The sequence below is a fragment of the Lewinella sp. W8 genome (assembly GCF_004375085.3).
In the GTDB taxonomy this organism is placed as follows: Bacteria; Bacteroidota; Bacteroidia; order Chitinophagales; family Saprospiraceae; genus Neolewinella.
The window spans coordinates 57,672-115,342 of the sequence record NZ_SNAQ03000017.1 but is presented as its reverse complement, the minus strand read 5'-3'; the positions used below and the strand labels follow the sequence as shown (position 1 = coordinate 115,342).

Sequence of the window (57,671 nt, the reverse complement as noted above, 5' to 3'; positions counted from 1 at the left end):
CCCAGCGCCTCAAAAACGAGGTAGCTGAGGAAGAGGGCCACCAGTCCGGCAAAAATATTGAGGGCGATGCTTCCCCGTAGGAGCCGGTACAACTGATACAGCAACACGCCCACAATCAGGATGTCGAAAAGGTCCAGGATGTTGACCTCCAGAAAGCCGATATTGAAAAGCATTGCCTGCATCGGCTCGCAAGGTACGAAGCACTATCTTTGTTCGGTGAATTGTACCACGAGGATCATCCTGCTTTTGTTTTTGGCGTTACCGCAGGTGCCGGGTTTCGCCCAGGAGCTGCGCACCAACGCTGCGGGCGAGAAAATCATCGTCTATCGCGACGGCTCGGCCCGCTACTTCAATGACCTTACCCTGATTGAGGCCCAACAGAAGGATTCCGCCGCCGCGGCCTACCCCGTAGTGGCCGTAACGATCGAGCCCCTTTCCGGCGGCGTGGACCCCACCGAGGCGGATCTGCGTCGGATTGCGGAAAGAAAGCTCCAACTGGCCCGGGAAGCCGAGGAACTGGCCCGCAGTCGCGCCGCGGCCGCCATCAACAATCGGATTGACCTGGAAGGCAAACTTCAGGCCGCCCGGGACGCCAACCGGACCGGGGAAAGTGCCACCCTCCAGCGCCGCCTGGCGCTGGCGCGCCAGGTAGAACAGCGGGCGCTGGCCGACCGCACCGAAGCCGAACAGCGCGCCGCGGCCGCCAACAACGTGGTGGCCCAGGGCCGCTACGTGGCCGCCTACAACGAAGCCCGACTGCGCGAACGCACCGGACCCGTGATCGCCAATCCGGCGAGCAACCAGCGGGAACGACAGCTAGGGTTGTTACTGCCCGCCCCGCCTTCCTTCTCCGGCTACGGCGCGGCCACCGGCCGGCCCTCGAGCCCGGAGCCGCCTCCCTGTAACCGCGCCCAGGGAGTCGCCAATCGCGAAGGGGCCTTCCCGGTTTCTTATCCCAGTCTGCTTTTTACCCACACCGACGAAAACCTGCGTCCCTTCCTGGACGGCAAGGAATACCTCCGCTGCCTGACCTGGACCAGCCGTGACCCCAGTGGCCGCCGCTTCCTGCACCTCAAGCTGACCTTCGCTAATCCCAACGCCATCACTACCTACGGCTTCTTGCCGGAAAACTCCAGTCTGAGCCTCCACCTGCTTAACGGCCGGCACATTTCCCTGCAGGCCATCCGCGAGGCCGTCGGCATCATCGACCACGGCCGGAGAGAGCTCAACTACGAGGTCACCTACCTGCTGCCGCGCGGAGCCGCGGCCGACCTGCGTAACCACGCCCTCGACTTCGTTCGCATCTTCTGGTCCAGCGGCTTCGAACAGTACGAAATACTCCAGGTAGATGCCCTGCGCCGGGCAGTAGAGTGTCTTTAGGGGGCCTAGTTACCGGTGGCTGGGGAGTCAAAAAAAGAGCGCAAATTGCATCGCAATTTGCGCTCTTTTTTTGGGCCGGATAAATGGTTGACTAGAACAACACAACCAGCAAACCAGCAACTAGCAACTAGTAAACTAGTAAACTAGTAAACCAGCAACTCCGTCTACTGCACCGAATCTTTCGGCATGACCGGGCTGTCTTCGGCGTTGAGGCGCTCCAGGACGAGGTTGGTGATGTCGTAAGCTTCGTTGCTCATCAGCAGGCCGGAACCTCCGCCCTGGTTAAAGATGAAATCGTAGTTGTTTTCGGCTTTGAGGTCCTTCAGGATGGCCTCCACGCGCTCCGCAAAGGCGGCCTGTAGTTTGAGCTGATCTTCCTGGATGCTGTTCAGGGCAATCTGCTGCTGTTGGGCGATTTCCTGTTCGCGGCGGGCCAGACGCTGCTGCTCGGCCTGAATCTTATTGGGAGCCAGGAGACCCTGCTGGACCTGATTCTGGACCCGCTGCACTTCGCGGGCAAAGGCTGCCTGACGGCTGTTGTGGTTCTCCTGTGCCTTCAGGAAGTTTTCTTCCAGGCGCTTGAGCTCGTCGGCAACGGCCGTGTAGCCGGATTGCAGACTGTCTACCTGAACGTAAACAATGTTCAACCCGGAATTGGCCGGCTCGGCAGCGGCAGCGGTAGTAGTTCCGGAATTATTTTCCTGAGCCTGGCATCCGAAAAAGAGCAGGGCGATGGCAACAAAAGTTGCGTTGGGGAGTATTCTTGCAATGCTGATCATTGAGCATATTTTCCGCAAAAGTACACTTTCTCCATGGGACGTGACCAATGGTTGATCGTCGGCGCCTTCGCAACGACCTATTTTGTGTGGGGTGCCACCTACCTGGCCAATTACTGGGCCATCGACTCGCTACCCCCCTTTGGCATGGGCGGCACCCGCTTTCTGTCGGCCGGTCTGTTGATGTACGCCTATTCCCTGATCCGTGGTGACCGGCGTCGACCCAGCTTAAAACAGTGGGGCAATTCCGGCTTGATCGGCGTCCTTTTTCTTTCCGTCGGTACCGGTGCCGTGGTGTGGGCCCAGCAATTTATTCCCACCAGCATGGCCGCCCTGATCATTTCCTTCGAGCCCCTCGTGGTCATGCTCATGATGTGGGGCTTCCTGTCCAGCCGTCCTCCCGGACGGGCGTTCCTGGGCGCTGCGGTCAGCATTCTGGGGATGAGCCTCCTGATCGGCCAGCCGGATAACCTCACCAGCGAAGACGCCCCCATCGGCCTACTGGCCATTGCCACCGGCATGCTCTGCTGGGGTGCCGGCATGCTGCTCCGCCCGAAACTGGACCTGGGCAATAACCCCGTCCGGGCCACGGCCATGCAGATGATCGTCGGCGGCATCCTGATGCTCATTTTCAGTATTAGCATTGACGAATGGTCGGGCTGGTCCTTCGCGCAGCTGACTACCAAAACCATCGGCTCCTGGCTCTTTCTGGTTTTCTTTGGCTCCATCCTGGCCTTCTCCGCCTTCAACTTCCTCCTCAGCAAGGTGAGCGCCGACAAGGTAGCGACGAACACCTACGTCAACCCCGTAGTGGCGGTTTTGCTCGGCGCACTCTTCAACAACGAAGTTGTCACGGGCCAATCCATGCTCGCCGGAGCCATCCTGCTCACCGGCGTTTGGTTCATCAATACGGCGAAGAAAACGGCGGTTTAATATTTGATAGTTGACGTTTGAAATTTGATGTAGTGGAAAGGGCACTGGCACTAGGTGGGTTTTTGCTTGGTGCGAATTGTGGTACAGACGTATCTATACGTCAAGTCTCCGCCACCTCTTCTCATGGATCTACATCAACGACCTCCCACTCTGGATCAAACGGCAAACATCCTTCTCTTCCTCAGGCGTTCCATCCTAAATGCCGCTTGCCCAAAATCCCCCCCTCTACATCAAAGATCAAACGTCAAGTTTCAAACCTCTCTCCCCGCTAAGCTCTCCACGCTATCCAGCCGTTTCACCCAAAGTCTCTCCTCTACATCAAAGATCAAACGTCAAGTTTCAAACCTCTCTCCCCGCTAAGCTCTCCACGCTATCCAGCCGTTTCACCCAAAGTCTCTCCTCTACATCAAAGATCAAACTTCAAGTTTCAAACATCCCTCACCTCTAAGCTCTCCACGCCATCCAGCCGTTTCACCAAAAGTCTCTCCCCTTCATCAAAGATCAAACGTCAAGTTTCAAACATCTCTCACCCCATTCTTCCTTCATAGTCCTCGTAGGTAAACGTCCGCCGGGCAATGATCTCGTCGTTGGCGTCAATGAGGCAGATATCGGGGTGGGGGACGCCGTTGAACATGGTGGTCTTTACCGTGGTGTAGTGGGCCATGTCTTCGAAGATGATGCGATCTCCGGGGCGGACGGGCTGGGGGAAATAGTACTCGTCCAGCGCGTCTCCGGCCAGGCAGCTCATGCCGCCGAGGCGGTAGGCGAAGTCGAAGCCCTCGGTTGCTTCGGTTTTCGCGCCACGCACCGTGGGGCGGTATGGCATCTCCAGGGTGTCGGGCATGTGGCAGGTGAAGCTTACGTCGAGCATTAGCGTGCGGGTACCGTAATTCTCGACGACGTCGAGGACGCTGGCCGACAGGATGCCCGTTTGCCAGGCGATGGCGCTCCCCGGTTCCAGGATTACTTCCAGGTGGGGGTAGCGGGCGCGCAGCGCCCGGAGGGTGGCGATGAGCCCGTCCATGTCGTAGCCCTCCCGCGTCATCAGGTGCCCTCCGCCCAGGTTGAGCCATTCTACTTTTTCCAGGTAGTGCCCAAACTGGGCTTTGGTCCGTTCGATCAGCGTCGCCGTGGCCCCGGCGCTGCTTTCGCAGAGGGTGTGGACGTGCAGTCCCCGCAGTCCGGCGGGGGGCTTGGTGGGCAGGTTGGGGAGGGTCTCCCCGAGGCGGCCGTGCGGATTGGCGGGGTTGTAGAGCGCCGTTTCTACCGGACTGTACTCCGGGTTGACGCGTAGCCCGACGTTCACGCCGGCGGGCTCCCAGACGGAGCGGTAACGTTCCAGTTCGGTCAGGGAGTTGAAGGTCAGGTGGCCGGCCAGTTGCGCTACCTGGGGAAAAGTGTGGGGCTGGTAAACGGGAGCGTAGACATGGGGCGGTTTGCCGAAGTGCCGCTTGATCAGCTGGGCTTCGTTGAGGCTGCTGGCCGTAGCCCCGCGCAGGTATTCGGCCACGATCGGAAAGGCGGGCCAGTAGGCGAAGGCCTTCAGGGCCAGGATGATGGTCACGTCGGCGGCGGCCGCCACGTCGGCGATGAGCTCGAGGTTTTTCCGAAGCTTGTCTTCCTCGATCAGGAATGCAGGGGAGGGGAAGTGGTCAAAGGACTGAATGACGGAAGGATTGATGGATGGACTGAATGACGGAACGCCCCAAGGGGTGCATCCGCGGGCGCAAATTTACGGTCATTACCGATCATGAAATATAAAAAGGGCGACGGAGCGCAGGTGCAGTGAAACGGAACCCTCGTGCTCAGCCGGGGTGCCCAGCATTTCCCGAAATGCCGGCACCTGCACCGGCTGAGCCGAGTATTCCGCTTTGCTTCACGCTCCGTCGCCCAGATCAACTTCTTCCGCTCCGGCGAAGTCGTTTAGAGGAACATGCCTCCACTGGCTTCGATCCGTTGAGGGCCTCCTCCGTACGGTGGATGGTAAAGTCAAAGTCCTGATCGAAAGTACGCCCGATGGACGCGGCAAAGCTGGCGATGGTGGGGTAGACTTTGATCATGGGGAGGTGTGATGGGGTGAAACAGGCTGATAAAATAGGTAGTTTTTCCTCAGCCACATTTTTAGACTTTTAAGGATATGAGATCACCTACCCCCAACTTCTTCCGCCTCAACTACGGCCACGGTCGTTCCCACTCCGCCATGATTGTTTACCTGGTGGAGCGGTGGAATTACGGTGATCCGACACCCCTGACCGACTTCCTGGTAGGCCTCAATGTCCATCCCCCTACAGCTCAGCAGTTAACCGCGAAGCTAGAGTACAACAACATCGACCTGGCCATCTTCGAGGGGGCCCCAGAAAAAAAGAATCTCTATCTCCTTTTGGAAATGAAGGTGGATGACTGGCAGGGTTGGAAACCCTTGTCAAAGAAGCAGAAGAATGACTTTGAAAAGGTCAGCAAGTCTCCCCGGAAAGACCTTTTTGGCCCCCAAATAATTGAGGGTAAGAAAAGACTCATCCAAACTGAATATTACACCTTAAAGGAGGAACTCTATGAAATGGAGCAGGCAACGCGCCCGACTTGCCTACTGATTACGCTTGGCACCGGTGAGTTTTACGAGGATTTCACGTCCAGGGGGAATATCTGGCAGCAGGTTGGCCTGGAGAAAGTGGTGGAGGCCGTTAAAAAGATTGAGCAAACGGACGAACTTTTGCGTCAGTGGCAAGATGCCCTAGTAGCCGAGTTGGAGCTCCGCCAGTCCTGCTGGACGGCCAACGAGGAGAAGGCGGTAGCTAGCCAGGGGAACCGCGCCCGCCTCTTGCCCCTGATGCGACTCGGGCAGTTACGCAGTACCCTGATAGATAATTATCCGGAAGAGATCGCCGGCTACCAGCCCTCGGTATATCCGCACGGAAGTAACGACGCCATTTTGAACTTCTTCCTACCCCCTGATTGGCGAAGCGGCGGTTTCCGCTACGTTGAGATCAACCGTAACGGACTGCTGAATTTTAAGATATATTTTAAGAAAGGCAATTCTACGGAGGACAAGCAAAAGTTGACGGAGGCTTTTCGGGAAGACTTAGAACGGGTCTTCGATAAGCTTATTCTTCCCCGTAAAAACGGCTACAAAAAATCCAAGACCGTTGCCAGCCTGGAGATCGGCCTAGTGAAGGACACCATGTCGCCGGTCGCTGGACAAACACCCGAATCGGTGGCGGCAACCGTGGCGAAATTTCTGCACAACGCAAAAAGTATTGTCTTAGTTAACACTTCCCACGTTGAATAAAAGTGCCTTAATCATTAACCACATCCGCCAATCAAGGAAAACGGAGCGGCCCTTCACGGAGATGGTGCAACAATTTCCCGACATCCTCCACGAGCTACGGCAACAGCAACCCATGGCCTGGCGGGATTATTTCGGCCCGGGAAAGGGTAGGGCCAGCACGAAGAAGATGCTGCTGGCCGAGGGTAAAGCCCACTGGTTTAAGGACGATGCCGCGGATTTCAGGGGGCTGTACGTGTGGTACCACGAAGAGCATCCGTTTTACGTTGGGATTTCCAATAATGTCTTGCAACGGGTCGGGCAGCACGCCAAGGCCAAAGACCATTATTCGGCCTCCATGGCCTATAAAATTGCGCGTGACCTCTGGCCAACGGAGACAAAGACGCGCCGGGCGGACTACGACCAGGAAAACATTGCCGTGGTGCGGGAATGGCTAAAGGATCAGCACCTGCGCATGATGCCCATCAATGACGCTGACCAGCTAGCCTTGTTCGAAATCTACTGCGCACTGGAGTTGGGGTGTGCCCTCAACGTATTTGAACCTCATTGATCTGCCATTGGCTAGGTGAAAAGCAAAGGCAAAGTTCCCCACTGGCCCAAATCCCCAAAACCCTGACCCTTTACCACAAGCCTCTCCTGGCACATTCCGTCACTTTTGTGGGGAACCAAAAAAACAACGCCATGAAAAAGTTAGTGCAAACCAGTAATCCCATCCAGGCTCCCGCCAGCGAAGTGTGGGAACACCTACGGACCGGCGAGGGCGTCAATCTGTGGTTGCCCATGATCACCTCCTGTCGGGTAGAAGGGGACCGGCGGTACTGCGAAGCGGGGGACCAACCCCTCACGGAGACCATCCTCTCTTCGGACGATGGGGACATGACCTTCCGCTACTCGATTGAGGAGCAATCCTTGCTGCCGATTGAAGACATCATCGGCACCATGCGCGTAGAGTCAGTACCCCCGCAAACCAGCATCCTCCACTGGGATTTGAGTTTTGAGGTGGCCGACGAAGCCACCTACGCCCAGGTGAAAGCTGGGCTGGAACAGATCTACGCCCAGGGGGCGGAAGGGCTGGAACGGCTGGCCGTCGCGGCCTAATGCTGCTCGGGTTGTCTGGGCGTTGAAAGGTGCCCGGGCAACCCCCTTGAGCATAACGACTTTGCTCAATCAATCACAATTACAAATTGATCAACCAAGCAACATGAAGAATCTTACCCTCTTTACCCAGGCCCGCTTCTACAGCCTGCTAATATTACTGCTGGTCGTATGCCTGGCGCTGGGGAGTAGTCTGGTACTGGCCCAGGTGATGTAGCGTTCCTCGGAGGTCTCCGGAGCGGATTTACGCGACTAGCAATGAGCGACGGCGTGGCGACGGGCCCTCCGATAGCGATCGAATGACTGAAGGATTGAAGGATTGAATGTGAAGTGATAAAAACCCACGGCTCTAACCAGGGTTAACCCGTGGTCGGCGCTGTTTTGCGAAGGCGTCGCCGAGTGAAATGGTGTCCGAACACTAATCGGTCCAACATTCCAAGTTGGATATTCTCATCTTAGATGGAATGGCTGAGGTGTCAAATGATTGAAGGACTGAATGATCGAAGGACTGAATGTAAAAGTGATAAAAACCCACGGTTCTAAGCAGGGTCAACCCGGGGTCGGAAGCCTATTTTGCGAAGGCGTAGCCGAGTGAAATGGCGTCCGAACACCATTCGGTCCAGCATTTCCAGGCGCGATACTTTCATGCTAGATGGAATAGCTGAGGTGTCGAATGATTGAAGGATTGGAGGATCGAAGGACTGATTGACAGAAGGATCAGATTTTCAAAATTTCATCTACCAAAAGCATAGCGGCCATTTGAGACCATAGTCCTCGCTGGCCGCCAATATTTCGTTGGGATTCTTCGGGTAAATACTACCCCGACAACTCAGCCGCCAATAACGACGCTTCAGCCAAAACTCATTGCACCTGCGCGCCGTCGCCCGGTTTTTTGTGACGTCACAATACCCAAGTCATGAAAAACTTTACGCTCTTGAACCAGGCTCGTTACTACAGCCTGCTGATTTTACTCACGATCATCCTGCTGGCCCTGAGCAGCACCCTGGCGCTTGCGCAGTCCGTGAAGGGGTATCTGCTGGACGCCCAGTCCGAAATGCCACTCATCGGTGCTACGGTAGAACTGATTACCGTGGACCCGCTCCGCGGAGCGACCACCGACGTGGACGGATATTTCACCCTGCCCAACGTCCCGCCCGGAAGGCATACGCTGCGGATCAGCTACCTCGGATACGAAGGGCAATCGCTCCCCAACGTGCTCGTTACGCGGGGCAAGGATGTGATCCTGAACCTTTCCCTTCGCGAAAGCGTGGCGGAGCTGGCGGCGGTCACCGTTACGGCCAAGACCGATCCGGCCCGGTCGATCAACGAAATGTCCACGATCAGTTCCCGGACCTTCACGGCCGAACAGGTCAACCGATTCGCCGGCGGTCGGGCCGACGTCAGCCGTCTGGCCGGCAACCTGGCGGGCGTGGCCACCTCCGACGATAGCCGCAATGACATCGTGATCCGCGGCAACAGTCCCGCCGGATTGCTGTGGCAACTTGAAGGAATCCCGATTCCCAACCCCAACCACTTCTCTACGCTGGGTACCACTGGCGGCCCGGTCAGCGCCCTGAACCCTAATATGCTGGCAAACTCAGACTTTGCCACCTCCGCCTTCGCCGCCGAATACGGTAACGCCCTGTCCGGCGTTTTCGACCTCAGCCTGCGGCGCGGCAACCGCGACCGCTACGAGTTCATGGCCCAACTGGGCACCTTCTCGGGCCTGGAGGCCATGGCCGAAGGCCCGCTGAACAACAAGGGGGGCTCCTTTGTCGTAGCCTTCCGGAACAGCTTCGTCGGTTTTGCGGAATCTATCGGTATCCCCATCGGGACCAACGCCACCCCCGACTACCGCGATCTGACCTTCAACGTCGATTTTGGCAATTCCAAAGCGGGGCGGTTTTCCCTGTTCGGCATCGGCGGCACGAGTAACATCGATTTTTTGGGGACGGAAACGGACTCCACCGATCTTTTCGCCAATCCGGGCCGGAATTCCTACGCCGACAGCCGGTTTGGGGTGCTGGGGCTGCGGCATAACCTCATCACCGGAGAAAATACCTATCTGCGCACCGTCATCAGCGGTTCCGTGCAGGGCAACGAATTTGCGGAGTTTGACCTCAACGCCGAAGGGGGCGATGGTCTCCTCTTCACCGACGTCGATGACGAAACGGTCCGCCTGAGCATCAAGTCCTACCTGAACAGCAAAATCAGCAAACGTCTCACCGTCCGGGCGGGCGTCCAGGCCGAACAATTTGGTCTGACCACCGTGGTGGACGATCGCGACGGGCAACCCGACCGCGACGAGGACGGCCTGCAGGATCTGGACCGACTGCGGGACTTCGACGGCACTTTCAGCCTGCTTCAGGCCTACGGGCAGGCCCAGGTTCGGGTGGGCGAGCGCACGACGCTGAACGCGGGGATACACACCCAATACTTTACCCTCAGCGAGGCCTTCGCACTGGAACCCCGCCTGGGATTGTCTTATCGGGCAACCGACAAACTTACCCTCTCGGCGGGCTATGGCCGGCACAGCCAGACGCCGGCTTTCCCCGTCTTCTTCTTCCGGGACCCCGCGACGGGGAATGCGGACGCCAACCAGAACCTCGGCTTTCAGCGGGCCGACCACTTCGTCGTGGGCGGAGACCTGGCCTTTGCGCCAAACTGGCGCCTAAAGACGGAGGTTTATTATCAATTCCTCTTTGACATTCCGGTCGACAATTTCCCTTCCTCTTTTTCCATTCTGAACGCGGGGGCGGACTTCGTTTTCCCCGAACGGGGCTCCCTGGTTAATGAAGGAAGCGGAGAAAACTATGGGGTGGAAGTTACCCTGGAGCGGTTCTTCAGCGATAACTTTTACCTCCTCTTCACGGGCTCCTTCTTCGAGAGTCGCTATACGCCCAGTGACGGAATTGAGCGCAACACCACCTTTAATAACCGGGTGGTGATGAACCTCCTGGCGGGCCGCGAATGGGCTTTCGGTAAGGACAAACGCCACCGGTTCACCATCAATTCTCGACTGACGGGTTCGGGGGGGCAGTTTTACACTCCCGTGGATTTGGCGGCGAGCCAGGCGCTGGAAACCGACATTCGGGACGAGAGCCAAGCCTTCACACTGCGGTACCCCAACTACTTCCGCTGGGACCTGAAGTTTGGGGTCCAGTTCAACAGTCCAAACAAGAAATTCAGCCAGAGCTTCTTCGTGGACCTACAGAATCTGACGAACCGCGAAAACGTTTTCCAGGAGCGCTATAACCCCGTTACCGGGGAGGTCAACACCGTTTTTCAGGCCGGATTCTTCCCGGATATCCAGTACCGTATCCAGTTCTAAAATTACCCGGCATCCGGAAGGCGTTAAAGCGATGCACTTCCGGATGCCTTATCTTTGAGTTTATGCACTTTACCTGTACCAGGGAACAGCGAATCAAATATCTCGGCTTTGACGATCACTGGATGATCGCCGTTGGGATTTTTCCCCTGGCCTTCCTGGCGGATATTCTTTTTGTCGGGGGGCAGCCGGGCATGAACATGGGTTGGCAACTTGGTCTGACCTGCTACGCACTTTCCCTGTTTTTTTGCGGAGTTTACTGGTTCGCCAGCCGGACGATCACCATTCTTTTCCGGCAGTATTTTCCGAAGCGGATTCAAAGCAGAAAACGCATCATCATCACCGTTTCCACGATTGGTTTGGTGGTGGTTGCCGTCACGCTGCTTACGCATTCCCTGGTAATTGCTTTTCACCTGGAAGCGGGTAATACCGTCACTCCGAGTATATATTTCAAAATGGCCATGGCCTTCGTTTTGAACCTGATGGTATATTCGGGTTACGAAGGGGCCTACTACTTCACCAAGTACAAAGAGAGTCTGCTGGAGCAAGAGCGACTGGCCAAAGAAAACATGCAGGCCCAGCTTTCGGTGCTCAAGCAGCAGGTAAACCCGCATTTTCTGTTTAACAGCCTCAATACGCTGGTCAACGTCATTCCCGAGGATACCGAGCGGGCGACGCTGTTTACCCAGCGCCTGGCGGCCGTTTACCGCCGGATTCTGGAGTATCGGCACCGGGAACTGATTACCCTGCACGAGGAATTGCGGGCGCTGGGAGATTACATTTTTTTGATGCAAACCCGGTTCGAGGACAAGCTCATCATCGAGTGGGAGCACGATAATGTGGCCCGGAGGCTGGTGCAGGGCGAATCCCTGTCGGCCGTGGACCTACCCCCTTACCTCCGTGATTACCAGGTTGTCCCGCTGGCCGCCCAGCTGCTGGTGGAAAATGCCATCAAGCATAACGTGATCAGCCAGGACCACCCCCTGACGGTGAGCATCATCTTAAACGATTCCAGCTTAACGATTCAGAACAATCTTCACCTACGTGAGCGGCAGCTGAACTCCACCGGTTGGGGCCACCATAACATTCGTCGACGCTACCAGCTGGTAACCGACCAGCAGGTCAACATCTTCAGCGACGACACCGTCTACCGCGTGAGTATCCCGCTGCTTCGCCCCGAAACCGAGACCCGCTATGCCACCGCATGATTGTTGGATCATCGAAGACGAACCGCCAGCACTACGTCGGCTACAGCAACTCATCGCCCAGGTACGCCCGGAGTTCAACGTAAGCTTTACCACCGATACGGTCAATGGCGCCAGAAAAGCGCTGACCGAGCGGCCACATCCGCGGGTCATTTTCAGCGATATTCACCTGGCCGACGGCTTATCCTTCCAGATCTGGGAGAACATCCGGTGCAACTGCCCGGTCATCTTCACCACCGCCTACGATCAGTACGGCATCCGGGCCTTTCGGGTCAACAGTATCGATTACCTGCTGAAGCCCATCGAAACGGATGCCCTGGACCGGGCGCTGGCGAAACTGGATACCCTGCAGGCCCCTTCCATATCACCGGATTACGGAGAAATTGCCCGCCTCATTCAGCGTAAGGAGCCAGCCTACCGCCAGCGTTTTCTGGCGCAACACCGGCAGGAGTGGTTGCCCGTTAAGGTGGAAGAACTCCGCCAAATTTACAGTGAAGACAGCCTCACCTTTGCCCTGACCACCACCGGCCAGCGCTACCTCCTCGACGAAACACTGGATCGTATCGAAGAGGAACTGGACCCCCGTAACTGGTTCCGCATCAACCGGGGACAGATCGTGCACGTGGAAGCCGTCCGTAAAGTCCAGCCCTACTTCAACCATCGATTAGTGCTGGATCTCTCTCCGGAAAGCGATCGGGAGAACATCGTCAGCCGTCAGCGCGTGAAGGCTTGTCGGGCGTGGCTGGGGGCGTAGGCCTAGGTTTTAGGATTGAGGCTTCAGGATCTAGGATTTAGGATTTGAGAATTATCTGGAGGTGTTGTGGGTGAACTTCTTGGCGTTGAATTCCATATAATGGAGCAGTTTGGCAACCTCCTCGGCTAGTAAGATCAGTTCCTCGTATCGATCACCTGGCAGGTGGCCCTGAGATTGGGCGAAATCCAGCCATGCCTGGGTCTCCGCATTTTCACTGTAGGCATCGGTTATTTTGGCGATGAAGTGCTTCTCATAGCGCCGTTTTCCAAAGGCTTCGGCCAGATTGCTACAAACGGACCTGGAGGAGCGCCTAACCTGATTGGTAAGTCCAAATTGCTCCTCCGCGGGAAAAGATTTCGTTATCTGGTATATTGCATTGGCAAGGGAGAATGCTTTTTGGTAGGCAATCCATCGCCTAAAGTATTTGGCTTCCACTTTTGAAGCAATGCTAGTGCTACCCCCGGAAATGAGAAGTCAATTAAACGTTTACTTGCGTTTTTATACGTTTAAATACGCTTCTGATGCTCCTAAATCCTTAAGCCTAAAACCTAAAACCTAAATCCTCAAGCCTAAGACCTCAAGCCTAACCCTCAGAACGCCCAGTCCCGCCGACCAATATTCCACCGCACACCGAGGTTGATCACGGTAGTTTCCAGGTCACGGATATCGAGTTCTGCATCTTTATTCCGGTTGATGATTTCCCCTTCCAGCCACAGATTGGGGTAGAGTTCGTAGCCCGCGCGGAGCATCAGTAGGCGGGTCGAGTAATTGATGCCCTGACCAATTTCGTTGCCGAAGTCCATGGCGCGATCTACGTTGGGGGCGTTGAGGTTTTCGCCAATGATGTTGTCTTCGGTGCCTTCTCCCTGCTCGATGAAGTAGAGCCTCCCCCGGAGGTGCAGCCGGGGTAAGGGACGGTAGTCAACGCCCAGGAGATTCTCCGAAAAATTAGCGCCGAGGGGGTGGGCGAGGGGCATGGCAAAGTGCGTGTAGCTGCTCGTGGCCCGGTGGGTATAGATGAAGGGGCGGGCGGTATTTCTTTCGGCCACGAGGTCGAGTTGGTCAATTCCCAGCGCATCGACGTGTCGGAAACCAATCTGGTAGGCCCACTTATTGGCCCACCAACCCCGCCGCTGCACGAATAATTCGTCAAACTTGAATTCGTCCAGCATGAATTGGCCGTAAAACTCGGTGCGGAGTGTGGGCAGGTGATACCGGGCGGTGGCACCGATGAGGGCGTTGTCGGGGCTGCCCACGCTCTGTTCAATGGTGCGGTAAAAAATGATGGGGTTGAGGTAGGCCAGGTCAAAACCGTTCTGCCGACTGAGGACTACCGCCTCAAAGAGGCCCAGGGTCAAACGCTCCCCGAGGTGAATGGAAAGGTAGTGGGCGGCGAGGTATTTCTTGGGCAGCGGTACGCCCGTGGGGGTGAGCATGGCGGGGCCGGCGGTCAGCTCGGCGAACAGGTTCCGATAGTGAAATTTCCAGATGCGCCAGTTGAGTTCGAGAAAGGGATAGTTGTTGCTGAAATCGCTCAGAAGGAGGGAGCGCTCCCCGTCTCCGATGAAGTGACTGCCGTACCCGATGCGCGCCCCGACGTGTTTGGTCAGGTCGGCCGAGAGGTAGCCCTGGCCGTTGAGGAAGTCGGTGCCGTCGGCAACGTTGGCCAGATCAAGCGAGTATCGCTTGATGAATCCGGCACCCGGAAGTGCCTCGAACCGGTTGCGGAATTGCCGGACGTAGTTCGGCAGGCCAGTCTGGGTCTCCAGTAATTCGAAGTGCAGGAACAGTCGGTCATCGATGCCGGCCCGCAGGCGGATTCCGCGGCGGTTGAAGAAATAGTCTTCCCGGTCGTTCTGTTGCTTCCCGTAGCGGAGGTCCAGGACCGGATTGACCCGCAAGTAAAAGTCGGGTTCGTTGACCTCAATCAGGTGAGCCGGAGTAGGGTAGAGGAAGCCCAGTAGGGGCGTCTGGGTTTCGTAGCTACTGTCCCGGGAACTCGCTACGGCAAAATCATCGCCTAACCAGAAGGCGGCCCGGTCGGCGTCGCCACTCGGGGGGAGGATGGGCAGAGAGAGCCATTCATTGTTGGTCCGGTAAAAAGCCCGGAGGCGGTAGCGATCAACGGCGCTCATCTCAGCCCCGTAGTGCTCGTCGTACGTTTTGGCGAGTTGTAGCAAACTCGCCCGGTTGACCGGGCGTAGGCCGGGGTCCGTGGCCGGACGGGATATATCCGAAAAGCCGTAGCGAATCCTCAGCCGGCGGATGAATTCGTACCCGTCGCTGTCCACGGGCAGCGGGCTTCCCTGTCCGGATAAACCGGCCCAAAAGAAAAAAATGCAGCAGGCCAGGAAAATTCTCGGGATCATGGACGCTAAGGTACAGCCGACCTCGCGCAACGGGTAATAAATGAGCCCGGACAACAGTTAGAATAACCGCACTATCGGACCCTTTTTCTTCCCCAAACGGACCGTGCTAAATGAAACATATTCTTTCCCTCCTCTTCGTTTTTCTGCCCATTTTGCTGCTGGGACAAACCATCGAAAAGAGTTTCGGCATCGAGCTTTCTCCCCACTGGGGCGGTCGACGGATTTCCGGAGGGGGAGGAGTTACCTTCACGGAACTGGAGCGGCAGGACAGCCTCGAAATGGGTCGCTGGGGCTACGGGTTTGGCCTGGTGTTTGAAAGCCGGGTCGACCGCATAGGTTTTACGACCGGACTGCGGTACCTCGAAACCGGCTACGAAACGCTACCCGACAACATCGGTGGCATCAATTCCGGACGCACCTTTACCGACGTGACCCAGGCCCGTTACGTTTCCCTTCCCTTCGAACTTAACTTTTACCACGACATCAAGGAAAAAGATCGGGTAAATTTCCTCTTGGGGGCCGCCAGTCACGTTCACATGAAGACCAAGACGGAACGAACGACCTTTTTTGACGGAGAGGTGGAAAGCATGGAATTACTGCCGGACGACCCGAGCCGGGAATATCGCCCGGTTACCTTTTCGATCAATACGGGAGTGGGATTCGACCGGAAACTATCCGAAACCTGGGCCCTGAAGATGCAGGCGGCCTTTCAGTTTTTCCTGCAGGGAAACCTGAATGCCTCCTTCGACCAGACGAACCGAAACTATTACCAGGCCGGCCTCCGGATAACGGTTCGACGGCTCTTCCTGTAGATGTTCGGCACCTGCGCTTTGCGCCAAAAAAATATTATCTCCCCCAGGATGATGCCTTGGGAGAACAGTTCACGTAACCCAGCTAAGCTTTGATTATTGTCGCGTCAGGCACGTGCCTTAGGCGTGCAGTGTCGCCTGGCGGGCGGCTAACGTCTCCTCACTTTCTTCGCGTTCGGGGTCGGGAACGCAACAATCCACGGGGCATACTGCCGCACACTGCGGCTCTTCGTGAAAGCCAACGCATTCGGTGCATTTATCGGGGACGATGTAGTAGAACTCATCGCTTACCGGTTCCTGGTCCGCATCCGCTGCGATGGTTTCACCGGTTTCGATGGTGTACGGGGCACTAATGGTCGTCCCGTCTTCCATTTTCCACTCTACACCGCCTTCGTAGATTGCCGTGTTGGGGCATTCCGGCTCGCAGGCTCCGCAGTTAATGCAATCGTCGGTGATCATAATCGCCATGGGGAGGATTTTTTGGTCTTTAGCGCTACTTCTGGAAAAAACTAGCGTGTAAATAATACACTAAGGAGTAGTCGAGGTTTCATTCAGGGGGGCAAAATTACGCCGTGGAGGCGTGATCCTCCCCGTCCACCCTTAATTTATGATGACTCCAAATAACTTTTTGCACGAAAAACGGTTATTTCCCGGCGGCGCCAATCGTCACTCCATTCGGGTTAACTGCCGATTTCATGATCTTTTACGACTTTTGCGCGCCCAAAGCCACCCGGTGGCGAAAGGAAAAAGCATTTTATTTGGTCAGTGAAGTTCCTCCAACCGATACCGCTGGCGTGGATTCATACCACTCTATTGGGGTAGATAATTTGCGTAGACCAAAAAAAAACCTAACATTAGGGGTATACCCAGTGATTAAAGATTAACCAAGGCCCTTCGCCGAGAACGGCTGTACAGGATACTTATTGATTATTTCCCATGGAAAGATATAGTGATGAAGAGCTGCAAGAATTTGCGGAATTAATTAAGCAGCAGTATGCGCTGGCGAAAGAAGAGTTGCAATCTCTTCGGAGCCGGGTGAGTGAATTGAGCGAAACCATGTCCGAGGGTTTCGGGGCCGACATGGGCGAAGACAGTAGTTCCGTCAGCCAAATGGAACTCCTTAACGAACAGGTTTTGCGAAAACGGGATGCGGTCCAGGCCCTGCAAAACGCCATGCTCCGCATCAAGAATAAGGTCTACGGTGTCTGTACCGTGACGGGTGAGTTGATCGATAAACAACGCTTGCTGGCGGTGCCCACCACCACCAAAAGCGTGGAAGGTATGCGTCTGCAGGCCAGCGGACAACTGGACCTTACCGCCCAGGATATTGCTCGGCGCGCGCTCGAACGTCGGGAAGGACCAAACAAAATCATTTCCAAGATCAAGAAGCCGCCACCACCACCCCGAAAAGTGGAGAAGAAGCGGAAAAAGCCCGGCAGAAAGCCCCGCAAAATCGAAGAAGACGAAGACGATCTGATCTAAGCAGCAACTAGCAAGCAGCAACTAGCAACCAGTTACTAAGCTGTTTTCAGCGTCAATACCGTTATCTCCGGGAGAATACCTACCCGGCCGGGATAGCCCAGGAAACCAAGCCCACGATTAACGTAGAGGTGTTGGCGCCCCTGCTTGTACAGGCCGGCCCATTGTTTGTAAATGTACTGGGCCGGACTCCAGCGGAAACCGGGGATTTCCACCCCAAACTGAAACCCGTGGGTATGCCCGCTGAGGGTCAGGTCAATATCCGGATAGTTCGGACGTACCTGGGCGTCCCAGTGCGTGGGGTCGTGGCTCAGTAATATCTTGCAGTCGCAATCTTCCGATCCACGGTAGGCCTTGTCCAGATCGCCCTTCTTCGGGAAGCGCATGGCTGCACTCCAGTTTTCCACGCCGATCACCCCGACGCGGTGCCCGTTGACCTCCAGGGTGCGGTTCTCGTCGCGCAGTAAGTCCCAGCCCAACTGTCGGTGGACGTCGTAGAGCAATTCCATGTTTTCCTGTTTGGCCGCTTCACTCGGCCACTGCACGTAATCCGCATAGTCGTGATTACCCAGGATGCTGTACACCCCGTATTTACCCTTTACCGCTTTGAAAATGTCGATGTAGGGCAGCATTTCCGTGGCCTCATTATTCACGATGTCGCCGGTAAAGCAGACGATGTCGGGCTGCTCCGCATTGATCATCTTTACGGCTTCCTTGAGGGGCTCTTTTTGGGTCCAGGAGCCGGAGTGCATGTCGCTGATTTGTACCACCTTCAGTCCGTCCAGCGCCGCTGGCAGACCCTCCACGGGGACGTCCATGGCGAAGCGGCGGTAGCGGTAGGCGTTGCGTACGATGCCGTAGGTCAGGGTCGTCAGCGGCACGCCGCCGGCGATCAGGGCCAGGGTAGACATGAAGCGGGAGCGGCTAAGGTCCCGCTCTGTGACCGGGCTGACCCAGTTCATGATGGCCGTCACCAGACGCCGTAAATCATCGATGCCCAGAATAAGTACGATCGGCAGCTTGCTGAGCCAGTTCAGGAAGAGGAAGACCCGCAGGAAAGTCTGCGCCCCTTTGGACCAACCCTCCGTGACGTCGAGAATACTCAGGGCCAGGAGAGCGTAAGCCACTACACTCACCCCCCAGTATACGCCATTGATGATGCGGCGCGTGCCGGGGGAATACGGGGAGCCCCAGCTCCGTACCGCCTGAAAGGCGTAGAGGTCAATACACAGGAGAATTCCCAGGAAAATGAACAGACGTACCATAAAGCTTCAAGCGATTGAACACCCCAGTAACGCACCAACGAGCGAATGGATGTCTGCCTGACCCGGATATCGACCAATCGTCGTTAATCGTACCTGAACGGCAGGCTGTCGATCGCCAGATACCGACGGGGAAAATCCGGACTGACCAGGATGAAGGGCTTATCCCACAAAGTATCCCGATAAATGGAGAGTCGTTTCTGCTGCCCGTTAGGAAGGGTAAGGTCCAGCACGGCAAATTGCTTGCTCCGCTGGGTGACCTCGTCAAAATTGTCCGCAAAGACGGAGCCCCGGGGCTCCAGGAGGCTGTCCAGAAAAGAACGTTCATCTTCCGGTCCGAGCTGAAGACCGAACTGAACTTGCCGGAGCGAATCAGTAAATCGGAGGTAAACGCTATCGGCCAGGGTCGTTCGCTCGTTCAGCAGCCGGCGATCGCGGTAATGGTTGAAATGGAGGGCCCGGCGAATGGGGGCGACGGCGCGCGGGTGCAGGGCAAATACGTCACGGGCAATGCCCACCGAAGCCCAGGCATCTCCCTCCGGAGAAAAGTACAGCCGGAGATCCTCTTCCTCCGTCCCGTTGCTCAGGGTCAGACGATGGATGTTCTCCTCGGGAAAATCTGCTCTTACGACCGAGTCCGTCCTCATCGAAGTCAGTTGCTCAATCAGCTGGTTCACCTTACGTGGCGGGGCGGGAAACTGAAGTGCCTCCCGCGTAATCACCCATACGCCGGCTTCGGTTAAATCAAGGGTGAAGGATTGCTGCCGCCAGGGAGCCACGGTCAGCGAACGAACTTCCTGATCGGTAAATCGCAGTAAGCGTTCCTGAAGCGGTACGTCAGTATACCGTTGCCAATAAATCCACCCGGCATACAGCGCACATACCAGCAGGACAAAGGGAATCACGCTGCGCATCAGCTGGCTGCTTTCTCGGTAAGGAAGTCGGTGAGCTTATTCAGCGCGCGCCCCCGGTGGCTGATGGCGTGCTTTTCGGCACCGGACATTTCGGCAAAGACCCGACCGTCACCCTCTTCGGGCAGGAAAATGGGGTCATAACCAAAGCCCCCTTCTCCGCGGGGAGCATCGGTAATCCGGCCTTCGCACCTGCCCTCAAAGAGGTGTTCCTCCCCCTCCAGGATCAGGCAGATGAAGGTCCGGAAGCGGGCGGAACGATCCCGCCGGTCTCCGAGTTCCTTGAGTACTTTCTCGTTGTTGGCCGCAGCACTGCGGGTCGGACCAGCGTAACGGGCCGTGATGACGCCGGGAGCCCCGTCCAGAGCGTCTACCTCCAGTCCCGTATCCTCGCTGAAGCAATCGTAGCCGTACTTCTCCCGCACGTACCGGGCCTTCTGCTGGGCGTTGCCCGCCAGCGTAGGAGAAGTTTCGGGGATGTCTTCCTCGCATCCAATGTCGGCCAGACTGAGAAAGTCGTAGTGCTCTCCCAGCATTTCTTTGACCTCGGCGATTTTGTGGGGGTTATTGGTGGCGAAAACTAGCGCGGACATGATTCCTGGATTATGGTCTTATGGCTCACGAAGGAAACCATTTTGAATGGCTTTCCAAAGCGATCCGGCGGGGACGTTATTTCCCGCTTCTTTGGCCGACTTTATTTCGGTTAGGGCGGGAGCCTTCAGGAACCTTTTTCCGGCAATCTCGGCGGGGAAGTAGTCGGTCAATTGAAAGTGAAGGCCAAGTGCGGGGAGGTTTTGGCCAAACAAAATAACTTTACTCACCAAAAGGTGGCGGGTCAGGTCCGCCAGGTCGAGGGATTGCTCGGGGTCGGGCCAGGACAGCAGATGTAGTTGTTCGGCGGGATTATCGTAACCCGCCGCGGCCAGGATACGCTGCAGGAAGGGAAGCTCGCCCCGGTAAACAATCAGCGTATCTTTAGCGGGGTCTGGTATTAGCGTTGCCGTATGCGGGTCCCGGTCAGGCTGCCCAATGAGTTGAAAGTTGAGGAAGCTATTCACGGAAGCAAGGTACAGATTTTTGCCAGCAGGGAGAAGCCCGCTAACCGCCCGCTGCCCCATTTCCTGAACCTTTCTCTTCCTGAAGGTTTAAGAGCTTGTTTGAACGTGCGAGCTTGTTTGGGTTTCGGCGAATTGGCGGTCGATCATTAAATTCCAACCTGGCTCTTAAAATGCCCACCATGAGAATCAACGCACTCCTGCTTTTTTGCTGCCTGTCCGTAACGCTTTTCGCGCAGGACCGGATCACCGGCGAAACTTTTGCCACCCGCTCCGAAGTCCTTGCGACCAACGGAATGGTGGCTACGAGTCACCCACTGGCCACCCAGATTGGTCTTGATGTACTGAAGAACGGCGGTAATGCCATCGATGCGGCCATCGCGGCCAACGCCGCCCTCGGGTTGATGGAACCCACCGGATGCGGTATCGGTGGTGATCTGTTTGCCATCGTCTGGGACGCAAAGACCCAGCAGGTCTATGGCCTCAACGCCAGCGGCCGGTCTCCCCGTGCCCTGACCCTGGAGTATTTCCAGGAGCAGGGAATGGAGAAAATACCGGCCCTGGGACCGCTGCCGGTTAGTGTACCTGGAGCGGTGGACGGTTGGTTTAGCCTCCACGAACGATTCGGCTCCCGGCCGATGCCCGAGCTGCTGGCCCCGGCCATCGAGTACGCAGAACGGGGTTTTCCCCTTACCGAACTGATTGCCTGGTACATGCAGCGTTCGGTACCCAGTTTCATGCAACGGGGGTTCCCGAACGTGGAAGCAACCTACCTGGGACAGAACGGCGGCGTCTTGCCCAAGGAAGGAGAAATTTACCGGAACCCTTTCCTGGCCAACACTTACCGTAAGATTGCGGCCGGTGGCCGCGATGCCTACTACCGCGGAGATATTGCCAGGACCATTGCCGATTTCATTCAGTCTCAGGGCGGCTTCCTCGCCGTAGAAGACCTGGCGGCACATAAATCCGAATGGGTGGAGCCCGTATCGGTCAATTACCGTGGCTACGACGTGTGGGAGCTTCCTCCGAACGGACAGGGAATCGCAGCCCTACAGATGCTCACCATCCTGGAGGGCTACGATTTTAGCGATATTCCGTTTGGCAGCGCCGAGCATCTGCACCTGTTTACCGAAGCCAAAAAGCTGGCCTTTGAAGACCGGGCGAAGTACTACGCCGACATGGATTTTGCCAACGTGCCCGTGGATCAGTTGATCTCCGAGGCCTACGCCGATGAGCGTCGGGACCTGATCGGGGAGCGGGCTTCCGTATACACCGCCGGAGAAATCAGCGCCGGGGAAACGATTTACCTCACCACGGCCGATAAGGAAGGTAATATGGTGTCCTTCATTCAGAGTAACTACCGGGGAATGGGGTCCGGAATGGTCCCCCCCGGCCTGGGCTTTATGTTGCAGGATCGGGGCGAACTCTTCAGCCTGACCCCCGGGCAGGCCAATACCTACGAGCCGGGTAAGCGACCCTTCCACACCATCATCCCCGCCTTCATCAGTAAGGACGGCAAACCCTGGGTGAGCTTTGGCGTTATGGGCGGCGATTTCCAACCGCAGGGACATACCCAGATCGTGATGAACCTGATTGATTTTGGCATGAACCTTCAGGAGGCCGGTGACGCCCCACGCTGGGATCATCGTGGCGGTTCTTCCCCCATGGGCGCGGGCCCGGCCCGCGGTCAGGTTCGCGTAGAATCCGGAATCCCCTACGAGACCGTCAGGGGACTCATGGACCGTGGACACTCGGTGGGGTTCACCCGCGGAAGTTATGGAGGCTACCAGGCCATTATGTGGGACGCAACGAACGGAGTATTCCACGGTGCTTCGGAGAGCAGGAAGGACGGACAGGCTGCCGGGTACTGACGAAAGCCCGTGTGGATTCCAGCAATCTGACGCTTTGGTTGATCCAGACGGTAAAAGTGTGGTGAGGTTAGTGCCTGGTCCGTTGATGGGTAGTTCCCTAATTGTTTTACCTTCCGGGGATGAAAATCCTCCTTCTTTCCATCGGTACCCGCGGGGACATGGAACCTTTCCTGGCCGTCGGCGATCTTTTGCTCGGCGAAGGTCATGAGGTGGGGATCGTGATGCCGGAGCAATTCCGGGGGCTTGCCGAAGAAGTAGGCCTCCAGTTTTTTTCGCTGAGCGAAAAATTTCTCGAACTCCTGGAAACTTCCGCGGGCCGGGGGATCATGGGGCAGCGGGGAGGAAAGCTTCGCCGCATCGGGCAGCTGTTTTCCCTGGCGCGGCATTCCATGCAACTACAAAAGACGCTGCTGATACAGCAGGAGGAAGCCATCAATGCCTTTCAGCCGGATCACATATTTTATCACCCGAAGTGCCTTTTTGGCCGGCTTTGGGGGATGTTGCATCCCGGACGGGCCGCAGTGTTGAGTCCGATTCCCAACTGGCTGCATCCGGTCCGGCAGTACCCTCACATCGCGTTTCCCCAAAGCTGGGGACAGCGATTTAATCGCTGGACCTACGGGTTTTCCAACGGCATGACGGCACTGATGGGCGCCCGGATGCTCAAACCGTTCCGGGCTAATTATCCTGCGCTGACCTTATCCCGCTCAGCAATTCTTCAACACATGAAACAGGAGGAACGGGTGCTCTACCTGGTTTCGGAGGTTTTGTTTTCCCAGCCAGATTACTGGCCACCGCAGGCAAAAGTCGTGGGCTACCTGGAACGTCCCAAGACGGGCCAATGGACGCCTTCAGACGCACTGCTGGAATTCCTGGAAAACCACCGGGAGGAGCCGATTTTGTTCGTTACTTTTGGTAGCATGGTCAACGCGGACCCCGTCAGGACCACCGAGGTAATCATTGCGGCACTTCAGAAATTGGGCGTCCCCGCCATCCTGAACGTCGCTGCCGGAGGGTTGGTCCGGCCGGATGATCCACCACCGAACACACTGTGGGTAGACGACATTCCCTATGACTGGATCTTCCCCCGGGTATTTGGAGTGGTGCACCACGGAGGGAGCGGGACGACCCACACCACCATCAAGCACGGTTGCGCTTCCCTGGTAGTGCCGCACATCATCGATCAGTTTTTCTGGAACCAGCGGTGCGCTGATCTGGGGGTGGGGCCATTAGGGCCACCCATCAAGCGGCTGACGGAGGAAAACCTGACCGCTCTGCTAGGACTATTGTTGGGGGATTCCACCTTCAGAGCAAACGCCCAACTGCTCGGGCGGCAAATGAAGGAGGAGGGCTTTCAGCGGGAAGCTCTGTTATAATGGAGGGAAGTGGTGAACGGCTCATTAGGAGTGTTTTGGGTGACTAAGGGCCGAATAATCGGGGTGATTGCCCTTATTGGTAGGGGTAAATACCTGATTTTCTGGAGGTTTTGTGGTGGATGGCCAGCGTTGCCGTAAATTTCTATAAACCAAATCCACCCTCAGAAGATGCAAAACCTTAAGCTTACCCTACTATTTCTTTTTTTCTCAGCTCCTTTTTTCCTCACCGCCCAGGACTACCTCGGCTCCTGGAATATGGCGGGAGTAGCCCCGGACGGGACCAAAGTCACCAATACGGTGACCATGAACGCCGATGGGACCATGACCGTAGATTTTGGCAGTGATGGGACCATTGAAGTAAGATCAACTTATTCCGTTTCCGACGGAGTGGTCAGCATGACCGATTCGAGTAAGGAGAGTCCCTGCCACGGAATGACCGGTAAGTACCGGCTGGCCGTATCCGGAAACACCATGACGGCAAAGTTGATTGAAGACCCCTGCGACGCTCGTCGGAGTGATCAGATTGTCATGCAAAGAAAACAGTAGTCAGAAGAGCGATTATTTTAGATGCTAAGGCAGTTTTGGGCGGTGTCAGGTGGCTATCCTGGCATCGCTTTTTGTCTGCGAAAAGTATTATTCCTTAAGGCGACAAAATAAAATTTGGAACAAGAGATAAGAATAATGACCTTTGTAATTAAGTAGAAGTTTAAAAGTTAATACTCTTAATTTTATCAGTTCGCTTGAGGCAGGCTAGGCCGAGACCTATGAGCAGCACACCAGGCCTGCGGCCATGTGAAGACAGTTCGGAGGACCGGCTACATTACCTGCCACTAGAGCGCTCCTCGGAGCCGTCGAGTGCAACGAGCTGCTCCGAGGTGTCGCGGAAAAGAGTATACTTTTACCTCTCTACTTATAATACGTAAACTAACGGGGAAGCATGGTTACTATCGGTCTCCATCACCATAATAACCCCCGCAGAAAATAGCATAGATCATGGTTTCTACTCAAATCCGTACCACCAAAGTCCAGCAAAGCAAACTGGATACCGTTGACTTCTCAAATCTTCCCTTCGGCAAGATTTTTAGTGACCACATGTTTGTCAGCGATTACAAGGACGGACAGTGGACCGATGATCGAATCGTACCCTTTGGCCACTTTACTATGCACCCCGCCAGTATGGTGCTCCATTATGGACAGGCCGTCTTTGAGGGAATGAAGGCCAGTAAGCACGAAGACGGTACGCCGATGCTGCTGAGCCCGCTGGAGCACGCTAAACGCATTAACGCCAGTGCGCGCCGTATGATGATGGCGGAGTTTCCTGAAGAGCGTTTCGTCGAGGCACTCAGCCAGTTGGTGAATCTGGACCAGGCCTGGATCCCTCCCCAGGAAGGAAGCGCCCTGTACATTCGCCCCTTCATGTTCGCGACCGATGAATTCATCGGTGTGCGGCCGAGCGAAACCTACCGTTTCTGCATCGTAACCGCACCGGTGGGCCCCTACTACGCCAAGCCCGTTCGGCTGGTGGTGGAGCAAAAGTATGTCCGGGCCGTACCCGGTGGAACCGGAGAAGCCAAAGCGGCCGGCAACTACGCCGGAAGCCTGCTGCCCGCCCACCTTGCTCAGCAAAAAGGCTTCGATCAGGTGGTCTGGATGGGTGGCCCCAACATGACCCAGGTACAGGAAGTAGGCACGATGAACATCTTCTTCGTCATTGACGGGGAGGTGGTCACTCCCGCCACGGACGGTGCCATCCTGAAGGGCATCACCCGCAAGAACTTTATCACCATCCTCAAGGATCAGGGCTACAAGGTCAGCGAACGGGTCGTGGAAATCGACGAAATCGTTGAGGCTTACGACGCCGGAAAACTGGAAGAAATGTTCGGTGCCGGAACGGCCGCGGTGGTGAGCCACGTTTCCGAATTGCAGTATAAGGATAAGCTCATGACCCTGCCTCCGGTAGCGGACCGCAAGGTGGGGCCCTTCCTCAAGCAATACATCGACGGCTTACGCAGCGGAAAGGTGGAAGACAAGTTCAACTGGCTGGTTAAGGTCTAAAGTCCCAACAGGTTCAAATAACTCCTCGGCTTGGAATAAACGCCCGGCCCGGTGCCTGGGGGCGGTAAGGAAGCCTTACCGCTGATTTGATCGACTTATTCTCCCGGGTACTTTACCCCGATCTGTTTCCGTACTTCGGTGAGGGTACGGTGAAGGTTCAGGCTGTCCTCCAGCGACCAGTCGGCGTTTTCCGTTCGTCCTGCTCTTACGTCGGCCATTACCGCTTCAGCTTCGTACCGGTAGCCGTTGGCTTCACCGAAATCAAAGTAGTGATTCTCGGGCGGAGAGTCCCAGCTCCGCAGGATGGAAAAGGCACCCGACTCGTGCCACCTCGGATGCCAGTGAATCCGGGCCTCGGAGCCCATGATCAGGGCTTCCGTCTTGGTGCCGCCGAGTAGGGTAGAGTAGCTGTGGGAAAGTTTGCCCCCGGCGTGTAGTCCCGTTACCGTGGTGTCAATGTCCACCCCACGTTCCGTGAGCCGGCCCCGGGCGTGTACTTCCCGTGGCGCGCCCAGGAGAAACTGGGCGAGAAATTGCGGATAAATGCCAATGTCCAGTAGCGCCCCTCCCCCAAGCTCGGGGTTGAGGATGCGGTTGCGGCTGAAATCACCAGACGTGGCCGCAGGTGCCAGGAACCCAAAATCGGAGCGCACACCCTCAAGCTGACCAATGGCCCCCGAATCAATGAGTTCCTTAATTTTCAGGGTGGAAGGAAGGAAACGGGTCCAGAGCGCCTCCATGAGGTAAACACCCCGTTCCCTGGCCACGCTTACCATCCGTTCTACTTCACGGAGGTTGAGTCCCAGTGGTTTTTCACAAAGTACCGGAACGCCTTTTTCCAGACACATCACCGTCAACTCCTGATGACTGATGTGGGGAGTGGCAATGTAGACCGCATCTACCCGCGGGCCATCAAAGGTGGTTTCGTAGCTCCCCGCAGCATATTCCGCGCCGAAATCTTCGGCAAAGGCCCGGGCCCTTTCCTGGGAGCGCGAGCCCACGGCCACCAGCTTTGCCCCTTCGATCAGGGAGAGGTCATGAGCAAATTTGCGGGCAATTTTTCCAAGACCCAGGATGGCAAAGTGGAAGCTGGACATAAAAGAGTTTTGCCCAAAATAACGCGGTTCGTGCGAAATCAGCCACCTCCGGCAAAAAGCCGGACGTACAGAAAATGAGAAGGCCTGGAGGATCGTCCGTCCCCCAGGCCTTACCCGAATCAGTTTATGCTTTGTGGACTACCCCAATCAACTGCGTTTGCTGAAGGTGCGGACGCCCAGGCCAAGGCAGACCAGGGCAACGATCCCGTAGAGTCCGGCGGTTAATTGCCCGCTTTCGTCGCTGGCGGACAAATCGATGCCGAGGAAACTTACGTTAGCGGTGGAATCCTGGAAGGTAGTGATGGCGAGATAGGCGAAAACCAGTCCGGCGAGTACCAGAACGATGGGAAGTATTGATTTCATGTTGGTGAGTTATTTTCCTTAGCAACTCGCTTTTTCCCGCCGATGTTCGGTCCTCTTCAGTAGGGGTGAGTAAGCTTTTTTACCGTCACCACCTACAATGTTTCCCCCGATTGTTTTACCGCTCCTGTACCCACGTCACGGCACCGTAGGTATGAGCCTTGCACCTGCACTCCGTTGCCCCCGTTGGCCAAAAATTCACTCGATAGTGGCCCTGGGAATGCTGTTCCTGATGGGGTGTCATGACGGGGAGCAGGGACAAAAACTGCGGTTAGCGCACGGACTGGACGTGACGCACCCCGTACACGCCGGCATGGTTCGTATGGGCGAGGTGGTGGACTCGATCAGTGGCGGACAACTTCAACTGGAGATATATCCTTCCGGACAACTGGGCACGGAATCTCAGTGCCTGGAGCTGCTGCAGCTGGGCTCCCTGGCGATGACTAAAGTCTCCGCGGCGGTTATGGAGCGGTTTGCGCCCTCCTACAGTGTTTTGAGCCTGCCTTACCTTTTCCCCGATCGCGAAACCGGATTTGCCATTCTCGACGGACCTGTTGGCCGTGACCTTCTGGCGCAGGGTTCCCGGGCACGCTTGCGGGGCCTCACCTTTTTTGACGCCGGAAACCGTAGTTTTTACACCAAGGACGGGCCGGTCCGTAGTCCGGACGATATTTCCGGGAAGAAAGTCCGGGTGCAGAACAGTGCGATGGCGGTGAACCTGATTCGCCACCTGGGGGGATCGCCAACGCCCATCAGCTACGGGGAGTTGTACACGGCCCTTCAGCAGGGCGTGGTGGACGCCGCCGAGAATAATCTGCCGAGCTACTACACCAGCAGGCATTACGAGGTGACGCCCTATTACAGTTACGATAAACATACGTCGGTGCCCGACGTATTGGTGATCGGTACGGCCACCTGGGATGGCCTGTCCGCCACCGAAAAAGCCTGGCTGGAAACGGCCGCCACCATGGCTACGAAATATCAGCGGGACCGGTGGCAAGCGGCGGAGCGGGAAGCCGTCACGGAACTGCTCAAGGCGGGCGTAACCTTTACGGAGGTGGCCCCGACGGCCTTCCGGGAAGCCGTGCAGCCGATGTATGAGGCCGCCCGACAAGATCCCGCACTGTCCGAGATCCTGAATAAAATTTTAGCTGCGCAATGAAAATGGAAAAGTGGTTAGGGCACGTTTGTGCCGGCCTGCTGGCCCTGCAAGTGGCGGTGGTGCTCTGGGGAGTGCTTACCCGCTACTTGCTGGGCAACCAGGCGGGCTGGACGGAGGAACTGGCCCGGTTTCTGCTCATCTGGATCAGTCTGCTGGGGGCAGCCTACGCCGTGTCGCGGCGCAGTCACATCGCCATCCAGTTGTTCCCGGATCGGCTGCAGACTGGCCGTCGGAAAAAGCTCTACCGCCTGATCGATGGTCTGATCCTGCTGTTTGCCTTATTCGTACTGGTGATTGGTGGGGGGTATTACGTATGGCTCACCTTCTATCTGGGGCAGCGTTCTCCTTCCCTGAAGGTTCCGGTGGGGATTTTCTACCTGGCCGTACCGCTGGCCGGTTTGCTGATTTCTTTTTTCAAAGCCAAAGACCTGATCCATGGACGGACTTGAGGTAGCCATACTGATCATCAGCTTCCTGACCTTCCTGGCCATCGGCGTTCCCGTAGCCTGGACGCTGGGCCTGACGGCCCTGCTTACCCTCCTGACGACGATGGATGGTCTGGTGGCGGCTGGCACGGTAGCCCAGCGTATGACCACGGGACTGGACAGCTTCAGCCTCCTGGCGATTCCGTTCTTTATTCTGGCCGGTCAGCTGATGAACCGGGGGGGACTTGCCGGCCGACTGATTGATTTCGCCAAAGCCATGGTGGGACCCCTCCCGGGAGGGCTGGCGGCGGTCAACGTGGTGGCCGCCATGCTCTTCGGGGCCATTGCCGGCTCCGCTGCCGCTGCGGCGAGTGCCATTGGCGGAATCATGACCAAACGTATGGAGGATGAGGGGTATCCCCGGTCTTTTTCGGCCGCGGTGAACATCACCTCCGCCACTACCGGCCTGGTAATCCCGCCCAGCAACATCCTGATTGTTTACAGCCTGGCTTCGGGGGGCGTCAGTATTGCGGCGCTTTTCCTCGGGGGGTACCTGCCGGGCATGCTTACCGGGGGATTGTTGATTGTGGCCGCGGCGGTGTACGCCCGCAGGAAGGGGTACCCCAGCGGAGATCCCTGGGAAGGGAAAACCATCATGCGCACCTTCTGGCGTGCGCTACCGAGTATGCTGCTGCTGGTCGTCGTCATCGGCGGCATCGTGGCGGGAATATTTACGGCCACCGAGGCCTCGGCCGTGGCCGTGGCGTACTGCCTCCTGCTGGCCTTCGCCTACGGAGAAATCGGCATGAAAGATTTACCGGCGGTGTTTGCGGAGAGCGTCAATACCACCGCCATCGTACTGCTGCTCGTCTCTACCTCACTGGCCATGAGCTGGGTAATGAGTTACGAAAACCTGCCGCAGGCCATTACGGCCGGCTTGCTGGGCCTCAGCGATAACTTTTTCGTGATCCTTTTGCTGATCAACGTGATTTTACTGGTGGTGGGCATCTTCATGGACATGACGCCGGCGGTACTCATCTTCACGCCGATATTTCTTCCCGTCGTTACCGCACTGGGTATGGACCCGGTACACTTCGGGATCATGATGGTACTCAATCTCTGCATCGGCCTCTGTACGCCACCGGTGGGGTCGGTCCTGTTCATTGGCATCGGCGTGGCGAACATCCGACTGACCCAGGTGCTGCGGCCCCTGCTCCCACTTTTCCTGGTCATGTTGCTGGCCTTGCTCCTGGTCACCTACGTGCCGGGGTTGAGCCTGTGGCTGCCCGACCTGTTGCTGGACTAATGGGTCACGCACGTTCCGCGGAGGCAGTGGCGACAACGCTGGTTGTTTGGGGGGCGGAGTCTTTACGCGGCTGACCAGTGAATTAGGGCAACGGCGTGCAGGTGCCGGGAACTCTCCCGAGGAGCCCTGACTTTTGGATTTATTCCCAACGCCCCGGGAAAAGATTTTTTTTGGCGAAAAATGTAGTGGGGATTAAGTTAAAATTTGGTGGGATTAAACCCACTTATTCCGGTGTAGTGGGGAAAACATCCCCACAATTTTGAGAATGAAAGATTAAAGCTATATGTTTGTATGACGTAGCATACCACCCAACGTGGGTAGACGTTGGCGAAGGTTCCCTCCCTTCGGTGCTGTGTACGCCTGAGTAAAACGGATTCACAAACGGTAAAAACTAATGGTTTGCCCCAGCTGGGAGCTAGCCCTTTTTGTGTTTATCCCACACGTGAAAAATGCCTATTACATACCAGCAGAATATGCCTTTAGAGGCTTCAGCAATAAAACCGATCCGATCACCCAAAAACTCGTCTAGAAGGCGTTCATCCCATTCAACAATCGTTTTCCCTATGAAGTATTTTACCCCTTTGGTTCGTTCGCTGGTGTTAGCGTTCGGGCTTCTAGCCTTGTCTGGTTCGGCCAAGGCACAGCTCAGTTGCGGGCTTGATCCGAATAATATTGAAATTACGGTTCAGTCAACCTGTGACGCAACGAATCCCTCCATCCTGTTCAACTTTGGTTCGTTCTTCATCAATGGTCCGGTGACCGTTGAATTCAAGACGTTTTACTTTAATGGCTTTTTCTCCTTCCCGCAGAATAGCGTCATTGAGGTAAATGCCGTGAATGGGTTTGCCATTGGGGAGTTCCCCCCCAATGCACCACCGGTTGTGGCCACCAATAACTTCGTCCGACTCATCAGTGTCTCCATTGAAAACGTGTGTTTTCAGGACTTTACGGCGGATGAGGTAGACAGTAACCTCTTTGATATCGGAACGGTGCCCAGCATCGACGCCGATGAAACGACGGTGGTCGTTGAGGATGCACCCTGTGACAATGTTCCTACCGGGCAGATCGACATTTTCTTCGTTCCCTTCGACGGTAACACCAGCAACCCCAACCGCTTCAGCGCTACGCGCACGGACTTTGGGCTGGTGAACGTATTTGCTCCCGGCGAGTTCCCCAACCCCAGCAGCACGGAATATCTGGCACGCGCCACCAATCTGCTACCGGGTGATTACACCATCCTGATCTTTGACGTGGCCACGGGCTGTGAAACGGCCTTCACGGAAACCGTAGAGGGCGAATTCAGCCTGACGGTAACGGCTTCCCCCGCGAGCTGTTTTGGGGAAGCGGACGGCAGTCTGACCCTCATCCCCGACGGAGCGGACCCCAACGTCAACGGAAACCTGTTCTTCGTCATTGAAGGACCGATTTCTGCCGCGATTTCGGGCTCCATTGCCGCTTCCGTAAACGGTTACCCCAACCGGACGATCAACAACCTGCCCGCCGGTACCTACCAAATCAGCATCTCCGACAGCAACGGAAACTGTACCCTGACCGAAACGGCCGTTATCGGACAACCCGCCGAGATCACCGTCGGCTTCCTGTTTGCTCCGCCCATCTGTGCCGACGCAAACTCCTACACTGTAGAGGTTGCCGCAGTTGCGGGCCTGAACTTCAACGTACAGAACGCTTCCTACGACATTATTGACCCCTCACCCAATAGCGGTTGCTGGGGCCCCTACCAGTCCAGCATGCGGCCCTTCCCCGCCGAAATGAACGGCGGCTACTCCCTGACTGGATTTACGCCCGGCACCGGCTTCTGCCGTCCCCTGAATCAGGATACGACGGTGAACCTCGAGCTGGTGCTCTTCAACAACTTTACGGGTTGTACGGATACCTTCCCCTTCGTTCTTCAGGTAAACGCCCAGCCAGTGGATCCCATGGTGGAGGTCTTCTCCATTCTGGGCACCGGCGACAGCGTGGTGGGCGGATTCTTCTGCTCTAACCAGGACGTCGAAGTAAACATCCCCAACTACGATCCGCTCAATACTTACGAGATCACCTACACCGGTACTGCGCCGGGTACGATCGATACCATGGGCGATTTTAACGCCATGAGCATCCCCTACACCGGCGATGGTTCCGTAATCGGTTCTTTCCAGAACAACGCCAATTTTGCGCAGACCATTGAGCTGCAGGTGGTGTCCACCAACATTCTGACGGGATGCTCAAGTGAGCCTACGGCTTTTTCCATTCCGGTGCGGCCCAACCCCGAGATCGACCCCATTTTCGACCTCAACCCCATCGTATGTAGCGCCCAGGACTACGACCTTTCGGTCTTCCTGAACGACAATGGTGGCAACCAGAACGTTCGCTACGACTTCCAGTGGTCTTTCTCTTCTCCCCTGGTGGCTAACTTCAGCACCATTAGCGATACGGACCAGACGAACGGTAGCAGCATCTACGCCAACTTCACCAACCAATCCGGGGAAGACCAGACGGCAACGCTGACGATTACGCCGACCTTCCCCCAGAACAGTCAGACGATCGGTGGACCCTTCGTGGACAACTCCTGTTCCGGAGAACCCGTAGTGGTTACTCTGACGGTACAGCCGCAGCCCAGCCTGACGGCCGACCTGGAAATCGGTGACGACGTAATGACCACCCTCATGAGTGGTGACGCCGTCGCCTACGAAATCTGCAGCGGAGACAACTTCCTGCTGGATAACCTGAATATCCCCGAGCCTTCGGGCGCCAAGCTCAAGTACGTGATCTTTGACGTACAGGGCGATGCCGGCTTCCTGAACATTCCTACGCCGACCACCCAGTTCCTGCCCATCGACAATTTCCTGATCGGGGTGCAGAACGTGATGAACAACAGCCCGGACAACAGTGCTCAGGTGGCGACCATCACCCTGACGCCGTACTTCGAGATGTTCAGCAACATGTCCGCCAGCCAGAGTGGAGTAGATTGCGAAGGGGAATCCATTACGCTCGTACTTACGGTAAACCCACTTCCTCCCGCCCTCAACTCGCCCCAGATGGCTACCTTCTGCAGTGAAGAGCGCGTTGATTACGTGATTGGCGGAGCTTCTGGTATGGGAGACCTGGAGACCCGCATCTCCGAGTTCAACACCTTTGAGAACGAAACGGACTTTGTGGTTCCCGCGGGAGCCGCCAGAATTGAAGACTTCTCCTTTACCCTTTCCGGTGGTAATGGTGGCGGTACCGCAGGTGCCGGGCCGAACCGCTCAGGGGGCCGTGGTGGAGTGATCACCGGCAGCCTCTCAGAACTTCAGCTGCTGCCCGGTGATACGGTACGCGTGCGCCGCGGAACCGCGGGCAGCGCCAACGTTTCCAACGGTAACGGCGGTAATGCCACCACCATGGTCGTCATCCGCCCAGGTAGTGGTATCGTGCACACCTTCGTAGCCGCCGGTGGCGGTGGTGCTGGTGTTGCGTTTAACGGACAAAATGCTTCAATCGCTTCCACGAACTCTTCGCCTGCAGACGGTACTGACGGCCAGGGCCCCGGCGGCTTTGGCGGGACGGGCTTCCCCGACGCCATGGGCGGCGCCGGTCAGGGTAACGGTGGCGGCGGCGGCGGCGGCTGGATCGGCGGCGACGGCGGTAACAGCCAGTCGGGTGCCGGCGGCCAGGGAGGTGATTCCTATTCCTCTACCGGTAGCGTTGGTTTTAGTACCAAGCCCTTCACCCAGGATGCCGACGGTGAGGCGCAAGTCTTCTACACCGTGGTCTACGACGACATCCGCTTTGACCTGGTTAGCAAGACCGTTGATCCCGGCCTGACCGACCAGAGCGAGCCCATCGTAGACGGCGAAGTAGACACCATCCTCTTCGGCCAGCAATTCCTCAACCCCACCAACGGACCGCTGGACGTAACCTACGTCTTCAGCACCCGCACCGAAGCGGACTGTACGGACGGCAGCACCGTGGAAGTGGTACTGACCATCGAACCCGAGGCTACCGCCGAGCTGGCCAGCAACGGCACCACGGTAATGGGCAGCCCCGAAAACGGATACACGGCTACGATCTGTAGCGGTGACTCACTGAGTGCCTACCTCTTCTCCATGGCTACGCCCACGGGAGGAGATAACCAATTGCGCTACACCACCAGCTTCACGACGAGCAGTGGTGACGTAACCATCGTCGGCTCGGATCCCGCGCGCGCCAGCAGTGGCATCCCCGGAGCCTCCGGTGGCAACCGTGCTAGCCAGGATTCCGTCCTCTTCTTCGAGGAGGCCATCCTGAATTCTTCCGCCGTGGCCCAGACGGTAACCTACACGATTACCCCCTTCATCAACCGCCCCGGTCAGCCCAACTGCCCCGGAACGCCCTTCACCTTCACGGTAACGGTCAACCCAGGATTCTTTGGCGTGGCTACGCCCGGCCAGGTGGAGGTTTGTTCCCGCGACGTCTTCAGTGATGAAGGCTTCGACCTGCAGGCTACGCAGCCCAACCTTAACATTGACTTCAGCACGGTCCGCCTGGTGGATTACCGCGTAAGCACCACGGACCCCAACTTCACGGCGATCTCCGCCGTGGATACCTCCGGCCTGGCGGCCGGTGGCGTCCTGCTAACCGAAACCAACGGTTTCTTCAATAACGACAGCTACCGCAACCGGACGGGATCCGGGGTAACCGTAGAATACGATATTCGTTTGGTATCCGACGACGGATGTCAGAGTGAGGTGATCACCTACTCTTTCCTGGTCCGCGCCGAGCCCATCATCGACGAGACGATGGCCGACTTCCGGATCTGTACCGGTGATGAAGTGGGTATGCCCCTGGCACCCACCGCCAACTCTGCCTTCGCCTCCAGCTTCACCAATACCGCTAACGTTACCTTCGACTACGAGCTGAGCCTCGAAACCGGACTGGTGTTCGTCGGTGGCAGCCCCTACCCGGTGCTGGGTGCCGGAAGTATGGAGATGGTGGACGATATTATCGAAAACCCAACCAACTCTCCGCTGGTCGCTACCTACACCGTAACGGCCACCACCCGCTTCGGCTGTACCAGCGAAGTGGCTACCTTCAACGTAACCGTTGATCCCGATCCGGAAATCCAGGTGATCGCCACCCACGCCGGAACTTCCATCAATGCCGAGATGCTGCTCGCAGACGTCGATACGCTCACGATTTGCAGCGGCGGACAGATTACCTTCTCTCCCTCACAAAACGTGGTGGGAACGGACGTTCTCTACCGCGTGAACCGCAACGTAGACAATGCACCTGACGTAGTCGACGGGAACAGTATGCCCATTGACCTGTTTGAGGGTGGTCTTGAATTTGTGGACGTAACTGAGGTACTGATCAATAATGGTAATACGGCACAGTACGTACTCTACTCCTTTGCCGCCTACACCTTCGGTCCTGACGGCATCGACGGTAACGGCCTCAACGCAAGCGATGATTGTCGCGGTGTCTTCAAGCGCCTACGCGTAGAAGTTCTGCCTAACCCCGTGGAAGAAGATGACCTGCAGGTAAATCAGGTTGTTGACGGGACTACTTTTGTTCCTAGCGGAACGCAGATATGTGACGGTACGGACGTCAGTGTACGTCCCTTCACGTTAATCGATCCTAACAGTACGGGTATTGGTTTCACCTGGACCCGCGAAAACGACGGTACGCTACTTGACGGAGCCACCTCTGGTCAGGGCACCTTTAATCCTAACGGAAGTGCTGACATGCCACCACGGTATTTTACTGCACTGGGAGACCGCATTAATCAGCAACTGGTTGCGCAGGATGACGTAAGTCGCGAAGTCCGTTACATCATTTCGCTATACACCTTCGGATCGAATGGAATCGACGAAGGTGGCCAAGGAGATGACTGTATCGGTGATGTAGATACTGCCTCCTTCCTCCTTGATCCGACGCCCGTTCTATCCTACGACATCCAGATTGGTACCGAAATGGATAACCTGACGGCCGACGGCAGCCCCTACACTTACGAAATCTGTAGTGGTGAGGACTTCCTGATCAACAATCTGATGATTCCGCAATTGGCCGACGGTAAAGCCAATTACGTCGAAATGGACGTGGACTTCGACGCGACATTTATTGGTATCCCCAGTGGATTTGACGTTGGGGTTTTCCCCGCTGCTAGCTTCTCGGTAGGTGCGCAGAACGTTCAGACCACCCTGATGAACAATAGCGCTCAAACAGCTAGAATCACGCTCACTCCTTATTTCGAGGATGGAGTAGATGACCAAACTCTTGGCCCGGATGAATGTAGCGGTGAGCCCATCGTAGTCATCGTTACGCTTAACCCCACGCCTCCGGACCTCGGACCCTTCGAAACGACGGTGTGCAGCGAAGACCGGATTGAATACCAGATTCCGGGTGCATCCGACGTGGGCGGAACCTTCCGCAGCCGCGTTGCGAGTTCTTTCGACTTCTCTGAAGGTAATGAGTACGTAGTTCCTCCGGGTGTATGGGCTATCCGTGGCATTAACCTTAGCCTCAGTGGTGCAAATGGTGGTGATCGTACCGCCCAAAACCGCGGTGGTTTAGGCTACGAAATTGAAGCTACCATTAATCCATTTAACACTCCCCGGAATAACCTGCCCGTCCAACCTGGTGACACTATCCGGGTACGTAAAGGAGAAGCAGGTGCTGCCAACTTCGGTAATGGTGACGGTGGTGACGCAACGTTGGTTTGTGTGATTGCTGGCCCGAACAACGGCAACTTTGCTGAAGGCGACATGGTAGCTGTATTTGTAGCTGCTGGTGGTGGTGGTGCAGGTTTCGCCGAAATTGGAGATGACGCTACTGAATTCACCATCAACCCGAACGATCCCACCACGGATGGTCTCGAAGGCGCTGGCCTTGGTGGCTTTGGCGGAACGGGCTGGAACGCTATGAATCCTGCTTCCGGTAGCCTCGGTGGCGCCGGCCGTGGAAACGGCGGCGGCGGCGGCGGCGGCTGGTCTGGCGGTGACGGTGGCTCCAACCTGGACGGTGCTGCCGGTGAAGCTGGCGAGTCTTACGCAGGAACTGCTGGCCCCACCCCCATCGTGATTAACAGCAACGGAACCAAAAACTTCAATGATGCACCTGCTGGTGATGCGTTCATGACCTTCACCCTGGTCTTCAATGACGTACGCTTCTCCTTGTTAGAGCGTAGCGTGGCCGAAGGACTGATTGACATCAGCGACAACCCCATCGTGGACGGTGAAACGGATACGATCCTCTTCGGAGAGCGTTTCGATAACCCCACGGATGGTCCTCTCGACGTGAACTACGTCTTTACGACCAGCTCTGAGGCGGAATGCCCCGGTGGAACGGTTGAGGTAACCATTACCGTGGAGCCCACCCCAACCCTGCAACTGGCCAGTGGCCGGACGACCATCACCCAGGATGGCATGAACGAGTACTCCGCTACCATCTGTAGCCGGGATTCACTGGACGCCGTTCTGAGTTCTTCCACCATGCCAAGCGAAGGCGTAAACTTCCTCCGGGCACGGGTGATTGACGTGGATGTTCCCGCTGGTGTAGTGATTGGCGGAAACAATCCCGCACGGGCGAGTGAGCCCAACGGACAATTCGGTGGACCACCGAATGACCGTGCCGCTGCGGCCCCGATTCCGTTCTTCGAGACCCGGATCATCAACAACAATGACGTGCCCGCAGACGTGGTCTACACCGTAGTGCCCCGCATCGTCGGTGGTGATGAGGTTTGCTTCGGCGATACGCTTACCCTGACGGTTACCGTTCAGCCCGGCTTCCCCGGAATCGACCTGGCACCTGCGCAAGTCAACGTATGCTCCAACGTGAGCTTCGAAGACTCCGGATTTGATATTGCCGCCACGCAGAGCTTCAACAATGGTTTCATGATCGAGCAAATCCGCATCCTGTCCGTAACGGACGATGCCGGTGGCGATCCTAACTTCGAGACCATCAGCTCCGTATACAGTGGAATGCCCGTGAGCGTTGATGCTTCTGTAGGCGGATTTGGTGGCGACACCTACCGCAACCGTACGGGTGGCCCCGTAGTGGTGACCTACGTGGTTGAATTCATCAACGGTGATGATTGTGCCAGCCGCCCGGTAACCTACACCTTCCGGATGACGGCCGAGCCGATCATTGACGCCACGGAATCCGTGAGCAACATCATTGATACCATCATCTGTAGTACGGCGACTACCGGACTGCAGGTTGATCCCGCGCCCAACAGTGCCTTTGCTGGTTCCTTCGGTTCCAACATTGATCTGATGTACGAAATTGATCTGCCCGATGGTGTGTTACTTTCTAAAGCCAACGGCTCTTACCCGGCGACGCCGGCATCCGGCCGTCGGACGTACTTCGAAAACGATGAGCTGGTCAACACCACCAACGCACCGCTTGACGTAGTGTACACCGTAACGCCTTCCAACGGAGGCTGCCTTGGTGACCCCGTCGAGTACACCGTTACGGTGAACCCCGAGCCCTTCGCTGACGTCATGCTGACCTCCATGGATTCTACGGCCACCTTCGGCCTGGATAACGCAGAGGACAGTGTTTCGCCCACGCCAGAATTTGGCGTGTGCTCCGGTCAGGCGCTACACGTAAACCTGCCCGGTGACAGTCTGTCTACCCCCGCAGGAGGAGGAATGACGATGGTGAACGTTCGCGTAATTGACCCCGACGGGTTGACGGACTTTACCAATAACGTGCCCTTCACGATTCCGCTGAGCGAACTGGGAGACACCCTGAGCTTTGAAGCTACGGAACTGACCAATACGACGGCAGCCCCCATGTCCTTCACCGTCCGCTACAACGTATTCTTTGAGTACGATGGCGTTGCTGGACGTGATGAATCCATGGGTGATTGCGACATTATCGGTACGGTAGAATTTGTGGTGGTGGTCAACCCCGTAAACGCCGCGACCATTGTGACCCGCAATCCTAACGTAAGTGGAGACATTCTCTGTAGCGGAGAAACCTTCAACCTGCGCGTTCAGGCCGTGAATACCACGCCTACCGTCGATAGCTTCCTGATCCGCGTACACGCAGATGAGGGGCTCGAGGCCGTTGCCGGAACGGAAGGAGAGGACTTCTGGATTTTTGCTCCCTTCACCGGAACAAATTTCCGCCGCGACCTCAATAACCGTGCCTTCACCAACAGTACGTTTGGTAATAAGTCGGTAACCTACACGGCCATCCCCTACACGGCGGGTTGCCCCGGTGACTCCAGCATGACGACCGTGACCTACCGTCCGGAAGTCGACCTCGAACTGGCGCTTGACGGAGGTTTCCTCTGCGCTCCCACCGGTGTGGCTACGGCCGTACAGCTGACGGACGCCAACGGCAATATGCTGAGCACGGACCGCAACGAATACCGCTGGGAATACCTCGGCGGTACGGCGGCGAACTTCACGATTGCCGCTACCTCCACGGCGAACCCCACCTTCATCTTTGATCCCATGGGTCAGGCTGGCCTGGTGGTCAATAACCGTCTGGAAATCTTCCTGGCTCCTCAGGCCGGATTGACCGGAGAAACGGCGATCTTTGAAGTGATCTACGACGACGTGGCCGGTTGTGGTGTCGTTACCGATACGGTGACGGTGAGCTTCTCCACCGACGTCAGCGCCGGTATCCCCGATCCTACGCTGGGAGTACAGTGTGACGGTGTGAACTTCATCCTCTTTGACGCCCTGTTGGCCGAGGACGAAGGCGGTGAATTCTTCTTCGCCAACGGTGATCCGATCCCCGGATCTCCCAACTTCACGCCCATGATCGGAGGATCCAGCCTGGATCCGGTATCCGTTGACTTCATCTACGTAGTGGGTGGTGGTAACTCCGGCTGTACGCTGGACACCACCGAATTCTCCATCGAGGTAGAACCCGCACCGAACGCCGGTGCTTACGTGGGAACGCCCGGTGAGGCCTGTCAGGACGCACCCTTCTTCAACCTCTTTGACCTGATCCCCGGAGCGATGGCGGGAGGAACCTTCACGCAGACGGGAGGAGTAGACTTCGTTACCGTTAATGGTGACGGCACCTTCGATCAAAGCACCGTTTCCCCCGGTATCTACACCTTCAGCTACGAGGTCATGAGTAACTTCGGCTGTGGCTCCGATATCGAAACCGGTATCGCGGTGGAAGTTGTTGCCCGCGAAGAATGTAGTGTGGTCGTTCCTTGTGACGTTATTACCCTCCGCGCCGGAGCGAACGTGATCAGCTTTGACGTTATCCCCAGTGATAACTCCGTACAGAGCATTTTCGCTGACCTGATTGCGACGCAGAACCTGCTGCAAGTCGTTAGCGTCCAGCCGGACGTAAACAACGGAGATCCTGAACTCTTCGTCTTCCTGAGCGGTCTTGGTTTCTACGCTGGTAACATCACCGGTGGCCTTCAGGGTGGATACGGTTACGTGGTAACCGTCGCTCAGGACGCTACGGTAGAAGTATGTGGTACTCCGGTCGACGAGGACCTGCGGGTGGCCCTGCAGGAAGACCTGAACATTGTCGCTTACGTGCCGCAGATGGCTCAATCTGCTGACACTTACTTCAATACGCTGAACCAAACCGGTCAGCTGGACTTCGTGAGAACGGCAGTCGGTGACGTAGTAACGCAACGCTTCTACAACACCTCGCCCTTCCCCTTCCCCTTCGGTAACCTGACGCAAGTACAAAACGGATTGGGCTACGTAGTGAACGTAGGCGCGGCCATCGGTGCCGATACGTGGAAGCGTAACGGCTTCCGGACCACGGCCAACTTCGATCACTTCTACGGAGTCGTGGAGAATGGTAAGCAATACGTCGGTCAGACCATCCAGTTCGTTGACGCCGATGGTAACCTCTTTGGAACGACTACGGTACGTGACGAAGGAATCTACTACGGTGAACTGGCTTACGGTGATATTGCGAACACGGACGCCAAGGAAGGTTTCGCCGTAGGCGAAGAGGTCTTCATGGTGCTCGACGGACAAACCTACGCCACCGGCCTGACGTTCAGTGGAAACTGGGGCGCGCGTCGCTTTGACCTGAACCCGGGCACCGTTGACGTGGAAGAAGTACTTCCCACCACCGATCTGGAGACGACGCTGACGGTATTCCCGAACCCGACTTTCGGACCCGTATCGGTCGAATTCACCACGCCGATGAATCACCGGGAGGCCATCCTGTCGGTATTCAATGCCATGGGACAGATCGTGTTTGAGCAAAAAGTTAATGAAGTGGCTGCCGGCCAGCACTTGATTACCTTTGACGTCAACGAACTTCCGGCGGGTACTTACCAGTTAATTCTCTCCTCTGAGGCAGGATTAATTGGTAGGAAGCAATTTATCCGGAAGTAAATACTTTGATAATTGAGCGGGAGTGGATGCAGCCGCTGCATCCACTCCCTATTTTCTAGATCAACTAATCCTAATCCTAATGATTAAAAATCTACTACTAACCGGTTTGCTGGCGGTTGCCTGCTGGTCGACCGTCTCGGCCCAGGTGTTCAATTTTCCCGGGGCATGTGCACCACCGGATGTCATAAATTTTGATAACCCTCAGTTTGTGGCCGAGGCTACTATTGACGGGGTCGAGGCACCAATTGGTTTGGAAGTCGGTGTTTTTAACAGCAGTGATCAATTAATTGGCAAGGGATTCGTCGAGGAACTTGATTTTGGAGGGTCTACCTTCAATGGATTCATCATTACCCTGCAGACCGACGCGCAGGGCGCCCTTAATTGCCCCACATTCACCGCGGGAGAGATGATCTCCGTACGCGCGGCCGTTCCTGCGGGAATTGCGGATGACGCAAGTTCTCCCTTCGCGGGGACCGTCACCTTCAATGATCCACTATTCTTTGTGGATGGACCTGACGGAGATGCATCCACCAATGACGTCATTGACTTCCAGGAACTCGCCCTTCCGGTAACGCTACTGCAGTTCAATGCTCGCCTGGTCGACCGGAAGGTAGAACTTACCTGGGCCACTAGCGAAGAAGTCAACAACAGCCACTTTGAAGTGGAGCGGAGTACCAACCCCAACGACGGTTTTGTCAACATCGGAAAAGTACTCGGCAACGCCACCACGGAGGAACTGAATACCTACCGATTCCTGGACGGTGCTCCCGAAGAGGGACCGAACTACTACCGCCTCAAGCAGATTGATTTCGACGGTAATTTTGAATACACGCCCATCGTCATCGCGGAGCTTGAGGAGGCCAGCGAGAAAATGCTGTCCGTATTCCCCAACCCCGTGGAGTTGAATGATCGGGTAACCATCCGCCTGAACGGAGGCTGGGCCAATGAGGGCACTACCCTGCAACTTTTTGAGGCCGGTGGCCGCATGGTGGCTGAATGGACCAACCTAAGCAACGGTTCCCTGAACATGAAGCTTCCCGCCCTCCCCGCAGGACTCTACCAACTGGTGGCTACGGACGGGAACGACCGTAAGACCACCCGACTGGTCGTACGCTAATAACCACCCGGGTTGAACGCTGTCATTTAGTGAAAGCCTGACCCGAGTATTGAAATTGGTCGGAATTTTGAAATAGTGCCAATTGCAACGGAGTGCGGGTGCCTCCCCGTACAAAAAAGAGCAGGCTGTCACGGGATGATTCCAGTGGCAGCCTTTTATTTTTGCAACCCATTTCAGGTGTTCAACACTAACCCATACCCCTTGACCTAAGGCAGATTTGATGAAAAAGCTTGAATTATTCCTGTTCCTAGCCCTGATTCTATTTTGTGGTGATGCCGTACAGGCACAGACTTTTGAATACCCCCGTGGATGTTCTGGGCCAAACATTTTTAGCAACCCCCCCGTATTTTTTGCGGAAATCAACGTAGATGGTGCGGTGGCCCCCGATGGCCTGGAAGTAGGACTGTTTGACGATACTGATGGCCTCGTTGGGCGGGGAACCGTAAACAGTGGGGAAGTATTGTTCTTCGTGCAGGGTGAGCAAACCGGAAACGGCTGTCCGGTATTCGCTCCCGGAGAAACCGTTACGTTGAAGGCGGTGCTGCCCGTTGGCATTAGACTGGCCGCAAATTCAACCTTTACGGGAACCCTTACGAATGGAGTTTTTGATGGACCGGACGGGACTACCTCTCAGACGGATCTTTTTGATTTCCGTACCGTTACTCTTCCCGTTACGCTATTGGACTTTAGGGCGGTAACGATCGACCGTAAGGTCGAACTAAATTGGGCGACCAGCGAGGAAATCAACAACAGCCACTTTGAGATTGAGCGGAGTGCCAACCCCACCGAGAGCTTCGTGAACGTCGGCAAGGTGCTGGGCAACGGTACCTCCGAAGCGTTGAATACCTACCGCTTCGTTGACCCTACCGCCGAGGAGGGGATCAACTACTATCGCCTTAAGCAAATTGACTTTGACGGAACCTTCGAGTACAGTCCCATCGTGGTGGTGGAGTTGGAAGAAGCACCCCAGCGTCTGCTGTCCGTCTTTCCCAACCCCGTGGAGGTGAACGGGCGCCTTACGGTGCGCCTACAGGGGGGCTGGGCCAAAGGTGCCACTACCCTCACGCTTTTTGATGCCGGTGGCCGGAGGGTCGGTAAGTGGACGGAGCTGAGCAACGGTAGTTTCAATACGGAGCTGCCCGCCCTTCCGGCGGGCCTCTACCAGCTGGTGGCAACCGACGGAACGGAACGTCTGACCACCGGCGTGGTCGTTAGATAGGAAAGCTTACGGAAGATTTTGCCGTTGCGTAAAATCGCATAAAAACACTAAGCCGCCCCGAGAGGAATACTCGGGGCGGCTTTTGTGTTGGGAAATTCTGTCCTCCATGCCGTGCACCCTGTTTTGGGGTGGGCCGGTGGTAGAATCGGGTTTGAGGTGTTTTGGGTATTTCTCGTTGGCCTTCTTTGTTGTTCACAAATCTCGGGGGTAGGCAGAGGGGTAATCCCACCCGATGAGTATTCGTGAGCGGGTAATGAGTATTCGTAGGATACTTTCCCTTACGGTGGGAAGACGAGGACTGAAAACAAAGAAGCTGGGCTCCTTTGGGGAGTTCCCGGCACCTGCTTCGCCATAAAAAAATGTGCTGGCCGGTATGCCCCACCCGGCAGAAATTATACTGATCGTGATGGTGGGCATTATGGATTGTCCGGTCCGGCGCGTCCCTACGGAGAAGCTGAACAAAAAGGGCTACATTTAACGAAGGATTGTGCTTCGCTCTGCGGAGCCAGCCTCCACCAATCTAACCATACCAAATCATGAGAAACACTTTCTTTGCTTTCGTCGCCCTGTTTTGTCTGGCGACCTTCCCGCTCTTCGGGCAACCGGTGGAGTTTATCGTGCTCCAGATGAATGACGTATACGAAATCGCGCCGCTGGAGGGCGGTAAGGCCGGAGGACTGGCCAGGGTGGCTACGGTGCGGCAGGAGTTGCTGAAGGAAAATCCCAACGTGATTACGGTGCTGGCCGGTGATTTCCTCAGTCCGTCTTTTTTGGGGACGATGCGCTTCGAGAACGAGGCTGGTGAACAGGAAAAGATTGCGGGCCTCCAGATGATCGAAACCCTCAATGCGATGGGGCTCGATTACGTGACCTTCGGCAACCACGAATTTGACATCAAGGACCCGGATGTGCTGGCGAAACGCATCGCCCAAAGCGATTTTCAATGGACGGTCTGTAACGCCCAGCGGGTGATGGCCGACGGCCAAAAACGGCCATTCCGACAGGGGGGCGCCTCCATCCCACCCTACATCCTTCATCCGATAAAGGGCGAAAATGGTCAGGAGATTACGGTAGGGATCCTTGGCGTAGTGCTCCCCTTTAACCAGATTGAATACGTGGATTACGCGCCCGTCAATGAGGCCTTCGCCGCTACGTTGAAGGAATTGTCACCCCAGGCGGATTTCGTCATGGGGATCACCCACCTGAACGTCGACGAGGATGAAGCCCTGGCGGCTGCCGTTCCCGGGGTACCGCTGTTCACGGGAGGACACGAGCACGCCAACCTGAGCCGCTACGTGGGAACTACGAGAATCACCAAGGCGGACGCCAACGCGAAGACGGTTTACGTTCACCGGGTCAAGGTGGACCCCGACTGTGGAATGGTTTCGGTCAATTCCACCCTGCGGACCATCGATGACAGTATTGCCGATGAGCCCAAGACTCTGGCGGTAGTCAACAAGTGGCTGGATCGGGCCTTCGAGGTCATGGAAGGAATGGGGTACGAACCCGAAAAAGAAGTTCTGCGCCTGAACGAAACCCTGGTCTGCAAGGAGTCGGCCGTACGCACAAGTCAGACCAATTTCGGCCAGCTGACGCTGGCGGCCCTGGAGGACGCGATGCCCGGCGCGGACGTGTACTTCATCAATAGCGGTACGATGCGGTTGGATGACAATCTGGACGGACTGGTAACCGAGTACGATGTATTGCGGACCTATCCGTTCGGTGGAAAGGTGGTTCGGGTATCCCTGACGGGGAAAGTGCTGCAACGTGCCCTGGAAACCGGCCTGATGACCAACTATGGTGAAGGAGGATACTTTCAGGTGCGGCAGGTAGACCCCACTACGCTCACGGTAAAGGGCGAGGTGATCGACCCGGGCAAATCCTACAGCGTAGTGCTGCCCGAATTCGTGGCCCGCGGACTGGAAGCGAACCTGGACTTCCTGGGGCAGTACTACGACGGCAGTGGCCCCGATGACCTGAAAGTTGGGGAGGATACGGTCCGGAACGACATTCGCGACCTGGTCATTCACTATATGCTGAAGATCGGGGAGTACTAGTCGGGCAACAATCGGAGGATTAGGGGTTTGTACGCTAAATTCTCACGATAAACCTGGATTTGGGCCCGAAGTTTTGGAAAACCGGCCACCATCACCCCATATTATGCCTATCGTTGGTGCAGTCAACATCAGCGCCGAATTTCCTCGAAAGACCAAGATGATTATATACACTCACCCACCGGCCCAAAGGGTCGGTGAAACACCATCGTCATGGCCAAATCACATGAATTCTGCATGATTCACCAGACCTGCACCATTGGTGCGGGCATCCTGATCATGCTGGGACTGTATTACGCACTCTTCGGTAACGAGTTGATCGTGAAGTGGCTGAGCGCCGCGGCGCAAAGTATGGGGTAGGGCCGTTCGATTAGGCTTTGAAGTTTGGAGGAAAGAATCGTACCCGCCATCCGTAAAGGAAAGGGTATCTTAAGGGGGACAACCACCTGACTATGACATTCTCTACTCCGCTACGATTCTGTTTACTACTGGTATTAAGCCTGCTGTTTTCTATTGTCGCCGCCGGACAGCCAGGAGGAGAACCCATCAGCATCGGAAAACAGTATACGTTTGCTTCGGACGTACTGGAACAAGACCGTCCGGTGATGGTCTATCTCCCCGAAGATTATTGGCAGCGGACCCAAGATGTTTATCCCGTGCTTTATTTACTGGATGGCAAGGGTAACTTTCATCATACTACGGCGGCCGTTAAGTTTTTGGCCAAGAATCGCCGAATTCCCCGGATGATCGTTGTTGGGATTCCCAACACGGATGACCGCACCCGTGATTTGACGCCGGTGACCGAAACGGGCAAGGACAACTTCCCCACGGCCGGAGGGGCGGACCGGATGCACCGTTTTCTCACCACGGAACTCCGGAGCTGGGTGAACGAAACCTTTCGCACGGCGGACTTCAACGTATTGGTGGGGCACTCCTTCGGTGGGCTCTTTGCCACCCATGCGCTGATAAACCATCCCGGCGGCTTTGAAGCCTATCTGGCCATCAGCCCGAGTCTTTGGTGGGATGAGCAGCGGTTGGTACTGGAGCAAGCGGAGGCATTTTTCCGGGAGCATCAGGATTTACGGGCACATTTTTTCATGACGATGGGCAATGAAGGCCGTGATATGGTCGGTGGCATGTGGAAACTGGCGGCCCTGCTGGAAGAGCAGGCACCGGAGAACCTACGGTGGGATTTTGTACGGCTGCCGGAAGAAAGCCACGGGTCAATTCCGATGCGGAGTACCTACCGGGGGCTTGAGTTCATCTTCGCCAACTGGCGCATGGACGAGAACCTGCGGGAAGCCGTCCGGTTGAGCGGATCGGCCGCGTTGATGAACCGGGAGCAGACCGTGGAAAAACAATACGGATTGCCGGTGGCCTGGGGGCAGGAGGAATTGCTGCGAATGGGGCGGCAATTTTACGAGGAAGGTAATTACTCAGGAGCCAAGGATCTCCTTATGGTGACTACGAAGCGCTATCCGAAAATGGAGCAGGCCTGGACGGCCCTGGGCGAAACCCAGCTCAGGCTGGGGGAGGAAGCCGGAGCTCGCGAAAGCTTTTTGCGGGCTTACGGGATAAACCCGGAGCGGCAGTCGACGAAGCTGGCGCTGGCGAAACTGGGGGAGACCATTGACGGAATGGAAGCCTACGTGGCGGACGTTAAGCAGTTTCCCCATTACGTTGGGAAATACGAAACTACCGTGGGGATGATGGTGGAAATAGGGGCGGAAGGTGACGAACTATAGGTGATTGCCCCGCAGACGCCCCGGGAGGTGTTGGTACCCTTGTCAGCGCATACCTTTTTCCTCACGAGTCGGGAGGCTACGCTGGTGTTTAAAGTGCCGAGCGAGGAGGGCGTCGATCTGGTGGTGAAAACCGGGCAGATGGATTTTACGGGTAAGAAAGTGGAGTGATTGTAGGGAACTGCTGAATTGCTCTCCAGGAAGGAGGAAATTAGACTTTTGCGACGGGGCGCGGGTGCAAAGTATTGAAAATCAATTTTTTGTCTACTGAGTCTACATGTAGACTCAGTAGACAAAATTTTTGCTATTTTCCCATTCCACGGCACCTGCGCGATGCGCCCAGTACCACGAATTTCAGCCCCGACATAACCTCACTAGCGGGATCGACTCCATAGGAACCCACGGAGAAGTAGGTTCAATACAAAACCCCACCGTCCGGAAGCTGCACTGCAGCGAAAATCCGGACGGCAGGGTTCGTATAAGAGCAGCAAGCTGAGCGTTGCTGCACCAGGATAGTATGCCTATTTCTTACGCCAGGCCCCCACGATTGCCCCGATGGCCGCGAAGATGGCAATGTGGTAGGTGCCATCGATGACGCTGAGGAATTCGGGTTCCATGGCGAAACGGTTCGTGACGTAGTGGGAGAAGGTCACCACGACCCCCAGAACGGCCCCGAGGGTAGCTCCTCCGGACAAACTCGCCATGTCGGCTTTTGCGGTGAGCCAGCTAAAGAAGATGGCGTAAAGTACCATGGTGATGGCGTTGATGACCATCGGTAGGGTGGGCTCCAGCGTTACGGGTTCACCGTGCTTGAACACCTCGGCCCCCGCTTCGGTGAGGCCCGGGCCACTGAAGCCGACGGCTTCGGCCCACTGGAGTTGGAAGAAGAGACCGTACCACAGGAAGCCAATGAACATGGCCGCTGCGGCGGCCACAATAATGGCCAGCCAGTTGAATTTCACTTGCATGATAGGTAGTTTTTTTTAATCAATATAGGTGTTTAGACAAACAGGTGCCGGAAATTTTTATTCCTCAATCCTTTGGGCTAAGTCTTGTCGTCCCATCTGCCAGAAGAATCAGGAAAGTAGGTAGAGCAATAGCTTCACAAAGCTGAATTCCGGAAGGAGATTAAAGGGGGACAGGATCAGCTCCCCGGCTTCTGAAACCCAGCTGGGTATTTTTCTTGCCGGTAGGTTGGCGGAGCATCCTACGGCCTTTCCCAGTAGTGGTCTTGAGCGGGGAGGAACCTTTTTTGTCCTGAGCAAGGGCAACAGGGATAGGATAGGTCCCAAAACCACCCTGGGCGACGGAACGGAAGGTATTCCCGTTAATAAGTGGTTCCGGACAAACCGTAAGGGGCTAAGAATTGTCAGGGCCACCCGAAGCCCCAGGGGAATAAGTAGAAAGCAAAAACTCAGTGGGAGGTTAAGGGAAGGAGCCGTGGCGTACCATTGAAGGAAGTCCCGCAGCAAGATGATCAGGCTGGCGGTAAGGGGAACGGCAAGCATGGGGCCCATCAGGAACAGTGCCAATCCAGCGGCGGACAACAATAGGGGCGTACAGCACAAGAAAAGGGCCCGGGGTAACAGTAAGTTGATGCCCAGTAAAAAATGAGCGCCGAAGTACAGTACGCAAAGGGGGGCAATGTGCCACAGGAGCAGTGGGCGATAATTTCGGAAGAGGATCATCAGGGGTAGCGGGGCGGCCATCGTTGAATTGAGTGAGTGATGTGGCAAACCTATTTCCCGCCTCTTGCTCCCTCAACTATAAGTGATCAACGCCCCGAAGGATGGCACACAAGGGGAGGTGGCCGGGACGTAGGGCGTTTGTCCCCGGGTACCGGACGTTGGTAACGCCCGGGGTGGTGTTGGTCAAGTTCTTTGTGTGGGAGAAAGGAAGCCGCTAGTTTTGTCCCCGATGCGTGTGCTCAGATTGATCAAGGCGGGACTGTTTTGGCTGTTGCCTTCCTTCATTTTGCTGGTCAGCGGATTGGCATTTATGGAGCATAACCTCGAAGCTTCCAGCACTTTTATGTGGCTCTTTGCGGGGGCATTAGTCCTGAGGAAACCAGTAGGCTGGATTTTGAGAAAGTTTGGTGTTCCTCCCCTGACTCCCGCGCAGAATAGACAGGGAGTCTTGGGTGGAGCAGTTTTTATGGGCATTGTCTTCCTTATTGGGGTAATCGAATCGTTTCCCGAGCATCCTGCCGTTACGGTCTTGTGTACTGAATTAGCGGTTTTTGTACCGGTTGGAACGTGGTACGTTCAACAGCATGGTGGCTTGTCCAGCCTTAGAAAAGCTTCTACCGGTAAGAAATGGCGATTAGTGTTTTGGTTTTTGGGCATGGCCATGGTCCTTTTTTTGCTGGCCATGAGTACTTACGAATTTGAGCCGGTCGTCGGAATCCTGGCCACCAGCTATTTTCTGGGATTAGGCTTCCTGGCCATGCGCTGGTTCATTCGCCAGGTCCGTGGCCTGCTTACGCTGAGGAAGGAAAAAACGACCGCTGAATTACTTCACCTCCGCAGTCAGGTCAATCCGCACTTTTTCTTTAACATGCTGAACAACCTTTACGGTACCGTCGGGCAGGACAGTGACAAGGCCCAGCAGTTGATTCTGAAGCTTTCGGACCTGATGCGCTACGGTATCTACGAGGGGCAAAAGGAGACCGTCTCCCTGATGTCGGAGATCAATTACCTGGAGAATTACGTAGCCTTACACCGCCTGCGCTACCACAAACAGATCGACGTCGACTTCCGGCACGAACTGGCCGACGAGAATCGGCAGGTAATGCCTCTGCTGTTCATTATCCTGTTGGAGAATGCCTTTAAGCACGGGGTGGAGAATTTGCGCAAGGACGCCTTTGTGTCCGTACGCATGTGGACCAGTCCGGACACCATCCACTTTCGGGTGAAAAACAATTTTGACGTCGAGGCGAGAAATGAAACGCCGGGGATCGGCCTACAAAACCTGAAACGCCGGCTGGCCCTGGCCTATCCCGACCGGCATATCTATCGGATTGATGAGACGGAGGACACCTACACTGCTGAATTAACCCTGAAGGCAACATGATACGCTACCTGATCATTGATGACGAGTACATCGCCCACGATATCATCAGGGGGTATTGTGACCTGATGCCGAATATGCAGCTACAGAAGAGTTGCTACGACGCCATTGAGGCACTGGAATATCTGCAGTCACATACGGTGGAACTTATCTTCCTCGACCTGAACATGCCCAAGCTCAAGGGATTTGAGTTTTTGCGTACCCTGCGCCATCCGCCCAGGGTGATCGTCACGACCGCCTATCAGGAATATGCCCTGGAGGGGTACGAACTCGACGTGGCGGATTACCTCCTGAAGCCCTTCAGCTTTGAGCGCTTTCTCAAGGCCGTACACAAAGCCACCGCGGAGGCTTCTCCCGCTACGGCGACGCGGGGGGCATCCGCTCCACTACCGGAAGGGAAGCGAATTTTCTTGCGGGAAAACAAGCAGTACCGACAGGTGGAGGTCCTGGACATCCTGTACCTGGAAGCTGCGGGCAATTACACCAAAGTCGTTACCCCGCAGGGCGTCATTATGCCCCGGGAAAAGATTTCCGACTTATACTCGGCGCTGGAGCAGGAAGATTTCCTGCGGGTGCATAAATCCTTCGTGGTGGCCACGCGCCACATCGAAAGTGTGGAGGGCAACCGGATCAGAATCGGGGAGCAACTCATTCCGATCGGTAAGCAATATAAACTCAACGTAGATCGGTTGCTCGGCTAGGGTAGCGGTTAATGATTACCGTTCAGCAACTGTTTTGCCGTCAGCTCGGCACTTTCCACGGCACCATCCATGTAGCCGGGGAAGGCCTTGGCCGTCTCCGAGCCGGCCATCAGGAACTTTCCTCCGAACTGTGACTGCCGGAAGGCGGGGTGCCCATTGTGTTGGTGGGCCCCCACCGGTTGAGGGTAGGGAACATAGGTGAAGGGGTCTTCGGCCCAGGGGTATTCCAGATATTCTCCGTCGGAGACGGTGTACGACTCATACACCCGTTGTAGTTGTTCTCGGACCATCCGTTCCCGAACGATGGGAGATTCCCGTACCAGTCCCGGATGAAGAAAGCCCTTGAGGGCGAAGTATTCGTCCTTGGCGTCGGCGTGTTCGTAGGCTTCCGTCAGGGGCCCGGCGTTGCTGAACAGGGTGCCGGACTGATGGCCCGTTCGCCAAAAGGGGCTTTGGAAACGAAGTCCGGCCTTAATGGACTCCCCCATCCAGGTATGGGTTTGGCGGGCGAGTTGCTCCAGTGCCGGAGGAAGCGCCGGGGTGAACCGAAGGGCGTCAATCATCAGGTTCGGGGGTAGGGTGCTGACTACGCGATCCGCCCGGTAGGTCTCCGTACGGGTCCTGACCAAGGCCTCCTTGCCGGTGAAATCCAATGTTTCAACGGGCTGATCGAAAATGATCTGCTCCTCCGCGAGGCGATCCATCAGGGTCTGGATGAGCGCGGAGCTCCCTCCGGTAATGCGAAAGCTTGGCTCTTGATCTGGTGGGAAAGGAATTTTTTCGGCGGGACGTTCCGGGCCCGGGTCATACATGGCAAGCTGCCCCAATTGCTGCTGGAAGAGCGGGATTTCGAGCTCCCGTAACAGGCCGACCAGGTGGCGGTGCTTGAGTCCGAGCCAGGTAGCGCCCATTTCTACCGGTGCCTTTCCCGGTGCATAGTGGGTGAAAATTCGTCCGCCCGGTCGGGGTCGTCCTTCGAGAACCAGGGCTTTCGTACCCGCCCGTTGTAATCGATAGGCGAGGGTAAGGCCGGTGAGGCCGGCGCCGATGATAATGACGGAGTGGTGGTTCATGAATGCTGGTTGGGGATTCAGTGGGCAAACACCGGCAGAAAATAATCAGTCGAGGAACTTGCCGACATTTCCATACGTTCTCCACCGGCGGGCAAGAAAATCTGCGCCGGAAAGGGGCTGATGCCGCTCACTTCTTTGGGGGTAAATGTTAAAGCGTGCGAAATTTTTACTGTTTTTCAGGGAGTTATGAAGGTAGGTGGTGGAAAATATAGGGCAAAAGGCTTGTTTTCAAATATTAATGAGCGTACCTTTGCGTCCGCTTTGGTGAAGGGGCCCCGTAGGGGCGGAAATACCGGGGCCATTAATCTTGTAAAATCGTATCTTAAGTGAATACACTATCCTACAAAACGAAGTCTGCCAACGCAGCATCGGTAGAGCGTAAGTGGCACGTTATTGATGCCGACGGCGAAGTTGTTGGTCGTCTGGCGAGCCGCGTGGCTGCTATCCTGCGCGGTAAGCACAAGCCGGACTTCACGCCGCACTTTGACAACGGCGATCACGTCATTATTGTAAACGTAGAGAAGGTTCGCTTCACGGGTGATAAGCTCACCAAGAAGGAGTACCTCCGTCACACCGGATACCCGGGCGGACAGCGTAAGGCCACTCCCCGTGACCTCCTGGACAAGAAGCCGGAGCGCGTACTGGAGAACGCCATCAAGGGCATGCTTCCCAAGACCAAGCTCGGCCGGGCGCAGATCAAGAAACTGCACCTCTACGTAGGACCTGAGCACCCCCACGCCGCTCAGAAACCAGAAGAACTCAAGTAAATCATCAGCGGAGGCCGCCGGGATTCATTGCCTTTATTACAATCCCTGCACCTGCGTCCGCGCCAAAATAAAATATCCGCATGGAACAGATTAATGCCATCGGACGACGTAAAGCCTCCGTGGCCCGCGTCTATCTCTCCCAGGGTAAGGGTAACATTACCGTTAACGGGAAGGACTACAAGGAATACTTTCCTCAGCACCACATTCAGCTGAAGGTGACCCAGCCGTTCAACATCATCGAGGTGGACAACGCCATCTACGACCTGAAGGTGAACGTGTCTGGCGGAGGGATCAAAGGACAGGCCGAAGCCATTCGCATGGCCATCAGCCGGGCCCTGGTGAAGCTCAACGAAGACTTCCGGGTACCCCTGAAAGCACAGAAAATGCTTACGCGTGACGCCCGCGTCGTAGAACGTAAGAAGTACGGTAAGCCCAAGGCCCGTAAGAGCTTCCAGTTCTCTAAGCGCTAGTATTTATGGCCTGGCTGCTTAATTGCACAACCAGCAACCAGCAACCAGCAACCAGCAACTAGCACCAGTATTCCATTCATCAACGTCAACAGCCCGCGGGCTAAAGACAATTAATAAAGAATCAAATGGCTACTAAGCCCACCCACCAGGAGCTACTTGAAGCCGGTGTTCACTTCGGACACCTGCGTCGTAAGTGGAATCCTAAAATGTCGAGCAACATCTTCGGCGAAAAGAACGGTATTCACCTCATCGACCTGAACCGGACCATCGAATCGCTGGACCGTGCCGGAAACGCCATGCGGCAGATTGCTCGTGCCGGTAAGAAGATCCTTTTCGTGGCCACCAAGAAGCAGGCGCGGGACATCGTGACCAAGTCCGCTACTGAAGTTGGCATGCCTTACGTAACGGACCGTTGGCAAGGAGGTATGCTGACCAACTTCAACACCATTCGTCGTTCCATCCGTAAGATGCAGAACTTCGAACGGATGCTGAACGATGGCACCCTGGACAGCGTAACCAAGAAGGAGCGTCTGGACATCACGCGTGAGCACGAGAAGATGCGCAAAGTACTCGGTGGTATCGCCGATATGGGTCGTATCCCCAACGCCATCTTCGTAGTGGACATCGTACACGAGCACCTTGCCGTAGCGGAAGCCAAGAAGCTAAACATGCGGACTTTCGGTATCGTAGACACCAACGCCGACCCCACCAGCGTTGACTACCCCATCCCCGGTAACGATGACGCCAGCAAGGCCATCAAGATTACCGTGGACTACCTCATCGACTGCATCAAGCAGGGACTCTCCGAGCGGAACGAAGAAAAGGACGCCAAGGAGAGCAGTGGTGAGGCTACTGCCGCTGCCGCCGAGTAAAGGAGTAGTGCTTCAGCCTGCCATACACTGGGAGGCTGAAAACCTAACCTTCGCTTAAAGTCGCAAAATTATCTTTGCGGCTTTGGCGTACCCGTTGCTGGTATGCCAGCCCAACCTAATTCAGAATTTTCCCAAAATATACCCCCACTATGGCCATTTCTGCCAGTGACGTAAAAAAACTCCGGGACATGACGGGTTCCGGTATGATGGATTGTAAAAAAGCGCTTACCGAAGCCGGTGGTGACTTTGACAAGGCCATTGAAATCCTGCGTAAGCGTGGTGAGAAGGTTGCCGCCAAGCGTGGTGACCGCGACGCCAACGAAGGTGCCGTTATCGCTAAGATCAATGATGACAAGACCTACGGTGTTGTCGTTCGCCTGAGCAGCGAGACCGACTTTGTGGCTAAAAACGATGACTTCGTTGCCTTTACTCAGAAAGTTGCCGATATCGCGCTGGAAAACCGCCCCGCCAGCCTGGAGGCCCTCCTGGCTCTCCCCATGGAAGGAGACCTGACCATCGAAGACAAAGTAACCGAGATGGTGGGTAAGATCAACGAAAAGATCAACCTGACCGCCTACGAGCAAATCGAAGCTCCACTGGTAGCCGAGTACATCCACTCCGGTAACCGTGCTGGTGTACTGGTTGGCCTGTCGCAGAACAGCGATGATGCCTACAATGCCGGCCGCGACGTGGCCATGCAGGTAGCGGCCATGAAGCCCGTTGCTCTGGACAAGGACGATATCGATCAGGAGACGCAGGACAAAGAGGTGGAGATCGCCAAGGAACTGGCCCGTCAGGAGGGTAAGCCCGAAGCCATGCTCGACAAAATTGCCATGGGCCGCCTGAACAAGTTCTTCAAGGAGAATACGCTGGTAAACCAGCAGTTCGTGAAGGACAACAAGAAGACCGTTAAGCAGTACCTCAACGATACGGAGAAGGGACTGGCCGCTACGGGCTTCAAGCACGTAACCCTCGGCTAATCCGCCAGAGATTCAAACTACAGATTTTCCCCCGCCGTGACGTCACGGCGGGGGATTTTTGTTTACGGAGGACCCGATTAAGGTCCGGGATAAGTGGTGGGAATATCCATTACCTTTAGCACCGCATGAGAAAGCTTGGCTGGACACTCCCTTTCCTGATAATGACCGTCTCCGTGGCGGGACAAGACATCTCCGGGTCCGACGAAGAGCGGTTGGCCCACGTCCTCGAACACGCCTACGAGTACTACAGCGCGGACTTTGACACGGCCGACAGCCTGTTCCGGTGGGCGGTGGCTACGGCCGAGTCCCTCGGGCGGGAGCGTGATCGGGCGACCTCCCTGAAATTCCTGGGGGTGGTCAATTACCTCAGCGGGCGGTACCCCGCGGCCCTGGAGCACTACCAGGAATCCCTTTCCGCCTACGAAGCCCTGGATGACCCCGCGGGGCAGGCGGCAGTGCTCAACGAAATGGGCAACTTCTTTCGCAAGCGGGAGGAGCGCGACCGGGCCCTGGCCATGTTCACCCGCGCGGGCGAGCTGGCCCTCCGGGCCAGTGACAGCACCCTTTACGCCACGAGTCTGGACCTGCGGGGGATTCTGGCCCGGGACCAGCAGCAACTGAAAAAAGCCGACAGCCTGTGGCAGGTAGTATTGAAGATTCGCCTGGCCATTCAGGATTCCGTAGGCCTGGGTTACGTTTACGATAACCTGGCGACCCTGGCCGCCGGCCGCGGCGCTACGGCTGAGGCCATCGCGCTGTTTGAGCAAAGTATTCAGCTGCGGCGCCAGCTTGACGACCGGCAGGGGGAGGCCATCGCCATCAATAACCAGGGAGAAGCCTACCTGACGGCCGGAGATACCTCGGCCGCCATTCCCTACCTGACGAAGAGCCTCACGCTCAGTCGGCAAGTAGGTTTTACGGATTTACAGCAATGGACGATGGGTTTACTGGCGGAAGCCTACGCCGCTGAAGGGCAACTGGGGCGTGCTCTGAAGCTACAACGGGCGTCCGCCAGTCTGAAGGACAGTCTGTATTCCGTGAGCACCACCACGCGCATCGCGGAGATGCAGGAAAAATACGAAGCCGAGAAACGTGCCCTGGAATTAGCGGGTCAGCGGGCACAGCTTCGTCAGCGTACGGCCTGGCTGGTCGCTGCTTCCCTGGGCTTCCTGCTGTTGTTGTTCATCCTCGTGGCCCTGGTTCGACGGCAGCGACAACGCCGTCAGGCGCTGCGCCGTCAGGCCGCCGTCCAGCTACGGGAAGACCGTCTGCGAATTTCCCGTGACCTCCACGATCACCTGGGGGCGGAATTGGGAATTATCGCCTCGGACCTGGGCCGACTGGCCCGGCAGCCCTCGGCGCCGGCCCTGGATAAAGTAACCGGACAGGTACGCTTCGCCATGGAACAAATGCGGGAAACCATCTGGGCGGTGCGCTTAGAGGCCGCTACCTGGGCCGATCTGTTTGCCCGCTTACGGGAATTTTCCGCCAAGTTGTCGCACCCCAACGTACAATTCTTCCTCGCCGAAGCGGCCAGGGATGTGTCCCTGACGCCGCTGGAGGTGCTGGAGTTGTACCGTTTTGGCCAGGAGGCCATTCGTAATGCGGTGCGCCACGCCGGGGCCGGAATCATTCGCGTAGAAGCAGACGAAAATGGCCTGTGTATCCTTGATGATGGCCACGGCTTCGACCCCGAAGGGACGGTGGCCGGCTTTGGGCTGCATTCCCTCCGGGAGCGCGCGGAGCAGCTGGGCGCGGACTTTTCCCTAACTTCCCGGAAGGGCGGCGGCACCCGGGTGGAATTACGCTGGCGGAAAGTATCCCCCCGATGAAATACGCAGTTCATCGTATTGTCCCTGCCCGTCCCGCATGGGAACTTTGGACCATAGTTTCTGGAGCGGGGGGACAGTTGGGCCCGAGAGGGTTTCCCCCCGCTTTTACACTTTATTTTCGATAAAATGATCCCAGTGATTCACGTTGCCATTGCCGAGGATAAGGGCCGCATTGCGGCGGCCC

General features: G+C 56.2%; 48 protein-coding genes (2 of these 48 cut by a window edge). 32 read left to right on the top strand and 16 right to left on the bottom strand.

Annotated elements, in window-relative coordinates; genetic code table 11:
* Positions 1–182, bottom strand: the beginning of a protein-coding gene (gene cdaA / locus E1J53_RS18010; RefSeq protein WP_253932045.1) for a diadenylate cyclase CdaA. 613 nt of this gene lie to the left of the window's left edge; the window shows 182 of its 795 coding nt (coding positions 1–182); the start codon lies at positions 180–182; the stop codon falls past the left edge of the window.
* Positions 183–216: 34 nt separating this feature from the next.
* Between cdaA and E1J53_RS18005 the strand changes: the two genes are divergently transcribed.
* The gene (locus tag E1J53_RS18005) at positions 217–1,380 is read left to right on the top strand and encodes a hypothetical protein (RefSeq protein ID WP_134273691.1); all 1,164 of its coding nucleotides are present in this window, start codon (positions 217–219) and stop codon (positions 1,378–1,380) included.
* Between the two features lie 164 nt (positions 1,381–1,544).
* Here E1J53_RS18005 and E1J53_RS18000 read toward each other — a convergent pair whose 3' ends face one another.
* The gene (locus E1J53_RS18000) at positions 1,545–2,159 is read right to left on the bottom strand and encodes an OmpH family outer membrane protein (protein WP_134273693.1); all 615 of its coding nucleotides are present in this window, start codon (positions 2,157–2,159) and stop codon (positions 1,545–1,547) included.
* Between the two features lie 33 nt (positions 2,160–2,192).
* Here E1J53_RS18000 and E1J53_RS17995 point away from each other — a divergent pair, with 33 nt between their 5' ends.
* Complete coding sequence (locus tag E1J53_RS17995) at positions 2,193–3,089, top strand: EamA family transporter (RefSeq protein WP_134273695.1); 897 nt, start codon at positions 2,193–2,195, stop codon at positions 3,087–3,089.
* 526 nt (positions 3,090–3,615) lie between these two features.
* Here the strand turns inward: E1J53_RS17995 and nspC are convergent.
* Together nspC and E1J53_RS17985 are read right to left on the bottom strand one after the other, a co-directional pair.
* Complete coding sequence (nspC, locus tag E1J53_RS17990; protein WP_134273697.1) at positions 3,616–4,755, bottom strand: carboxynorspermidine decarboxylase; 1,140 nt, start codon at positions 4,753–4,755, stop codon at positions 3,616–3,618.
* A gap of 229 nt (positions 4,756–4,984) precedes the next feature.
* Positions 4,985–5,149 carry a hypothetical protein gene (locus E1J53_RS17985; protein ID WP_154640234.1) on the bottom strand — a complete coding sequence of 55 codons (165 nt, stop codon included), beginning with the start codon at positions 5,147–5,149 and terminating at the stop codon, positions 4,985–4,987.
* A gap of 77 nt (positions 5,150–5,226) precedes the next feature.
* Between E1J53_RS17985 and E1J53_RS17980 the strand changes: the two genes are divergently transcribed.
* The 6 genes from E1J53_RS17980 (at position 5,227) to E1J53_RS17955 (ending at position 12,754) form a co-directional block, all read left to right on the top strand.
* Positions 5,227–6,375 carry a hypothetical protein gene (locus tag E1J53_RS17980; RefSeq protein WP_134273699.1) on the top strand — a complete coding sequence of 383 codons (1,149 nt, stop codon included), beginning with the start codon at positions 5,227–5,229 and terminating at the stop codon, positions 6,373–6,375.
* Positions 6,368–6,922, top strand: a complete 555-nt coding sequence (locus E1J53_RS17975) for a GIY-YIG nuclease family protein (RefSeq protein WP_134273701.1) — start codon at positions 6,368–6,370, stop codon at positions 6,920–6,922. The genes E1J53_RS17980 and E1J53_RS17975 overlap by 8 nt, the downstream gene beginning before the upstream one ends.
* Before the next feature lie 131 nt (positions 6,923–7,053).
* Entirely contained in the window at positions 7,054–7,470 is a 417-nt protein-coding gene (locus tag E1J53_RS17970) for an SRPBCC family protein (protein ID WP_134273703.1), read from the top strand.
* Between the two features lie 913 nt (positions 7,471–8,383).
* Positions 8,384–10,798 carry a TonB-dependent receptor gene (locus tag E1J53_RS17965; protein ID WP_134273705.1) on the top strand — a complete coding sequence of 805 codons (2,415 nt, stop codon included), beginning with the start codon at positions 8,384–8,386 and terminating at the stop codon, positions 10,796–10,798.
* 62 nt (positions 10,799–10,860) lie between these two features.
* Positions 10,861–12,003, top strand: coding sequence for a sensor histidine kinase (locus tag E1J53_RS17960; RefSeq protein ID WP_134273707.1), 1,143 nt, complete (start codon positions 10,861–10,863; stop codon positions 12,001–12,003).
* On the top strand, positions 11,990–12,754 hold the full coding sequence (locus E1J53_RS17955) for a LytTR family DNA-binding domain-containing protein (RefSeq protein ID WP_134273709.1): 765 nt from the start codon (positions 11,990–11,992) through the stop codon (positions 12,752–12,754). The genes E1J53_RS17960 and E1J53_RS17955 overlap by 14 nt, the downstream gene beginning before the upstream one ends.
* A 51-nt stretch (positions 12,755–12,805) precedes the next feature.
* Here the strand turns inward: E1J53_RS17955 and E1J53_RS17950 are convergent, their stop codons facing one another.
* Both E1J53_RS17950 and E1J53_RS17945 read right to left on the bottom strand, forming a co-directional pair.
* Positions 12,806–13,189: a four helix bundle protein gene (locus E1J53_RS17950; protein ID WP_134273711.1), complete on the bottom strand. Its 384-nt coding sequence runs from the start codon at positions 13,187–13,189 to the stop codon at positions 12,806–12,808.
* A gap of 155 nt (positions 13,190–13,344) precedes the next feature.
* A complete protein-coding gene (locus tag E1J53_RS17945; protein WP_134273713.1) occupies positions 13,345–15,123 on the bottom strand; it encodes a hypothetical protein in 1,779 nt (592 codons plus the stop codon).
* A gap of 110 nt (positions 15,124–15,233) precedes the next feature.
* Here E1J53_RS17945 and E1J53_RS17940 point away from each other — a divergent pair, with 110 nt between their 5' ends.
* Complete coding sequence (locus E1J53_RS17940; protein ID WP_134273715.1) at positions 15,234–15,935, top strand: hypothetical protein; 702 nt, start codon at positions 15,234–15,236, stop codon at positions 15,933–15,935.
* A 117-nt stretch (positions 15,936–16,052) separates the two neighbouring features.
* Here E1J53_RS17940 and E1J53_RS17935 read toward each other — a convergent pair whose 3' ends face one another.
* Entirely contained in the window at positions 16,053–16,400 is a 348-nt protein-coding gene (locus E1J53_RS17935) for a 4Fe-4S dicluster domain-containing protein (RefSeq protein WP_134273717.1), read from the bottom strand.
* 468 nt (positions 16,401–16,868) lie between these two features.
* Between E1J53_RS17935 and E1J53_RS17930 the strand changes: the two genes are divergently transcribed.
* Complete coding sequence (locus E1J53_RS17930) at positions 16,869–17,414, top strand: TraR/DksA C4-type zinc finger protein (RefSeq protein ID WP_134273719.1); 546 nt, start codon at positions 16,869–16,871, stop codon at positions 17,412–17,414.
* 35 nt (positions 17,415–17,449) lie between these two features.
* On the opposite strand, the gene E1J53_RS17925 is transcribed toward E1J53_RS17930, so the two are convergent.
* The 4 genes from E1J53_RS17925 to E1J53_RS17910 all read right to left on the bottom strand — a co-directional run bounded on the left by E1J53_RS17925 (position 17,450) and on the right by E1J53_RS17910 (position 20,642).
* Positions 17,450–18,676, bottom strand: coding sequence for a metallophosphoesterase (locus tag E1J53_RS17925; protein ID WP_134273721.1), 1,227 nt, complete (start codon positions 18,674–18,676; stop codon positions 17,450–17,452).
* 83 nt (positions 18,677–18,759) lie between these two features.
* Entirely contained in the window at positions 18,760–19,587 is an 828-nt protein-coding gene (locus E1J53_RS17920) for a hypothetical protein (RefSeq protein ID WP_134273723.1), read from the bottom strand.
* On the bottom strand, positions 19,587–20,177 hold the full coding sequence (rdgB, locus tag E1J53_RS17915; RefSeq protein ID WP_134273725.1) for an RdgB/HAM1 family non-canonical purine NTP pyrophosphatase: 591 nt from the start codon (positions 20,175–20,177) through the stop codon (positions 19,587–19,589). Before rdgB ends, E1J53_RS17920 begins: the two co-directional genes overlap by 1 nt.
* 18 nt (positions 20,178–20,195) lie before the next feature.
* A complete protein-coding gene (locus tag E1J53_RS17910) occupies positions 20,196–20,642 on the bottom strand; it encodes a hypothetical protein (RefSeq protein ID WP_134273727.1) in 447 nt (148 codons plus the stop codon).
* Positions 20,643–20,821: 179 nt separating this feature from the next.
* Here E1J53_RS17910 and ggt point away from each other — a divergent pair, with 179 nt between their 5' ends.
* The 4 genes from ggt to E1J53_RS17890 all read left to right on the top strand — a co-directional run bounded on the left by ggt (position 20,822) and on the right by E1J53_RS17890 (position 25,941).
* Entirely contained in the window at positions 20,822–22,510 is a 1,689-nt protein-coding gene (gene ggt, locus E1J53_RS17905) for a gamma-glutamyltransferase (protein ID WP_134273729.1), read from the top strand.
* Between the two features lie 119 nt (positions 22,511–22,629).
* Positions 22,630–23,886 (top strand): glycosyltransferase, encoded by a 1,257-nt coding sequence (locus tag E1J53_RS17900; protein WP_134273731.1) that lies wholly within the window; start codon positions 22,630–22,632, stop codon positions 23,884–23,886.
* Between the two features lie 168 nt (positions 23,887–24,054).
* Positions 24,055–24,432, top strand: a complete 378-nt coding sequence (locus E1J53_RS17895) for a hypothetical protein (protein WP_134273733.1) — start codon at positions 24,055–24,057, stop codon at positions 24,430–24,432.
* A 447-nt stretch (positions 24,433–24,879) separates the two neighbouring features.
* Entirely contained in the window at positions 24,880–25,941 is a 1,062-nt protein-coding gene (locus E1J53_RS17890) for a branched-chain amino acid aminotransferase (RefSeq protein WP_134273734.1), read from the top strand.
* 95 nt (positions 25,942–26,036) lie between these two features.
* Here E1J53_RS17890 and E1J53_RS17885 read toward each other — a convergent pair whose 3' ends face one another.
* The gene (locus E1J53_RS17885; RefSeq protein ID WP_134273735.1) at positions 26,037–27,038 is read right to left on the bottom strand and encodes a Gfo/Idh/MocA family protein; all 1,002 of its coding nucleotides are present in this window, start codon (positions 27,036–27,038) and stop codon (positions 26,037–26,039) included.
* 147 nt (positions 27,039–27,185) lie between these two features.
* Positions 27,186–27,401: a hypothetical protein gene (locus E1J53_RS17880; RefSeq protein WP_134273737.1), complete on the bottom strand. Its 216-nt coding sequence runs from the start codon at positions 27,399–27,401 to the stop codon at positions 27,186–27,188.
* Positions 27,402–27,606: 205 nt separating this feature from the next.
* On the opposite strand from E1J53_RS17880, the gene E1J53_RS17875 reads away from it, so the two are divergent.
* The 10 genes from E1J53_RS17875 to E1J53_RS17830 all read left to right on the top strand — a co-directional run bounded on the left by E1J53_RS17875 (position 27,607) and on the right by E1J53_RS17830 (position 47,894).
* Positions 27,607–28,560 carry a TRAP transporter substrate-binding protein gene (locus tag E1J53_RS17875; protein ID WP_368671763.1) on the top strand — a complete coding sequence of 318 codons (954 nt, stop codon included), beginning with the start codon at positions 27,607–27,609 and terminating at the stop codon, positions 28,558–28,560.
* A complete protein-coding gene (locus E1J53_RS17870) occupies positions 28,557–29,009 on the top strand; it encodes a TRAP transporter small permease (protein WP_134273741.1) in 453 nt (150 codons plus the stop codon). Before E1J53_RS17875 ends, E1J53_RS17870 begins: the two co-directional genes overlap by 4 nt.
* Entirely contained in the window at positions 28,996–30,291 is a 1,296-nt protein-coding gene (locus E1J53_RS17865) for a TRAP transporter large permease (RefSeq protein WP_134273743.1), read from the top strand. The genes E1J53_RS17870 and E1J53_RS17865 overlap by 14 nt, the downstream gene beginning before the upstream one ends.
* 563 nt (positions 30,292–30,854) lie before the next feature.
* Entirely contained in the window at positions 30,855–41,591 is a 10,737-nt protein-coding gene (locus E1J53_RS24555; protein ID WP_134273745.1) for a PKD-like domain-containing protein, read from the top strand.
* Positions 41,592–41,670: 79 nt separating this feature from the next.
* Positions 41,671–42,708 (top strand): T9SS type A sorting domain-containing protein, encoded by a 1,038-nt coding sequence (locus tag E1J53_RS17855; protein ID WP_134273747.1) that lies wholly within the window; start codon positions 41,671–41,673, stop codon positions 42,706–42,708.
* 220 nt (positions 42,709–42,928) lie between these two features.
* Positions 42,929–43,927 carry a T9SS type A sorting domain-containing protein gene (locus E1J53_RS17850; protein ID WP_134273748.1) on the top strand — a complete coding sequence of 333 codons (999 nt, stop codon included), beginning with the start codon at positions 42,929–42,931 and terminating at the stop codon, positions 43,925–43,927.
* Between the two features lie 536 nt (positions 43,928–44,463).
* Positions 44,464–45,984 carry a bifunctional UDP-sugar hydrolase/5'-nucleotidase gene (locus E1J53_RS17845; RefSeq protein ID WP_134273749.1) on the top strand — a complete coding sequence of 507 codons (1,521 nt, stop codon included), beginning with the start codon at positions 44,464–44,466 and terminating at the stop codon, positions 45,982–45,984.
* Positions 45,985–46,194: 210 nt separating this feature from the next.
* Positions 46,195–46,341, top strand: a complete 147-nt coding sequence (locus tag E1J53_RS17840; protein ID WP_154640233.1) for a hypothetical protein — start codon at positions 46,195–46,197, stop codon at positions 46,339–46,341.
* A 92-nt stretch (positions 46,342–46,433) separates the two neighbouring features.
* Positions 46,434–47,726, top strand: a complete 1,293-nt coding sequence (locus E1J53_RS17835; RefSeq protein ID WP_134273750.1) for an alpha/beta hydrolase-fold protein — start codon at positions 46,434–46,436, stop codon at positions 47,724–47,726.
* Complete coding sequence (locus E1J53_RS17830; protein ID WP_154640232.1) at positions 47,727–47,894, top strand: hypothetical protein; 168 nt, start codon at positions 47,727–47,729, stop codon at positions 47,892–47,894.
* A 350-nt stretch (positions 47,895–48,244) separates the two neighbouring features.
* On the opposite strand, the gene E1J53_RS17825 is transcribed toward E1J53_RS17830, so the two are convergent.
* Positions 48,245–48,691 (bottom strand): DUF1761 domain-containing protein, encoded by a 447-nt coding sequence (locus E1J53_RS17825; RefSeq protein WP_134273752.1) that lies wholly within the window; start codon positions 48,689–48,691, stop codon positions 48,245–48,247.
* Positions 48,692–48,799: 108 nt separating this feature from the next.
* A complete protein-coding gene (locus E1J53_RS17820) occupies positions 48,800–49,432 on the bottom strand; it encodes a hypothetical protein (protein ID WP_134273753.1) in 633 nt (210 codons plus the stop codon).
* Between the two features lie 616 nt (positions 49,433–50,048).
* On the opposite strand from E1J53_RS17820, the gene E1J53_RS24005 reads away from it, so the two are divergent.
* Both E1J53_RS24005 and E1J53_RS17810 read left to right on the top strand, forming a co-directional pair.
* Positions 50,049–50,795, top strand: coding sequence for a histidine kinase (locus E1J53_RS24005; protein WP_216650075.1), 747 nt, complete (start codon positions 50,049–50,051; stop codon positions 50,793–50,795).
* Entirely contained in the window at positions 50,792–51,493 is a 702-nt protein-coding gene (locus tag E1J53_RS17810; RefSeq protein ID WP_134273757.1) for a LytTR family DNA-binding domain-containing protein, read from the top strand. Before E1J53_RS24005 ends, E1J53_RS17810 begins: the two co-directional genes overlap by 4 nt.
* A gap of 8 nt (positions 51,494–51,501) precedes the next feature.
* Here the strand turns inward: E1J53_RS17810 and E1J53_RS17805 are convergent, their stop codons facing one another.
* Positions 51,502–52,566 (bottom strand): NAD(P)/FAD-dependent oxidoreductase, encoded by a 1,065-nt coding sequence (locus E1J53_RS17805; RefSeq protein ID WP_134273759.1) that lies wholly within the window; start codon positions 52,564–52,566, stop codon positions 51,502–51,504.
* A gap of 326 nt (positions 52,567–52,892) precedes the next feature.
* On the opposite strand from E1J53_RS17805, the gene rplM reads away from it, so the two are divergent.
* The 6 genes from rplM to E1J53_RS17775 form a co-directional block, all read left to right on the top strand.
* Complete coding sequence (rplM, locus tag E1J53_RS17800; RefSeq protein ID WP_134273762.1) at positions 52,893–53,333, top strand: 50S ribosomal protein L13; 441 nt, start codon at positions 52,893–52,895, stop codon at positions 53,331–53,333.
* An 80-nt stretch (positions 53,334–53,413) separates the two neighbouring features.
* Positions 53,414–53,803: a 30S ribosomal protein S9 gene (gene rpsI / locus E1J53_RS17795; protein ID WP_134273765.1), complete on the top strand. Its 390-nt coding sequence runs from the start codon at positions 53,414–53,416 to the stop codon at positions 53,801–53,803.
* 125 nt (positions 53,804–53,928) lie between these two features.
* Positions 53,929–54,675, top strand: coding sequence for a 30S ribosomal protein S2 (gene rpsB, locus E1J53_RS17790; RefSeq protein ID WP_134273768.1), 747 nt, complete (start codon positions 53,929–53,931; stop codon positions 54,673–54,675).
* A 149-nt stretch (positions 54,676–54,824) separates the two neighbouring features.
* Positions 54,825–55,655, top strand: coding sequence for a translation elongation factor Ts (gene tsf / locus E1J53_RS17785; protein ID WP_134273770.1), 831 nt, complete (start codon positions 54,825–54,827; stop codon positions 55,653–55,655).
* 125 nt (positions 55,656–55,780) lie between these two features.
* A complete protein-coding gene (locus E1J53_RS17780) occupies positions 55,781–57,487 on the top strand; it encodes a tetratricopeptide repeat-containing sensor histidine kinase (protein WP_134273772.1) in 1,707 nt (568 codons plus the stop codon).
* 126 nt (positions 57,488–57,613) lie between these two features.
* On the top strand, positions 57,614–57,671 hold the start of the coding sequence (locus tag E1J53_RS17775; RefSeq protein ID WP_134273775.1) for a response regulator transcription factor. The gene runs 614 nt beyond the window's last position; only the first 58 of its 672 coding nucleotides appear in the window; its start codon is at positions 57,614–57,616; its stop codon lies off the right edge, out of view.

What these genes read in the sequence shown, in the direction of transcription:
- E1J53_RS18000 (WP_134273693.1), bottom strand. Translation starts at nt 2,159, where the DNA reads ATGATCAGCATTGCAAGAATACTCCCCAACGCAACTTTTGTTGCCATC.
- E1J53_RS17995 (WP_134273695.1), top strand. Translation starts at nt 2,193, where the DNA reads ATGGGACGTGACCAATGGTTGATCGTCGGCGCCTTCGCAACGACCTAT.
- E1J53_RS17985 (WP_154640234.1), bottom strand. Translation starts at nt 5,149, where the DNA reads ATGATCAAAGTCTACCCCACCATCGCCAGCTTTGCCGCGTCCATCGGG.
- E1J53_RS17980 (WP_134273699.1), top strand. Translation starts at nt 5,227, where the DNA reads ATGAGATCACCTACCCCCAACTTCTTCCGCCTCAACTACGGCCACGGT.
- E1J53_RS17970 (WP_134273703.1), top strand. Translation starts at nt 7,054, where the DNA reads ATGAAAAAGTTAGTGCAAACCAGTAATCCCATCCAGGCTCCCGCCAGC.
- E1J53_RS17965 (WP_134273705.1), top strand. Translation starts at nt 8,384, where the DNA reads ATGAAAAACTTTACGCTCTTGAACCAGGCTCGTTACTACAGCCTGCTG.
- E1J53_RS17960 (WP_134273707.1), top strand. Translation starts at nt 10,861, where the DNA reads ATGCACTTTACCTGTACCAGGGAACAGCGAATCAAATATCTCGGCTTT.
- E1J53_RS17955 (WP_134273709.1), top strand. Translation starts at nt 11,990, where the DNA reads ATGCCACCGCATGATTGTTGGATCATCGAAGACGAACCGCCAGCACTA.
- E1J53_RS17945 (WP_134273713.1), bottom strand. Translation starts at nt 15,123, where the DNA reads ATGATCCCGAGAATTTTCCTGGCCTGCTGCATTTTTTTCTTTTGGGCC.
- E1J53_RS17940 (WP_134273715.1), top strand. Translation starts at nt 15,234, where the DNA reads ATGAAACATATTCTTTCCCTCCTCTTCGTTTTTCTGCCCATTTTGCTG.
- E1J53_RS17935 (WP_134273717.1), bottom strand. Translation starts at nt 16,400, where the DNA reads ATGGCGATTATGATCACCGACGATTGCATTAACTGCGGAGCCTGCGAG.
- E1J53_RS17930 (WP_134273719.1), top strand. Translation starts at nt 16,869, where the DNA reads ATGGAAAGATATAGTGATGAAGAGCTGCAAGAATTTGCGGAATTAATT.
- E1J53_RS17925 (WP_134273721.1), bottom strand. Translation starts at nt 18,676, where the DNA reads ATGGTACGTCTGTTCATTTTCCTGGGAATTCTCCTGTGTATTGACCTC.
- E1J53_RS17920 (WP_134273723.1), bottom strand. Translation starts at nt 19,587, where the DNA reads ATGCGCAGCGTGATTCCCTTTGTCCTGCTGGTATGTGCGCTGTATGCC.
- rdgB (WP_134273725.1), bottom strand. Translation starts at nt 20,177, where the DNA reads ATGTCCGCGCTAGTTTTCGCCACCAATAACCCCCACAAAATCGCCGAG.
- ggt (WP_134273729.1), top strand. Translation starts at nt 20,822, where the DNA reads ATGAGAATCAACGCACTCCTGCTTTTTTGCTGCCTGTCCGTAACGCTT.
- E1J53_RS17900 (WP_134273731.1), top strand. Translation starts at nt 22,630, where the DNA reads ATGAAAATCCTCCTTCTTTCCATCGGTACCCGCGGGGACATGGAACCT.
- E1J53_RS17895 (WP_134273733.1), top strand. Translation starts at nt 24,055, where the DNA reads ATGCAAAACCTTAAGCTTACCCTACTATTTCTTTTTTTCTCAGCTCCT.
- E1J53_RS17890 (WP_134273734.1), top strand. Translation starts at nt 24,880, where the DNA reads ATGGTTTCTACTCAAATCCGTACCACCAAAGTCCAGCAAAGCAAACTG.
- E1J53_RS17885 (WP_134273735.1), bottom strand. Translation starts at nt 27,038, where the DNA reads ATGTCCAGCTTCCACTTTGCCATCCTGGGTCTTGGAAAAATTGCCCGC.
- E1J53_RS17880 (WP_134273737.1), bottom strand. Translation starts at nt 27,401, where the DNA reads ATGAAATCAATACTTCCCATCGTTCTGGTACTCGCCGGACTGGTTTTC.
- E1J53_RS17870 (WP_134273741.1), top strand. Translation starts at nt 28,557, where the DNA reads ATGAAAATGGAAAAGTGGTTAGGGCACGTTTGTGCCGGCCTGCTGGCC.
- E1J53_RS17865 (WP_134273743.1), top strand. Translation starts at nt 28,996, where the DNA reads ATGGACGGACTTGAGGTAGCCATACTGATCATCAGCTTCCTGACCTTC.
- E1J53_RS24555 (WP_134273745.1), top strand. Translation starts at nt 30,855, where the DNA reads ATGAAGTATTTTACCCCTTTGGTTCGTTCGCTGGTGTTAGCGTTCGGG.
- E1J53_RS17855 (WP_134273747.1), top strand. Translation starts at nt 41,671, where the DNA reads ATGATTAAAAATCTACTACTAACCGGTTTGCTGGCGGTTGCCTGCTGG.
- E1J53_RS17850 (WP_134273748.1), top strand. Translation starts at nt 42,929, where the DNA reads ATGAAAAAGCTTGAATTATTCCTGTTCCTAGCCCTGATTCTATTTTGT.
- E1J53_RS17845 (WP_134273749.1), top strand. Translation starts at nt 44,464, where the DNA reads ATGAGAAACACTTTCTTTGCTTTCGTCGCCCTGTTTTGTCTGGCGACC.
- E1J53_RS17840 (WP_154640233.1), top strand. Translation starts at nt 46,195, where the DNA reads ATGGCCAAATCACATGAATTCTGCATGATTCACCAGACCTGCACCATT.
- E1J53_RS17835 (WP_134273750.1), top strand. Translation starts at nt 46,434, where the DNA reads ATGACATTCTCTACTCCGCTACGATTCTGTTTACTACTGGTATTAAGC.
- E1J53_RS17825 (WP_134273752.1), bottom strand. Translation starts at nt 48,691, where the DNA reads ATGCAAGTGAAATTCAACTGGCTGGCCATTATTGTGGCCGCCGCAGCG.
- E1J53_RS17820 (WP_134273753.1), bottom strand. Translation starts at nt 49,432, where the DNA reads ATGGCCGCCCCGCTACCCCTGATGATCCTCTTCCGAAATTATCGCCCA.
- E1J53_RS17810 (WP_134273757.1), top strand. Translation starts at nt 50,792, where the DNA reads ATGATACGCTACCTGATCATTGATGACGAGTACATCGCCCACGATATC.
- E1J53_RS17805 (WP_134273759.1), bottom strand. Translation starts at nt 52,566, where the DNA reads ATGAACCACCACTCCGTCATTATCATCGGCGCCGGCCTCACCGGCCTT.
- rpsI (WP_134273765.1), top strand. Translation starts at nt 53,414, where the DNA reads ATGGAACAGATTAATGCCATCGGACGACGTAAAGCCTCCGTGGCCCGC.
- rpsB (WP_134273768.1), top strand. Translation starts at nt 53,929, where the DNA reads ATGGCTACTAAGCCCACCCACCAGGAGCTACTTGAAGCCGGTGTTCAC.
- tsf (WP_134273770.1), top strand. Translation starts at nt 54,825, where the DNA reads ATGGCCATTTCTGCCAGTGACGTAAAAAAACTCCGGGACATGACGGGT.
- E1J53_RS17780 (WP_134273772.1), top strand. Translation starts at nt 55,781, where the DNA reads ATGAGAAAGCTTGGCTGGACACTCCCTTTCCTGATAATGACCGTCTCC.